Here is a 57,244-nt window from a genome sequence, read left to right as displayed (position 1 = left end):
GATCGCGTGCAGCGTGTCTGATCCTTAGTGGGAGCGCTCCCATTCGCGATGTTAGTCACGCGCTCGATCGAGTGTCAACGAAGTTGGTGGCAGGTTGACACAAGGGGGCAAAACGGCGGTAACAGGTCACGTCTCCGGTCCGGCACGCCGGGCACCGGTCCCGCCGTACCGATTCCGCCGGCCCGGTTTCCTGCTACACGGAGTCGCGCTGCACCAGCTCCGTCGCCAGCACCACGTGCCGGCGTACCGACTCGCGCTCAGCGATCTCCTCCAGCAGCACCCGGGCCATCGTGCGGCCCATCTCCTCGGTGGGCTGGCGCACGCTGGTGAGGGCCGGGTCCATGTGGCGGGCGATGGCCGAGTCCTCGAAGCCGATCAGCGCGACGTCGTCCGGCACCCTGCGGCCCGTCTCGCGCAGCACCGCCCGCGCGCCCGCCGCCATCAGATCGGATGCGGCGAAGACCGCGTCGATGCCGGGGCGGCGTACCAGCAGCTCACGCATCGCGCGCCTGCCGCCCTCCTCGGTGAAGTCGCCGCGGGCCACCAGCGCCGTGTCGAAGCCGGTCTCCAGGCCGCTGCCCGCGGCCTCGACCGCCTGCCGGTAGCCGTCGAGCCGGCTGCGGGCGACGTACATGTCGGGCGGCCCGGTGATCGTCGCGACCTGCCGCCGCCCGCGGGCGATCAGGTGCGCCACGGCGGCCCGCGCGCCGCCGACATTGTCGGCGTCCACATAGGACACCGACTCCAGGTCGCTGCGCCGGCCGTTGAGTACCGCCGGCATCTCCAGCTGCTCCAGCAGGTCCGGCAGCGGGTCGTCCTCGTGCACGGACACCAGCAGCACCCCGTCGACCCGGTGCGCCGCCAGGTACTGCGCGAACCGCGCCCGCTCCTTGGGGGTGCGGATCAGGGTCAGCAGCAGCTGCATGTCGGTGTCGGCCAGCTCCGCGCCGATGCCCCGGATGATGTCGGAGAAGTACGGCTCGGCGAACAGCCGGGTCTCCGGTTCCGGGATGACCAGCGCGATGGCATCCGTGCGGTTGCCCGCGAGCGCCCGTGCCGCCCGGTTGGGCACGTAGCCCAGTTCGGCGATCGCGGCCTCGACCGCGGCCTTGGCCCGGTCGCTCACCCGGGGCGATCCGTTGATCACCCGGGAGACCGTGCCCCGCCCGACTCCGGCGCGCAGCGCCACCTCCTCAAGGGTGGGACGTCCGCTGTGCCGCCCGTTCATGGCCACTGCCGCCTCCAGTACTCATTTCGCGCCACCTTAGCGCCCGGTCCTTCCCCGCAGGAGCGGTTCTTGAGAGCGCTCCCACACTACAAGCCCCAGGCAGGAGCTTCCGTTCAAGAAGTAATCAAGAGTCAGCTCCGGACACGTTCCGGCAACGAAATCGACTTCACATCTTGACACTGACCCCTCCTAGGCGTGAATGTTCCGGAAAGCCTACGTGGGAGCGCTCCCACCGCGCCATCCGTACGTACGCCCCGGGGACCCACGGCACCACCCGCACGCTGACCCACCCTGACAAGGAGAGTGGAATGCGCACTTCCGGCAGAACCCGCAGGACCGCAGTCATCGCGGTCGCGGGTCTCGCAGCCTGCGCGACGCTGATCACCGGCTGCAGCAGCGACAAGAAGGACGACAAGGCCGGCTCCGACGGCACCGCGTCGTCCACCGAGAAGATCACTCTGCACATCGCCGACTTCGGCTCGTTCGGCTTCGACGACAAGAAGGGCGCCGCCCTCTACGCCGATTACCACAAGCTGCACCCGAACATCACGATCGTCGAGGACAACGTCTCCGACGCCCAGCCGTCCTGGGACTCGTTCAAGCTGCACCTGACCCAGAACAGCGGCCTGGCGGACATCCAGGCGATCGAGGTCGGGTACATCGGACTGGCGACCCAGCCGAACATGGCGTCGAAGCTGGTGGACTTCACGTCGGCCCCGGGCTTCAAGACGACCGACTGGCTGCCGTACAAGGAGAAGCAGGCCACCACCTCCGACGGCAAGGTCGTGGGTCTGGGCACCGACGCGGGCCCGATCGCGATCTGCTACAACAAGGACGCCTTCAAGGCCGCGGGTCTGCCCACCGACCGCGACACCCTCGCGACCAACTGGTCGGGCGACTGGCAGAAGTTCGTCGACCTGGGCAAGCAGTTCGAGGCGAGCAAGACCAAGCCCAAGGGCATGTCCTTCTCGGACTCCGGCAGCGGCCTGTTCAACTCGGTGCTCGCCAGCCAGCCGACGCAGTACTCGGACGCCAGCGGCAAGCTGATCTACGACACCAGCGCCGGTGTGAAGACCGCCTGGAACATCGCCACCGAGGCGGTGGAGAGCCACCTCACCGCCGGCTTCCAGCAGCTCGACACGGCCGGTACCTGGAACGCGGCCTTCAAGAACAACAAGTTCGCCACCGTCACCTGCCCGAGCTGGATGGTCGGCCTGGTGCAGGGCAACTCCGGTGACGCGGGCAAGGGCAAGTGGGATGTCGCCCAGCCTCCGCAGGTCGGCAACTGGGGCGGATCGTTCCTGGCCGTCCCGAAGTCGGGCAAGCACGTCGCCGAGGCAACCGCCCTGGCGCAGTGGCTGACCTCGGCCGCCCAGCAGGTCAAGGTGTTCCAGAAGTTCGGCAACATCCCGTCGACCACCGGTGCGCTCGCCGACCCGGCGGTGCAGAACCTGCAGAACCCGTACTTCCCCGGTACGCCGATGGGCCAGATCTTCTCCACCGCCGCCAAGAACATCACCCCCGCCCCGATCGGGCAGTGGGACGGCACGGTGAAGGACATCATCACCAAGAACGGCATCCTCGACATGGAGCAGCGCGGGACCAAGAAGGACAAGGCCTGGTCCAACGTGGTCGCCCAGATCAAGGACAAGGTCGTCCAGTAGTACCCAGGCGGGGCCGCCCGGCAGTGACTCCCACCTGCCGGGCGGCCCGCATTACGGCTGTGTTCCGGGCCGGGTGCAATTCCTGAACGCGCCGCCCCGGACTTACTTCAACCTCTGAACGACCCTCCCCCCTCGCCCGGTCCACCGCCCGATCCCTACCGGAAGGACGCCACTCGTGGCCACCTCCGTCAGGGCGACGTCCGACGGCAGCCCCCCGTCGTCCCGGCCCGCCCCCAGCCCGCACGTGAAGCGCGACAGCCGACCTCCCGGCTGGCGTGCCCGGCTCTACCGGTTCGACACCAAGGCGTCGCCGTACGCCTATGTCGCCCCCTTCTTCATCGTCTTCGCGGCCTTCGGCCTCTTCCCGCTCATCTACACCGGCTACCTGTCCTTCAACCAGGTCGAGCTGGGCAACCCCGCCAAGTGGGTCGGCTTCGACAACTACACGACGCTGTGGGACAGCCCGTTCTTCTGGAAGGCGCTGCGCAACACCTTCACACTCGGTGTGATCTCCACGGTGCCGCAGCTGCTGATGGCACTGGGCCTGGCGCACCTGCTCAACTACAAGATGCGCGGCCGGGGCTTCTTCCGGGTGGCGATCCTGGCCCCGTACGCGACCTCGGTCGCGGCGGCCACCCTGGTCTTCATCCAGCTGTTCAACCCCGACTACGGCATCATCAACCAGACGCTCGGACACGTCGGGCTCGGCCATGTCGACTGGGAATCGTCCAAGTGGCCCGCCCAGATAGCCATCTCCACGATCGTGACCTGGCGTTGGACCGGCTACAACGCGCTGATCTACCTGGCGGCCATGCAGGCCGTGCCCGCGGACCTCTACGAGGCCGCCGCACTGGACGGAGCGTCGCGCTGGCGGCAGTTCGTCAGCGTCACCATCCCGTCGATCCGGCCGACGATCCTGTTCACCATCATCGTCTCCACCATCGGCGCGACCCAGCTGTTCGGTGAACCGCTGATGTTCGGCGGCGGCGTCGGCATGACCGGCGGCACCGACCACCAGTACCAGACCCTGAGCCTCTACATGTACGACAAGGGCTGGAACACCGGCGAACTCGGCCAGGCATCCGCCGTGGCCTGGGTGATGCTGCTGATCCTGCTCCTCATCGGCGCCGTCAACCTGCTGATCGTGCGCTCCAACCGCCGGAAGCTGGGGGGCTGACCCATGGCTCAACTCACCGAAGCCGGCCGGCCGCCGCGGTCCCGGCACGCCGTCGCCCCGCCCAGGCCGCGCCGCCGTCTGAAGGCCGGCGGCGCGGGCAAGCAGCAGAACGCGGGCCCGGTCGCCTACGTGCTGATCGTCCTGGCCGCCCTGGTGTCGCTGTTCCCGCTGTACTGGACGTTCGTCGCCGCCTCGCACACCGACAGCCAGATCGTCCAGCCGCCCGCCCCGCTGCTGCCCGGCAGCCACCTGATCGAGAACCTGAAGATCGTCTGGGACGAGGTCGACATGACCACGGCCCTGATCAACTCCACCATCGTGGCGAGCTGCGTCGCCGTCAGCACCGTGCTGTTCGCGACGCTGGCCGGCTTCGCCTTCGCCAAGCTGCAGTTCCGCGGACGCAACATCCTGCTGATGATCGTGGTCGCCACCATGACGATCCCGCCGCAGCTCAGCGTGATCCCGCTGTACCAGATCATCACCAACGTGGGCTGGGTCGGCCACCTGCAGTCCGTCATCCTGCCGTCGCTGGTCGCCGCCTTCGGTGTGTTCTTCATGCGCCAGTTCCTCTCCGAGGCGCTGCCCATCGAGCTGATCGAGGCCGCCAGGGTGGACGGGGCGCACAGCCTGCGCATCCTGTGGCACGTGGTCTTCCCGATCGCCCGGCCCGCGATGGCCGTGTTGGGAATGCTGGTGTTCGTCCAGTCGTGGAACGACTTCTTCTGGCCGTTCATCGCCCTGAACCAGCAGAACCCGACGGTTCAGGTCGCCCTGCAGGGCGTGGGATCCGGCAACCACACGATCGACCACGCGGTCGTCGTGACGGCAGCCCTGGTCGCGACGCTGCCGCTGCTGCTCGTGTTCACCGTGCTCGGCAAGCACATCGTCGGCGGAATCACGGCGGGTGCCGTGAAGAGCTGAGACCCCCCAGCCGCCGGCCCGCTGCGCACCGCCGTCGCACGGGCCGGAGCGCCCCCCAACTACCCCCTGATTCCCCTGGAGTCCCCCGTCATGACAGCTGTCCGTTCAGAGAGCACTGAGCTTTCTGCCAGCTCGGCCTCGCTCCGCTTCCCCCCCGGCTTCGTCTGGGGGGCGGCCACCGCCGCCTATCAGATCGAGGGCGCCGCAGCCGAGGACGGCCGTACGCCCTCGATCTGGGACACCTTCAGCCACACCCCGGGCCGAGTCCGCAACGGGGACACCGGCGACATCGCCGCCGACCACTACCACCGGTTCCGCGACGACGTCGCGCTGATGGCGGACCTGGGCCTGGGCGCCTACCGCTTCTCGATCTCCTGGTCCCGGGTCCAGCCGACCGGGCGCGGACCCGCGGTGCAGCGCGGCCTGGACTTCTACCGGCAGCTCACCGACGAACTGCTCGACAAGGGCATCACCCCTGTCGCGACCCTCTACCACTGGGACCTGCCGCAGGACCTCGAGGACGTCGGCGGCTGGACCGTACGCGACACCACCGAGCGGTTCGCCGAGTACGCCGAGATCGTGGCGGGCGCGCTGGGCGACCGGGTGCCGTACTGGACCACGCTCAACGAGCCGTGGTGCTCGGCCTACCTCGGCTACGGCTCGGGCGTGCACGCCCCCGGGCGTACGGAGCCCGAGGCGGCGCTCAAGGCCGTGCACCACCTCAACCTCGCCCATGGCCGGGCGATCGGGGTTCTGCGTTCCGTTCTCCCCGCTACAGCGCAGACCTCGATCACCCTCAACCTGCACCAGGTCCGCCCGCTCACCGACTCCGCCCCCGACCTGGACGCGGCCCGCCGGATCGACGCGGTCGGCAACCGGGTCTTCCTCGGCCCGATCCTCGGTGACGGCTACCCCGCCGACCTGCTGGACGACACCGCCCACCTGGTCGACTGGGAGTCGCTGGTCAAGGACGGCGACCTCGCCGAGATCGGCCGCCCGATCGACCTGCTCGGCATCAACTACTACACCCCGACCCTGGTCTCCGACGGCCGGGTGCAGACCGAGGGTCCCGCCGCGCCGCGCAACGACGGGCACGGGTCGAGCGACTTCTCGCCGTGGCCCGGCTCCGAGCACGTCGCCTTCCACCTGCCGCCCGGCGAGACCACCGCGATGCGCTGGGCGGTCGACGCGACAGGCCTGCGCGACCTGATCCAGCGGATCGCCCGGGAGCACCCGGGCCTGCCGATGATGGTCACGGAGAACGGCGCCGCGTACGACGACTACATCTCGCCCGAGGGTCTGGTCAACGACCCCGAGCGGATCGCCTACCTGCACGGCCACCTGTCCGCGGTGCACCAGGCGGTGAGCGGCGGCGCCGACGTGCGCGGCTACTTCCTGTGGTCGCTGATGGACAACTTCGAGTGGGCCTACGGCTACAGCAAGCGCTTCGGCGCCGTCTACGTGGACTTCGGCACGCAGCGCAGGATCCCGAAGCAGAGCGCGCACTGGTACGCCTCGGTGGCGCGCGGAAACGTCCTTCAGGACCTCCCGGAGGAGGACGGGAAGTCCTGAGGGGACGGAGAAAAAGGAGCGGTACGGCAGTTCGAGGGTGCTGCCGTACCGCTCCTTGACGTTCCTCCCCCGTGGGGGTGGGGGAGGACCGGTCGCGGGTCAGCCGTCGTAGCCGGCGAACGCCTTCGAGAAGGCGCCCGCGCTCTGGGCTATCGAACTGCAGCTGGCGTCGGCCCAGTTCTGCGCCCCTCCCGGGCACTGCTTGTCGCGGGTGGCGGACCACATGGACAGCCAGGCCAGGCCCTTGGCCTTGGCGAAGGCGACCAGCTGCCCGGCGTCGGCGACGGTGAAGACCTCGGTGCTGACGTCGTTGACGCCGATCATCGGGGTGACCGCGACCTTCTGCCAGGCGGCGGCGTCGGACAGCCCGAGCACGCTCTTGACCTGGGCCTGGGTCGCGGTGGCGCCGTCGATCGCGTACTGGCCCATGTCGCCGGAGAAGGACGCGCCGTAGTCCATCGCCATGATGTCGACCGCGTGCACGTCCACGCCGTTGGCCTTGGCGTTCGCCAGCAGGTCGATGCCGTCCTGGGTGAGGCCGGTGGGCATCGCGGGCAGCGTGAAGGAGACCTCGAGGCCGCTGTGGGCTCGCTGGAGCTGGGTGATCGCCTGGGCGCGGCGGGTGTTGGCCGCGGTGTCGGGCAACGCGCCGCCCTCGATGTCGAAGTCGACCTTCGTCAGGTGGAATTGGTCGACCGCCTTGCCGTACGCGGCCGCCAGGTCCGCCACCGAGGTGCAGGCCGAGGCGAGTTCCGTACCGTTGGCGCCGCCGAAGGAGACCCGGACGTCGCCGCCCGCCGCGCGCAGCGCGCCGATCTGGGCGGCCACCGCGTCGCTGCCGAGGTCGGTGACACCGCCCCACTTGGGGACGCAGCCGCCGCCGGAGACGACGAAGGCCAGGTTGAACTGCTTGACGCCGTTGGCCTCGGCGGCGGCGACCAGGTCGTAGGCCGGGTAGAGCGAGGTGTCGACGTAGGGCGAGAAGCCGGCGCCGCCCGCCGAGCCGCTGCCCGGGTCGGTGGTCGCGGTGGCCGAGGGGGTCGCCGTGGGCGTCGCGGTGCGGGTGGGGGTGGCCGTCGCCGTGGCGGTGGGGGTGCCCGTGGGGTGGCCGGTGGGGGTGGCGGTCGGGCCGCTGTCCACCGAGCACTTGGCGTTGTTGATCAGGCAGCCGACCGGGTCGCCCGCGCTGCCCGTCGCGCTCGCGACGAAGCCGATGTCCGCCGTACCGCCGGGGGCTATCGAGGAGTTCCAGCCCGCCGGCTTCACCGTCACGGTCTGTCCCGACACCGTGTAGGTGCCGTTCCACAGCGAGCTGATCGTCGTGCCCGCGGGCAGCTGGAAGGTCAGCGTCCAGCCGTCGAGGGTGCTGCCGGTGGAATTGCTGATCTCGTACTGCCCGGTGTAGCCGCTGCCCCAGTCGCTGGTCTTGGAGTACGCGGCCCCGACCGTCGCCGCGCTGGCGGAGCCCGCGAGGGCGAACCCGCCGCCCGCGAGGGCCGCCGCAACGGCGACGGCGACGGTCAACTGGACCTTGCGGCTGGGACGGCGACGGTGCGTGCGTGCCATGTGCTGCCTGCCTCGGCTCGGGGGGAGGTGGTGACGCGCTGCACGCTAACCGCTGGCAGTCGGGCAAAAAGCCTGTTCAGGACGCTTCGGCGGCTTCTTATGGCGGACTTAAGCAACGGCAAGGGGCCCGTTAAAGGTGGCCGCGTCGTTCGGGCTTCCTGCTCACTCGCTTCGCGGACGGCCTCGTTCCTCGGCCGGCCACTGCGCGAGCTCGGGCGTCAGCCCTCGACGCGCCGCCGGCCTCCCGCGCCGCTTGTGACCGTGCGCGGCCGGGGCCGGCGCACCGCCGAGCGCGAGCCACAGCCGTATCTCCGCGCCGCCCAGCACACTCCGGCCGATGCGCATGTCCCCGCCGGTGGACTCCGCGACCCTGCGCACGATGTCCAGGCCGAGGCCCGTCGAGCCCTGCCCGCCGTCGCCGTGCCCGCGGCGCACCGCGGCTGCCGGGTCCGCGACCCCCGGTCCCGCGTCGGAGACCAGCACGATGACGGCGCCGTCCGTGCGGTGCACGTCCACCGCGAAGGCGGTGCCCTCGGGGGTGTGCCGGAAGACGTTGCCGAGCATCGCGTCCAGCGCCGCGGCCAGTTCGCTGCGCACCACGGGAACCCTCACCGGCCGGTCGGCGCCCGCCGTCCGCACCTCGCGGGCCTCGTCCTCAGCCAGCGCCGACCAGAAGGCCATCCGCTCCCTGATCACCTCGGCCGCGTCGCACCCGGCCGCCGACTGCGGTGCGCGATGCTCCCGTGCCGCCCTGATGATCTGGTCGACTTCGCGCTCGAGTTGGGCGACCGCGGCCCTGGTCTGGTCGGCGGCGGGGCCCTCACCGAGCGAGGCGGTGTTCAGCCGCAGCACGGTCAGCGGTGTACGCAGCCGGTGCGACAGGTCCGCCGCCAGCTCCCGCTCCGCGGCGAGCAGGTGCACGACCTGGTCGGCCATCGCGTTGAACGCGACCGCGGCGGCGCGCAGTTCTTCTGGGCCCGCCTCGGGCACCCGTACCCCGAGGTCGCCCTCCCCGAGCCGCTGCGCCGCCCCCGCCAGCCGCACCGCGGGCCGCACCATCCGGCTGCCGAGCCGGTCGGCGACCGCCACCGAACCGACGATGAGCGCGAGGCCGACCCCGGCGAGCACCAGCCAGGCGGTGGCCACGCCCCGGGTGACGTCGGCGTCGGGCACGAAGACCTCGACGACCGCGATCGTCCCCGACCCGACGGCGGTCGGCCGCAGCAGCGCGTAGCCGCCGGCGACCCGCACGGTCGCCGCCTCGCCGTGCGCCGACGCGGCGTCGAGTGCCGCCCGTTCGGCGCGCGGCTGCCCGATCCTGACCTCGGCGGTGTCCCGGGTGGCCGGGATCCGCAGGGCGATCCGCTGCATCGCCCCCGCCTGCGTCGTCGCGACGGCCCGCTCCAACTGCCCCCGGTCGGTGGTGATCGCCAGCGCCGGCGCGATGGCCGCGGCCTGCCGCTCGGCGTTCGTCAGCGCCCGGTCCCTGGCCAACTCCCTGACCACCAGGCCGAGCGGGACCGCGAAGGCGATCACCACCATGGCCGTGACCGCGAGCGACACCCTGACCAGGGACCACCTCATGCCGGCGGCTCCAGCTTGACCCCCACCCCGCGCAGGGTGTGCAGATACCGCGGCCTCGCCGCGGTCTCACCCAACTTCCGCCGCAGCCACGACAGATGCACGTCGATGGTCTGGTCGTCGCCGTAGGACTGCTGCCAGACCTCCGCGAGCAGCTCGCGCCTGGCCACCACGACGCCGGGCCGCGCGGCAAGGAAGCTCAGCAGGTCGAACTCCCGCCGGGTCAGGTCGAGCGTCACCCCGTCCAGCACCGCGAGCCGGCGCCGCACGTCGATCGTCAGCCCGCCGACCATGATCACCGCGTCCGCCGCGGGCGCCGCCGACCTGCTGCGGGCCCGCCGCAGCACCGCGGCCAGCCGGGCCGACAGATGCTCCACGGAGAACGGTTTCACCAGATAGTCGTCGGCGCCCGCGTTGAGCAGCCGTACGACCTCCGCCTCGTCGTCCCTCGCGGTCGCCACGATCACCGGTACATCGCTGAGCCCGCGCAGCATCTTCAGCGCCTCCGACCCGTCGAGGTCGGGCAGCCCCAGATCCAGGATCACCACATCGAAACCGACCTGCGCGACCTCCCGCAACGCCTCGAGCGCGGTGCCCACACTCCGTACGGTGTGGGACGCCTCGGTCAGGTGCCGGATCAGGGCCGAGCGCACGAACTGGTCGTCCTCGACCACGAGCACACTTGCCATGCGCGGCAACCTAGCGTGTCGCGGCGCCTCGTGGGTGCGGCACTATGGCCGGGTGCACAGAGGGCTGCTCCACACCTGCGTCTGGGCGCTCACCACCGCGGCGGCCGCGACGCTCTCGTGGTTCGGCGTCCACAGCGTGCTGCGCGGCACCGCCTACGACCCGCCGCGCGCCCTCCCGGTCACCGCACCGGCGCTGGCCTCCTCGACCCATCGGCCCCAGGCGGCCACCAGCACCCCCCGGCCCGCCGCACCGGCCCCGGCCACGCGGGCGGCGACCCCGGCACCGCCCCCCGCGCCGACCACGGTCGCGGCCACGACGGCGCCCGCCAACGTGCACGGCTACACCATGCGGGGCGGCCGGGTCGTGCTCGCGCTCGGGCCGAGCGCGGCCACGCTGGTCTCGGCGACGCCGAACCCCGGCTGGAAGATGCAGGTCTGGCCGGAGGACGGCTGGCTGCGGGTCACCTTCACCTCAGCGGACGCGGCCTCGACGGTCTTCTGCACCTGGAACGGGCATCCGCCGTCGGTGGAGTCCTACGAGGAGTAGCGCTCGCCTGAGGTCAGCCCGAGGTCAGCCGAAGGCGCCGGGAGGCGGCGGCGGGGAAGGGGCGGCGGTCGCGTCCGTCACCACGGCGGCCCCGGCGACGAAGTCCGTGAGGGACTGGCCGTGTTCGACCCGGCCGGGGTGCGGATCCGTCGCGACGCGGCGGGTGAGGTCGGCGACCGGGAGGTCGTGGTCCGCCGCCCACAGCACGGCATTGCCGAACCGCCTGCCGCGCAGCACCGCGGGATCCGCGGCGACGCACACCTCGCCGAAGGCGGCCCGCACCGTGGCGACCTGCCCGCGAAGGAAGGCCAGCGCCCCGCCGTCGGTCAGGTTGGCGGCGTAGTCGCCGCCGGCCCGCAGCACCCTCCGCACATCCGTGAGGAATTCCGCGCTGGTCAGGTGCGCGGGGGTGCGGGCGCCGCCGAAGACGTCGGCGATGACCAGGTCGGCCCAGCTGTCGGGGATCTTCGCGAGCCCGGCCCGCGCGTCACCCTCGCGTACCTTGATCCGCCAGCCGCGGTCCCACGGAAGATGCGCACGGACCAGGTCCACCAGCGCCGAGTCGACCTCGATGACCTGCTGGGTGGAGCGCGGCCGGGTGAAGGCGGTGTAACGCGCCAGGGTCAGCGCCCCGCCGCCGAGGTGCAGCACCCGCAGCGGCATCCCGGGCGGCGCGACGAGGTCGATGACGTGGCCAAGCCTGCGCTGGTAGGAGAAGCCGAGGTGGTCGGGTTCCGCCAGGTCGACATGGGACTGGGGGGCGCCCTCGACGACAAGGGCCCACGCCTGGGGGCGTTCCCTGTCGGGTACGAGGACCGCGGCGCCGCCCGCGACCTGCGCGGTGACCGCATCGGGTGTGCGCGCCCGGCCGCCGCGCCTCTTGCCTGCCATGCGCCGATTATCGGGGCATCGGGGCTGGTGCTGCGACCGGGAAGGTCCACCGGCTCGCGAAGCCCCGCACGGACCTCCCCCGGACTCCGCCGTACCTTCACTCGGCGTTTCCGGACCAACCGGGCAGGCCCGCCATGAGGCAGGCCCTGGCCCTGCGCCTTGCGACGCACCCCGTAGCCCGTAGCCCGTAGCCCGTAGCCCGTAGCCCGTCGTGAGCTTCCGGCAGCCCGCCGCCGGTCACCGCACCAGGCCGTGTACGACGAATCCCGCCTGCCTGGCGGCGCCCGGCACGTGCGCTTGCCGCGTCGAGGGGCCGGCGGCGCGGATCGCCGATTCCGCCGCCGGCCTCTCAGGCCCTGGCGCTGCTGACTCCCGAACTGTCGATGTAGTCGCGGACCTCGCTGATCAGCCCGCCGCGGACGCGGAGCACCAGCAGTCCGGGAACGGTGAAAGCGGCGTCCGCAGCCGGCACCGTACCCACGACGACCTGCTCGGCGATGATCACTTCCGGGTCGGCGGTCCGGTGGACCGCGACCCTGCGGATCTCCGACACCTGTGCGGGGCTCGCGCCCCAGGCGGCCCGGTAGCCCGAGCGCACGGCCTCGCGCCCCTCGAAACGCGGCGGGAATCCGGGTGTGGAGAACGGGAACTCGTGCACGGCGTCGGCCGCGTAGAGGTCGGCGAGGTCGTCGGCCGACTTGTCGAGCATGGCCTGGTAGTAGCGGTCCAGCACGTCCTGCGGACCGCGGCCGGCAAGGGTCTCGGTGCGTGTCACGGGAGCAATCCATTCACTCAACGATTGTTGATCCAACGAGGGTAGAGGGCGCCCTGGCATTCGGTCAACGGTCGTGGAGCGAACGGCTGTAGACTGGGCCGGTGCCCACCGCCCAGCCGTCCCGCGCCGAACGCCGCAGCGCCACCGAGGCGCGGATCCTCGGCAGCGCCCGGGAGCTGTTCGCCGAGAAGGGATTCGACCGCACCACCGTCCGCGCCGTGGCGGCAGCGGCCGGTGTCGACCCGGCCCTGGTCATGCAGTACTTCGGCTCGAAGCGGGGCCTGTTCACCCAGGCCGTCCAGGCGCTCCCCGCCGTGCCTGCCGCCACCGGCAGTGGCGTCCTCGCCGACCAGCTCCTGGCCACGCTCGGCCCGAAACTCGGCGGCCTGCCCGAGGGAGCCCTGGCGATGATGCGGTCGATGCTCACCGACCCCGGCGCGGCCGAGCAGATCCGCGCCCTCCTCTCCCAGCAGGCCGATTCCGTCGTCGCCGCGATGCCGCCTGCCGAGGACGCCGAACTGCGGGCCCTGCTGGCCCTCACCACCCTGCTCGGCGTGACCGTCGGCCACCAGCTCCTCGGCCTCCCCGCCCTCCGCGACGCCCCCACCGAGCGCATCGCCGCCCTCCTCCGCCCCGGCATCAGCGCCCTGACGCAACCACAGCACTGAGGACGGCAGCACTGAGGACCGCCGCCCAGCAGTTGACGACGCGGCGCGGATGCCGCGTTTCCGAAGGCCGACCGTATGGCGTCGACGTTCCCAGCCGTCACGACAGACGACAGACGCCTCTTCCTCTGCCCTGGCATCGGTCCAGCATCGCCGGGCCGCACCGCCATGAGAGCCCGTGGCTCATCGAGTGGTGATCATTTGTCGGACACGGCCTGGCGCGCACGCAGGCCCTGGTAGCCGTCGACCAGCTCGATGGTGCGGGCGGCCTCACCGAGCGCGGCCCGCAGCACCGCGGGGTCGGTGACGGCGGTGTCGGTGTGCGGCGGCACGATCCACCTGGTGTCGGCGACCGCCGGGCCGTCGAGGACCAGGCCCCTGCCGTCGGTGCGGGTGCACGAGCTGCCCGGCAGGTCCCAGCACTCCGCGGTGCCCGGTGGCACCAGGAAGCCGAGGCTGCCGCCGCTGCTGTCGTGCAGCACCGGGCCGACACCGCTGCCCAGCCGCAGCAGATCCGCCGCTTCGAGGCCCTGCCTCGCCGGCACCGTCACCAGGTCGCACGGCGGCGGCGGTTCGCTGTGCTCCGAACTCGGACCCGACGTATGCGTACCGCTGGTGTCCAACAAGGCAAACGCTCCTCGCGATGGGATCGGCGCACGCTGTGCTTGTGCCACACCCTGACAACGCGCGACGACGTCAACGGCTACGTGGATTTCATGCCGTAAGAGTGGCGTTTCATGGCAGATCGTGCGTGAGATATCCGTTTTGTAGCCAAATTCGGCATATGGAACTCCCGGCCAGCCGGTACGTTCGTCCCGCCGCCGAGCGGTACCGACCGTCGTGGGAGTCGCCATGCTTCCGTCCCCTGCTTCCTCCGTCCCCCCCGCCAACACCGCGATCCGGCGGCTGCGCGGCGACCGGTCACCGGCCGAGTTCGCCGCCGCCGTACGGCGGGCCGCCCGCGAGATCGGTGAACAGGTCAGCTGCGACGCCCGCTACGTCGGACGGCTCGAAAGCGGCGAGATCCGCTGTCCCAACTACGCCTACGAGCGGGTCTTCCGCCACATGTTCCCCGGGCTCACCCCGGCGGACCTCGGCTTCGCACCCCGGCAGGCGGTACGCGGCCGACGCACGGCCGTCCCGCCTGCCACCCCTCTCGATCCGACGTACGAGGAGAGCGACGTGCAGCGTCGCGCGTTCATGACCGCCGGCCCCGCCGCCTTCGCCACCGCACTCCTGCCGGGCGCCGACCCGCCCGCCCGAGCCGGCGCCGACGAGGTGGCCGCAGTCCACGAAGCCGTACGGCAGATCAGGCTGCACGACGACCGCCACGGCGGCGACGGGCTCTACACCCACGCCACCGGGGCGCTGCGCGGCGCCTACCGCCTCCTCGACGAGACCACCCACAGCCAGGCGACCGCAGCCGGGCTCGCCTCGGGGGCCGGGGAGCTCGCCATCTCCGTCGGATGGCTCGCCCACGACTCAGGGCGGCTACCCGAAGCCCGCTCCCACTACGCCGAAGCACTCGCCACCGCCCGGATGGCCGCCGACCCCGCACTCGAAGTGCACGCCTTCTGCAACACCTCCTTCCTCGCCAGGGACGCGGGGCGGCACCAGGAGGCGGTACGCGCCGCCCAGGCCGCGCAACTCCTCGCCCGCGACCTCGGCTCCTCCCGGCTGCTCTCGCTGCTCGCCCTCCGCGAAGCCGGCGGCCTGGCCGGGCTCGGCGAACGGCGGCGCTGCGAACTGGTACTGGCCCGGGCGCACTCCCTGTACGCCCGGGGGCCGGGCGACGCCGATCCGCCCTGGATGAGCTTCTTCGGCGAGGCCGAGCTCGCCGGGCTCGAAGCCCAGGCCTGGGCGGCGCTCGGGAAACACGACCGGGCCGCCGGGGCCGCCAGGCACGCGGTGCGCCTCCAGGACCCGCACTTCGTGCGCAACCTCGCCCTCTACCAGGCCGAGCTGGCCATCAACCTGCGCCGCTCGGGGGACGGCGCCGAGGCCGCCACCGTCGCGGGCAGCGCCCGCAGGCTGCTCCCGGGCGTGCGCTCGGCCCGCGTCCGCACGATGCTCACCACCGTCTGAACGGCGCCCACCCGGCGCCCGACCACCTTCGAACCGGCCTCACCGGCCCTCCGGCGAACCCGGGGGCTGGAGCATTGCCCCCTCCCACCCCCGGCGGGTCGGCTTCCGGCCCGAGCGGACGATCCGGGAGTGGCACCGCCCTCCCCGGCCTCACCGTCTTCCGGTGTCCCCGGGGGGTTGGAGCATTGGGCCCCCTTCCACCGCGCGGCGGTCGGCGCTCGGCCTTGGGGGGATGAGCCGGGAGCGGCACCGCCCTCCCCAGCCTCACCGTCTTCCGGCGTCCCCGGGGGGTTGGAGCATTGGGCCCCCTTCCACTGGCCGGCGGGTCGGCGCTCGGCCTTGGGGGGATGAGCCGGGAGCCGTACCGCCTTTCACGATCTGACCGGCTTCCGGTGTCCCCGGGGGTTGGAGCATTGGGCCCCCTTCCACCGCCCGGCGGTCGGCCCTCGGCCTTGGAGGGATGAGCCGGGAGTGGCACCAACCTTCGCGACCTGACCGGCTTCGGGCGTGCCCGGGGGTTGGAGCGTTGCCCCCGCTGCCGGTGGGTCGGCGTTCGGCGTGAGGGGACGATCCGGGGGTGTCCCCGCAGGCCTGCGCGCGATTCCCGCTGGTACGTTCGGGAAGAGCCGAGGCGCGCAGGCCGAGGAGATACCCCCGGAGTGGCCCCGACCCCACCCCCGACCCACCCCCGCCCAGCGCAGCGCCTGGGCGCGCCCCCAGCCCCCAGAACCCGGCGGGCGCCCCCGAAAGATCCCGCTTACGTTGGGCATCATGGCCCGAATGAGAACCGTCGCCGCCCTCGCTGCGGCGCTGACGGCGACCGTCCTGGCCGCCCCGCCACAGGCGGACGGCTCGGCCGGCCACAGCCCGTACGGGCAGACGGTCGACTGGGCCGGCTGCCCAGGCGTGCACGGCCCTCGCTCGATGGAGTGCGGGACGCTCACCGTCCCCCGCGACTACGCCGACCCGAAGGCCGGCGACCTGGACGTCGCCGTGAGCCGGATACCGGCGACCGGCCCGGGCCCACGCCTCGGCTCGCTCGTGGTGAACTTCGGCGGCCCCGGCATCCCCGGCATCACGGAACTGGGGGAACGCACCGCAGCCGGCGAGCTGTCCAGGCTCAACCGCCGCTACGACCTCATCGGCTTCGACCCCCGCGGCGTCGGCCGCAGCTCCCCGGTGGACTGCGGCGACCTCTCGGGGGTGACCGCCACCGACCTGGCGGGCCAGGCCCGCCAGGTGGCGCAGGCCTGCCGCAAGCACTCCGGTGCGCTGCTGCCCTGGGTGGGCACCCCGAATGCCGCAAGGGACCTCGATGTCGTACGCTCGGCCCTCGGCGACGACCGCCTCGCCTACCTGGGCTTCTCCTACGGCGGCCGGCTCGGCTCGGTGTACGCGCACGAATTCCCTCAGCACATCGGCCGGATGGTGCTGGACGGGGTGCCGGACCCCACGCTGGACGACACCGAGACCGCGCTGGCCCAGGCGGCGGCCTTCCAGCACGCGCTGGACGACTTCGCGGCCGACTGCGTGGCCCGCGGCTGCCCGGTGCCGGGCCGGACCGCGGCCCAGGTGGTGGCCGGTATGAAGACGGCCGCGCACAGCCTCGGCGAGGGCGGGCTCGCGACGGTGACCGGCCAGCTGGACCGGGCCGGCTACCTCCAGGGCGTGCAGAACGCCCTCTACTCCAAGGACGACTGGCCCTACCTGCGGGAAGCTCTCAGCGCGCTGCGCGACGGTGACGGCGAGCCGATGATGCAGCTCGCGTACCCGGGTCAGCTGGGCCAGCTGGCCCAGCCCGCCCGGCTGCCGGCGCTGGACTCCACATGGTCCACCCCGGACAACTACGAGATGGCGAAGCTCGCGATCGACTGCCGGGATACCCCGGAGCGGCACACCCCGGCCGGCGTGCATGCGCTGGACCCGCGCTTCACCGCCGCGTCAGCGGTGTTCGGCACGTCGATCGAGGCGACGCTGCTGGCGTGTACGGGCTGGCCCCCGGGCGACGGGGCGTCCCGCAGGGTGGCGGCCCCGACGGCGCCGCAGGCGCTGCTGGTCAGCACCACGGCGGATCCGGCGACGCCGTATCCGGGGGCGGCCCACATGGCGGCGGCGCTGGGCAACGGCAGCCGCGTGCTGACGTATCGGGGCGAGGGACACGGGGCCTACTTCGCGCACGATCCGTGTGTGACGGGTGCGGTCGAGGCGTATCTCATCGACGGTGCGATGCCGGGGGGCCGGGCGGTGTGCTGAGGCGGGGGCGCCTACCGGTGGCGCCGGGGCGGGACCCGCCGGGGGGATGTCCTCGGCCAGGCGCTGCGCTGGGCGGGGGCGGGTCGGGGGTGTGCGGGGGTCGGTGCCACTCCGGGGGTATCTCCTCGGCCTGCGCGCCTCGGCTCTTCCCGAACGTACCAACGGGAATCGCGCGCAGGCCTGCGGGGACACCCCCGGATCGTCCCCTCACGCCGAACCCCGAACCACCGGCAGCGGGGGCAACGCTCCACCCCCGGGGACGCCGGAGGTCGGTGGGCCCGCGAAAAGCGGCGCCACTCCCGGCGACTCCCCACAAAGCCGAGCGCCGACCCACCGGCCAGTGGAAGGAAGCCCAATGCCCCAACCCCCCGGGCACACCGGAAGCCGGTCAGCCCGCGAAAAGCGGTGCCACTCCCGGCGAGTCCCCCCAAGGCCGAACGCCGACCACCGGCCAGTGGAAGAGGGCCCAATGCCCCAACCCCCCGGGGACACCGGAAGACGGTGAGGCCGGGGAGGACGGCGCCACTCCCGGCGAGTCCCCCCAAGGCCGAACGCCGACCACCGGCCAGTGGAAGGGAGCCCAATGCCCCAACCCCCGGGCACACCGGAAGACGGTGAGGCCGGGGAGGGCGGTGCCGCTCCCGGCGAGTCCCCTCGGGCCGAGCGTCGAACCACCGGCGGCGGGAGGCGCGATGCCCCAACCCCCGGGCTCGCCGGACGTCGGTGAGGCCGGGGCGGCGGGTCAGCCGCGGATGGTGGCTGCGGTGACGCGGAAAAGGTCGAGGCGGCGCTCGTAGAGGAGGTATCGCGGCTGGCGGCGCGGGGCGTAGGCCGCGTACAGGTGCTGGGGGTCCGTGGTGTGCCACGGGCGCGTCGGCCGCCTGGTCGGGGTGATGTTGAGGGAGACGCGGGTCACCCCGGCGAGTTCGGGGGCGGAGCCGGCGGCCGCGGTCAGGAGCAGGTCGGTGAGGAGGTGGTCGACCGGTGCGCGGCCCGAGTCGCGGTCGTAGCGCAGGAGGTCGAGGGTGAGCCCGTCGGCGCCCCAGGGCACGAACCCGAGGACGGCGCAGGTGCGGCCGTTCGGGTCGCGGCACTCGGCGAGCAGGTAGTCGCCGTCCGCCGGGTCGCCGAGCCGGCCGAGGGCGGCGGAGAAGCCGGCCGGGTGCCGGCGCCAGGCGACGGCGAGCTGGCCGAGCCTGCGCTGGTCCTCGGCGTCGATCATGCGCTGCCTGCGGAAGGCGGTGGTGTAGCCGGCGGTGGCGATCAGCCGGTGTGCCGCGAGCGGGCCGCTCGTGGTGTCGCCCGCCGCGAAGGCGTCGGCGTGGACGACGGCTTCGTCGCCGGAGGCGAGCCCGTGGAAGCCGGCGGCCTCGTAGGCGACCGCGGCGGCGGGCCCGGCGTTGGTGACCGCGGGCACCCAGGCGTGGCGGTGGGCGTCGGCGATCCAGCCGGCGACGGCGGCGGGCCAGGCGCCGCGGGGGCCGAGCGGGTCGCCGGTGGCGAGGGCGACGCCGTTGACGACCCGGTAGAGGATCGCGGCGTCCCGTGACGGGCTCCAGTGCACGGACTTGTCGCGGCGCAGCGCGAAGTAGCCGAGCGAGTCGCGCCTGCCGTACGCGCGCAGCAGGGCGCGCAACCGGCGTTCGTCGGTGGGGAGCAGCCGGGCGCGGCCGCGGGGGGCGCGGAAGAAGGCCAGCAGGACGACCAGCATCAGCGCGACGCTGAGCACGTTGATGGCCAGGTCGGTCCAGCCGGGCACGGTGATCCCGGGCAGGTCGAAGAGGCCGGAGACGGTGAGGACCCGTACGGAGGCGTACCTCAGGCTCGCGGTCCACTGCCGGGGCGGGGTCTGGTCGGTGGCGTGGACGAGCAGGGTGCCGAGGCCGACCGCGACGACCGCCCCGATCAGCAGGCTGGTCAGCCCGAGCGCCACGTTGCCGCGTTCGCCGCGCACGTTGAAGACCGGTCGGGAGACCAGCAGGGCGGTGAGGAAGAGCAGGGTGACGGCGAGCGAGGCCCAGTTGAAGGGGTGGCCGCGGGATTCGGGTACGGCGGCGATGGTGATGCCGATGACGAGGGTGTAGCCGACGGCCAGGACGGTGGTGGCGATCCAGGCGGCGCGCTTGCGGCGGCGGAGGCTGATCGACAGGACCAGGGCGAGGACGGCCCCGGTGAAGCCTGGGCTGACCATGAACGCGGTGACGTACTCGCCGTTGGTGGCGGCGCGCACCCGGTCGCGGAAGGGGACGACGGCTCCGGTGACGACGTTGACCGCGGTGGCCACCCGCAGGTACCAGACGGCGGCGGCCGCGCCGGGGTCGCGCAGCGGGCGCAGCACCCGGGCCAGCAGCACCTCGAGCCGGGACGGCGGCAGGTCGACGATGGTGGGGCGGGCCGCCGGGTGCTTGGTCAGCGACACCGGGCTCGGTGCGCCCGCGACCGCGTCCATGGCGCGGGTCTTCACGGCGACCATCCGCCGGTGGATGCGGTCCTCGCGGCGTTCCGCGCGGGCCATCCGGCGCGGCCTGCTGCCGTAGCGCCAGCGGGCCCAGGGGCTGGCGGGGCGGGCCAGCCGCAGGGCGCCGACGACCGCGAGGAAGGGCAGCATCACCCCGAGCAGCCCGGTCCACACCTTGCCCTTGAGAAGGCACAGCACCACGAAGCCGAGCAGCGCCGCGGCGACGACGTAGGGGGTCCAGGAGGTGCCGCCGACGTAGCCGCCCAGGGGGGCCTGGCCGATGAGCAGCAGGCCGATCACCGAGACGGCGAGGATCACCGCGTCGACGGACTGTCGGCCCTCCTCGCGCCAGTAGACGTCCTCCAGGTGCAGCACGAGTGCGAACTCGTCCAGGACCAGGCCGCAGCCGGCGCCGAAGATCACGGCGAGGATGTTGTGGGCCAGCGGGCCGCCGTGGACGGCGAAGGAGCCGACACCGCCGACCAGCATCATCGCCTGGCCGAAGACCACGTGGTGGATGTGCAGTCCGCCGGGCTGGACGTTGCCCGGCCACCAGGAGACCTCCGCGCGGATCATCCGCACGCTCAGGCGGATGAAGAGGAAGGATCCGAGGAGTCCGGCGAGCAGCAGGAACAGCGGTGTCCGGCCGCCGGTGCCGGAGATGTGCACCCGGACGGTGTCGGCCAGCGACCAGTGCCCCATGGCACAAGGGTGCTGGTCGGACGGCTGCGGGACCAAGCGGGCGCGCCGGGCGGCGGGTCGCGGGTGCCGTGGCGCGGCTGGTCCGCACACGCCGAAGGCCCCCCGTGGAACACGGAGGGCCTTCGTTTCAGGTGCGCCGCCAGGGACTCGAACCCCGGACCCGCTGATTAAGAGTCAGCTGCTCTAACCAACTGAGCTAGCGGCGCCTGCTGACGTCGTAGACATTAGCACCCACCCCGGCGACCTGGAAAATCGATAAGGCTCAGGCCGATCCCGGCACCCCGGCGAGGGCCGCCGCGGCGGTCGCGGGGGCGGCCCTGACCGCGCGGAGGCACGCCCACAGCAGGACGTCGGCGCCCGGCAGCCAGGGGTGCCGGGTGTCGGGGGCGACGACCCAGCGGGATATCCCCGTACCGTCAGGGCACCCTTCGTCGGGCTCCTCGTGGAGCGCCGGGACGGTGACCGCGTCGCCGCTGCCGTGGCACAGCATCGGGGGGACGGCGCTGGCCCACTCCTCCCAGCCGAGCAGCGCGGGCAGCCGCTGGGCGGTGCCGGGCGCGACCAGCAGCAGGACCCGGCCGCGGTGGACGGCGACCGGGCCGCTGCCGGGCCCCGACGCCCAGAGCTGCTCCAGCACCCGGCGGCCGAAGAGCGCGGTGAGATTGACCACGTCGAAGGTCTTGCCGCAGGGCAGGACGCTCGGGGCGCCGGGGCGGGCCGACCACAGGGCCTCGACGCTGCGCGGGAAAGCGCTCGCGGAGGCCAGCCACGCGGCGCCTTCCGGTGTGACACATGCGGTGTGCTGGCGCCGCCGGGCCTCGGTGACGATCCCGATGACGCTGGTGCTCCCCTGCCATTCGTCCATGGCATTTACAGGTACCGGTCGTTCCGGCATCGTCCTGGTAAATCCCCCGAATACGGGACAGGAACGCATGCGGCGCGTACCCTGGCGACCCCGCACGGCGATCGGACCGTTACGGGGTGACACCACCGCCGGCGATGAGGCCCTCGCCGTACTCGGCCATCTTCCGGGCGTAGTCCTCGGTCCAGCCCGCCCGTTCCGCCAGGTCCGCCGGGGTGAGCCGGTCGAATCGGCGCGGGTCGGTGAGCTGTGCGGCCGCGATGGCCTGGAATTCGGTCGCCCGGTCGGCGGCCGTACGGAAGGCCTGCTCCAGCTCGGTGGCCCTGGCCAGCAGCTGCCGCGGGTCGTCCATCGACTCAAGTTCGAAGAAGCGGTCGCCGCCGGTGGTGTCGGGCGCGCCGGGTTCGAACAGCAGCGGGGCAGGGCGCTTCGGCCGGTCGGCGCGGGGCTCCTGCGGTTCGCGGGGCTCGCGGGACGGGCGAGCCGGTTGCGGCTCGGACATTCGGTTACCTCCGGGGTCGGTTCCGCCATCCATTGTCCCGCGCCCGCGCAACTCCCCCGCCCCGCCTACGGGCGCCAGCTCACCCGGTGCTCCGCGAGGTGGGCGAGCACGGCGTGGTTGGCCTCCCAGCCGTCGGGGAATTTCACCGTGACGCCGAGGCGGACCGGCTCGGAGGAGGGGTGCTCGTCGAGCAGTTCCGCGACCCCCGCGCGGCAGACCACGATGCAGGCGTGCCGGTGCCGGGAGGCCAGCACGCACAGCCGTCCCGTCTCCAGGTGGAAGGCGGTGGCGTCGGGACGGCCGGACAGCGGGTGCAGGACGACGGTCACGTCGAACTCCCGTCCCTGGAGCCGGTTCGCGGTGTCCACGGCGACCCCGCCGGGCCCGGCCGGCACCCCGAGCGCGGCCAGTGCGGTGCGCACCGCGGCGGCCTGGTCGCGGTGCGCGGTGCCGACCGCGATCCGGTCCGCGGTCAGCGGCGCCGGGTCGGCGCCGCGCTCCGAGTAGGTGACCCCGCCGCGGTCGAGCAGCCGCCGCACCACCGCGGCGACCGCGCGTACCGCCTCGGGGTCGGTGCGCGGGGTGTGCCGGGCGGGCAGTTCGAGCAGGCCCCAACCGGACGCGGCGGCCTCGTCGAGCACCCGGTCGGGCCCGCCGCCGTCGCCCCGCACCCCGAAGCCGAGGCGCCGGTCGCCGTGGCCCGTACCGCTCCTGAAGGGCGTGTACGGGTAGAACGCCCGGGACACCAGCGGCGCCGCGGAAGCCGGCAGCCGCCAGGACACCGGCAGGCGGTGCTGGGGCAGGCCCGGGTTGTGGGCGAGCAGGGTGACCACCGCGCTCGCCGACGGGTCCCAGCTCAGCCCGGCCCACTGCTCGGCGCCCACCACACTGAAGGGGTCGAGCTGGCCGGGGTCGCCGACGAACAGCGCCCGCTCGAAGAGGCCCGCGACCTGGAGCAGCGCGTCGGAGCGCATCTGGTAGGCCTCGTCGACGATGGCGTGCCGCCAGGGCTCGACGTCCTTGACGTACGCCCATTTCGCGGCCGTCGCGATCACCACCGAGCGGTCCCGCAGGTCGGCGACCGAGGAGGACTTCTTCACCTCCGGGTGCCGGTCGAGCGCCGGGTCGGGCGGCGAGTCCGCGCCGTGCAGCCGGCCCACCGGCAGGGTGGGGTCAGCGGTCGCGAGGCGGTCGGCGAGGTCGTCGACCTGGGCGTTGGTCTGCGCCACGATCATCAGCTGCTCGCCCGTCGCGGCAAGTTCGCGTGCCGCGCGCACCACGAGGGTCGACTTGCCCGCACCGGGCGGCGAGTCCACGACCACACCGCGGGCGGTGCCGTGCATGGTGCTCGCCAGGATCGCCGCGGTCGCGGCGGCGGCCTCGGCCCCCGGGTCGAACCGGTCGCCGGCGCCGTCCGCGCCGTCGAAGCCCTGCGTCACAGAAAGTCCTCCGCGGTCACGGTGTCGGGCACTTCGGGCGCCGCGGCGACGGCAGCTCCCGCGGCCCCCGGCGGGCCGCCGTGGGTCCACGGCGTCGCCTCGGGCTCGGGCAGCGCGGGGCCGCCGCGCTGGTCGTGCGCGAAGAGCGTGAACGTCACCCGGTCCCCCACCTCCGGCACCGAGCCTTCCCTCGGGACCTTGCCGGTACCCATCCCGCCGGTGAGCTTGACCGTGACCGTCCAGCTGGGCGGCTCTCCCACGGGCGCCCTGGGCCCGGGCAGCCGGGCGCCGGCCGGCGCCTGCGCGTCTGCGGCGGGCGGCTCCGGGGCGACGACCCCGAGCACCTCCGCGGTCTGGGCCGACTTCGCGTCCGGCACCGCGCGGTAGGCCTTGGCACCGGGGTCCGCCTGTGGGACGTCGGGGGTGCCGACGGTGAGCAGGGGCCGGGGCATGGGGCGGCGGCCCTCCGAATACGTCATCTCCACGGCGAGCACCCTGCCGGTGAACGCCTCGCCCGCCAGCCGCCTCGCGGCCATCACCAGCGGGTCGTCCAGGGCCTCCTGGGCGGACAGCCGGGCCTGGGCGGTCTCGCGGCCCGCGAGCTTCTGCGCCGCCGTCACCGCGTCGTCGCGCTTGGGCTGCGGCGGTTCGCCCGCCCGCACCCGGTCGCGGTGGCCGGTGAAGGACCAGCGGTCCCGCTTCCAGCGCTCGGCGACATGTGCGCCCTCGGGCAGCGCGCGCAGCAGGTCCACGCCGTGCCACACGTCGTCCCAGGTGGGGCGCAACTGGGAGGCGACCAGCCGCTGCACATCCGCCTCCGCGACCCGCAGCGGGCCTGTCGCGCCCGCCGCCTTGGCCGCGTCGTAGCGTTCGAGCGCCGGGGCCAGGACACGGTTGTCGAAGACCGGGTCGGTGGCCGGGCCGGCGGGCGGGCTGAGCAGCAGCCCGTCCCGGTCGCGCCCGGTCTGCGCCCTGGCGGCCGCCGCCGGCCCGTCGAGACCGGGCGGCGGGTCGATCCAGCCCAGCAGACCACCGAGGTGCTGGTCCTCCATCGCGCTCTGGCCGGTGGCCCAGTGCCGGGTGAGCAGGTCCGTCATGGCCACCAGCAGCGCACTGCCCGGGGTGCGGGCCCGCTCGGCGCAGTGCGTGAGCCACCGCCCGAGCAGCGGCACCGGTACGGGCACGGGGTGCGGTGCGTCCGGGTCCTCGACGGTCCGCAGGTAGCGGGTGGAGCGGCCGAGCAGGCGTACGTACTCAAGGGCGGCGCTGTTCGGCACGATGATCTGCGGGGCGTCAGCGCAGACCTCCGTCTCCTCGCCGCCCTTGCGGCCCGGCTCCGTCTCGACGTCGTCGGCGTACGACTCGATCACCGGCAGCACCGCGGCCGCCAGGCCCGCGAAGAAGCCGAACCGCAGCTCGCGGTCGAGCGGTTGGGGCACCACGAGCAGCGTCGGGGCGTCGCGTTCGGTGCCGACCATGGCGCCGAGCGGGGCTCCTGCCTCGCCTGCGGTCGTGAGCGGCACGAGGACGATTGGGCTCTGCGCCAGCCAGCGGTGCCGCACCGTCGCCGCGGGCACCGCCCGGCCGGCCGCGACGGCCTCGGCGCGGGCCAGCACGTTCATGAGCGTCATGAGCCGCCGCCGCCGTGCCTGCGGCCCGCCGGCGTCCTGACGTCGCCCCCACCCGGGCGCGGATCGCCACCGCCCCGCACGGGCAATTCCTGCCGCACACGCACCACCGGCCGGTGACCGGTCGCGCGGGGCTGGGGGCGGGTCATGAGGGGGTGCCCGGGAGGAGGGCTTCGGCGCGGAGGGCGGCGGCCCGGCGCAGCGCCTCGACCGCCGGGTCGTCCTCGCAGGCGGAGGTGGCCGCCAAGGTCGCGGCGGCGAGGACGGCCTTGACCGTGGTGAGGTCGCCGAGGTCGGCCCGCAGTCCTCGCCCCAGCGCGTCGACGGAGTCCGCGGCGCGAGCCCGCCCGCGGCAGTGGAAGGCGAGCTCGCAGCTGGCCAGGCACTCGGGGGCGTAGGCGGCGGGTACGGAGTCGACGGCGGCGGTCAGGTCGGGGCCGGGGCGGGCCAGGTCGAAGGTGGTGCCCTCGGGGAGCGCCGAGGCGATCTCCTCGATCCGGGTGAGCCGGGTGAGCTGGCGCCGGGTGACGGCGAGCTGCCTGCGTACGTCGACGCGTTCGGCGGTGGGCAGGTTGGAGAAGTCCTTCGGGCAGACCAGCAGCACGTCGGTGCGGGTGCGGCCGGGCTGGAGGGCGTCGAGGGCCAGCACGTAGACCGCGGCCTGCCGGGCCGCGGCGCCGACCTTCACGGCGTCGGCGCCACCGTCCAGGATCGGGAAGGACTTGATCTCGGCCACGATCCAGGCGCCGCCGGGGTCGACGGCGACCGCGTCGGGTTCGAGGAAGACCGTGGACCCGGCGACCTCCAGGGCCAGCAGCGGGTGGTCGAGCAGGGTCCAGGACCCGGGTGCCGCCTCGGCCAGGGCGAGCCGGGTGCGGGCGGCCCGCCCCTCGGGCCCTGCGGCGCCGAGGTCGGGGACCTCCGCGCGGGCCCCCTCGGCGCCCAGCAGCCGAAGGAGTTCCGCGCAGCCGTCGGCCTTGACCCTGGCCTCGAAGGCGTGGCCGCGGGAGAAGGCGAAGCGGGACTGGCCGAAGCGGGCGGGCGAGCCGATCGCCTCGGCGACGGCGGCCTTGTCGACGCCCGCGGCGTCGAGGAGGGCGCGGCGCCGGCAGCCGGGGTTCGCGGCGAGGGCGGCCAGTGCCCTGGCGTCGAGCGGGCGGGGCGCGGTGTCGGGGCCGCGGAGGGCGGCCAGCCGCTCCCGCAGCGAGTCGTGCAGAGTGCTCACCCGCGGCAGTGTGTCATCCGGCTACGACATCCGGCTGCGCTCGCCGCGCCCGGCACCGCTGCCGCCTGCCGCGTCCGGGTCGCGGTCGGCGCCGTCCGGTGCGCCGCGCGGCACCGGGACGGACCGCGGGGAGGGCACCTTGGACGCGCCGCCTGAGGCGGTGGCGGCGTCCCTGTGCCCGGGGGCCATGCTGATCGCGACGACGGCTTCGCCGCCGGACTCCCGGCCGAGCCTGCGGCGGACCCTCGCCTGGAGGTTGTCCACGATCCGCAGCGCGGGCCTGGCCAGCAGGAAGCCGATGCCCATGGTGGCGACGCCGGCGGCCGCGTCCATCAGGTAGTGGTTGGCGGTGCCCATGACCACCAGGGCGGTCATCAGCGGGTAGATCACGCCGAGGGTGCGCACGAACCAGTTCCGCCCGTAACGGAAGAGCATGATGCCGCACCACAGGGACCAGCCGACGTGCAGGCTGGGCATGGCCGCGTACTGGTTGGTGAGGTGCCCCATGCCGCGCGGCGCGCTCGCGTCGGTGCCCCACCAGCCGTAGGAGCCGTACTGCGCCATGGTGTCCATGAAGCCGTGGGCGCCGGGCAGCAGCCGCGGCGGTGCGGTGGGCACCAGGGTGAAGCCGACCAGGCCGATCAGGGTGGAGATCAGCAGCCAGGTGCGGGCGGTCCTGTAGTGGGTGGGGCGGCGCAGCCAGAGCCAGACCAGGATCGACGGGGTGACCACGTAGTGCAGCGAGGCGTAGGCGAAGTCCGCCGGGACGCCGAGGAAGGCGTGGTGGGTGAAGAGGCGGTTGAACCAGCGCTCCGGGTCGAGGTGCGTCAGCTGCTCGAAGTGCAGGATGTCCGCGCCGTGTTCCACCGCGTCGTCGACATCGCCGCGCACCAGCAGCCGGGCGCCGGAATACAGCGCGTAGACCACGGCGATCAGCGGCAGCTCGGTCCACCAGCGCAGTTTGCCGCGGTAGGCGGCGGCTCGCGGCGCCGTGGCGGTGATCGTCATGCGGGCGTCTCTCCAGGTTCTCCGAAGGCCGCAGGCGGCGGTCATGGACTTTTCGCGTACGCTCTACCGTACGGCGTACGCTAAACCGTACGCACACCGCCCCGGCCACGGCGTGGGAATCCCGAGTTTCCCCGGGGTTCAACGCTCGTACGGTGTTCAACCTTCCGTGGTGGGGGTATGCAAGGCGGAGGACGCCCGGCGCACCGCCCCGGGTTGCCTCCCGCGAGCCGTAACCAATCATCGAAGTGCAGCTGCCGAGCGAAACAGCGGCACAGCAGCGAAGGACGAGAACAAGAGAGTCCGATGTCCGTCACCCAGCCGGTCCGCCCCCCACGGCGCCGCGCCCCGCGCAATTCGCTCAACCCCGACCGTATCCTCGATGCCGCCATCACCCTGCTCGACCGCGACGGCGCCGAGGCCTTCACCATGCGCGGCCTCGCCCAGCAGCTCGGTGTCGGCACGATGGCCGTCTACTCGCACTTCCGGGGCAAGGACGAACTCAGTGACGCCGTCGCCAAACGGCTCCTGGACACGATAGAGCTTCCGCCGGGCGGTTCCGACGATCCGAGAACCGAATTGCGCGAGGTGTGCGTCGGGGTGTACCGGCTGTTCACCGACCATCCGTCCGCGCTCGAACTGCTGGCGGGCCGGCCGCTGCGCGGCGACGACGCGATCGCGCTGATCGACCGGATGCTGGGCCTGCTGCGGCGGGCGGGGCTCGGCCGCGCGGACGCCGCGCACGCGCACGTCGCGCTGATGCAGTACACGGTGGGCTCCGCGCTGTGGAACACGCGGCGCGCCCGCGCGCTGTGCGAGGACGGCGTCAGGGACCGGGTGCGGGCCAGGATCGCCGCGCTGCCGAGCGACGCCTACCCGGCGCTGGTCGAGCACGCGCCCGAGCTGCTGTGCACGCAGAGCGAGGGCACGGTGCAGTTCGAGTACGGACTCGACGGCCTGCTGCGGGGGCTGCTGGGCGGTCAGGCCCAGGTCTGAGCGATGATGGGGGTTTTCCGCCCCCTCACGAGAGGCCGCCCTGCATGGCTGCGCGCATCCTTCTGGTCAGGCACGGCCAGACGGAATGGTCCCTGTCCGGCCGCCACACCGGCCGTACCGACATCCCGCTGACCGACGAGGGCCGCAGGACCGCGCGGCTGCTCGGCGACCGGCTGGCGGGCGCACCCTGGAACGGCCTGCGCGACGTCGAGGTGCGCACCAGCCCGCTGCGCCGGGCGGCCGACACCTGCCACGAGGCGGGCTTCGCCGGCGCCAAGGAGTGGGACGCGCTGCTCGAATGGGACTACGGCGACTACGAGGGCCTCAAGCCCGCCGAGATCCAGGCGCTGCGGCCCGGCTGGAACATCTGGCGGAACGGCGTGCCGGGCGGCGAGTCGCCCGACGACGTGGCGGTGCGCGCGGACGACGTGGTCGCCTGGGCCAGGTCGGCGCAGCGCGACGTGCTGGTCTTCGCGCACGGCCATGTGCTGCGGATGCTGGGCGCCCGCTGGCTCGGCCTGCCGCCGTCCTTCGGCGCCGCCCTGCGGCTGGATCCCGCGTCGCTGTCGATCCTCGGCTGGGCGTACGGCGAGCCGGCCGTCGAGCGCTGGAACGACACCGGCCATCTCGGCTAGTGCCGCGGCCGGATCCCGGCCGTCACCCGCAGGTCGGAACGGTGACACCGGCCGGCCGATCGGACCCGGTAGCGTTCGGAGGGCGGCGGGAGCCGCGGACCGACGGTACGTAATCGATGGAGGCTTCACCATGGCAACGACCCGCACCGCGACCACCCAGTGGAAGGGCGCGCTGATCGGCGGCGCAGGCACCGTCTCGCTCGACACGTCGGGCGTCGGCACCTACGACATCACCTGGGCCTCGCGCGCCGAGGCCGCCAACGGCAAGACCAGCCCCGAGGAGCTGATCGCCGCGGCCCACTCCTCGTGCTTCTCGATGGCGCTGTCGCACGGCCTGGCCGGTGCCGGCACCCCGCCGGAGACCGTGCAGACCGTGGCGAACGTCACCTTCCAGCCCGGTGAGGGCATCACCGGCATCACCCTGTCGGTGAAGGCCCGCGTCCCGGGTCTCTCGGCCGAGGCGTTCGAGGCGGCGGCGCAGGACGCGAAGGCGAACTGCCCGGTCAGCAAGGCGCTCGCGGGCGTGAACATCACCCTCGAGGCCGAACTGCTCAGCTGAGCCGAGCGGCCGGGTCAGCGGCGGGTGACGCGTATCGACCAGTCGCCCGCCGCGTCGCGTCCCAGCACCTTGAAGGACACGCCCGCGGCGTCGTCGGTGTAGGTCTGGCCCGCGGCGAAGGGCGCGTCGTTGAGCGAGTTGAAGGCGCCGCTGCTGAAGTCGCACGCCGAGGTGCCCGGGTGGCCGTCGACGACGGTCACCGGGCCCTGGCCCGAGTCGATGTCGGTACGGATCCGGTAGGCGAGCACTCCCTGCCGGCAGGCGTCGTGGTCGTCGCCGACGGCGGCCCGCGCTTCGAGGACGAAGACCCGGGTGGGCCCGTAGGGGATGATCACCGCCTTCCGGCCGCCGGGCATCTCCACCGGGCTGAGCCGGTAGGTGGCGCTGCCGCGGGACCTGACGCAGTCGATCTGCCGGTCGGTCAGCCAGCCGAGCCGCCACTTGTGCCAGGCGAACAGGTCGCCCTGCAGGCCCCAGTCCAGCGACATGGTGTCCCACTGGCCCGCGAGGGTGTCGGTGCGCTGGAAGTCGGCGGCGGAGTACAGGTCGGGCAGCCCGAAGGCGTGGCCGTTCTCGTGGCTGAGGACCCGTGAACCGGACTGGTCGTGGCCGTAGATGAGCGACACCTTGTTGAGGTGGGCGCCCTCGTCCGTGGTGGCGGCCGAGGCGCCGGTCCAGGTGACGGACAGCACCGCCTCGTCTGCGGGCGGTCCCGCGTTGGGCGTGACCAGCACGTTGACCAGGTCGTAGCCGCGGAAGTCTATGCCGGCGTCCGCGGCCTTGAGCAGGTCGCGCATCATCGCCGTGTGGGCGTCCCAGCCGTAGCCGCGGCCTATCCCGTACGCGGTGAACGGCCGCGGCATGCGTATGTAGCGCAGCACCGGGGTGGACTCGTAGTCCAGCTTCCCGTACGACGCGGCGGCGTACCACTGCTTGACCGCGGGGAAGAACTCGGCGTACCGCTCGCGGGCGCTGTAGGGAGCGGGGGCGTCGGAGAAGTCGATCAGCAGGGTCAGTGCGTGGACCGTGCCGACGGACGGGGCGAACTCGGCGTCGGGGCCGCGGGCGGTGGAGTCGGTGAAGCCCTCGGACATGGCCACGCCGGGGACGGCGCGCAGGGCGCAGGGGCGGGCGGCGGGCGGGGAGGCGGGCATCGCGGGCGGCCCGGCCCCCGAGGAGACCGAGCTGCCCACGGCGAGCAGCCCGGCGGCCCCGAGCGCCGCCATCCGGGCGGCCCGCGCGGAGAGCCGCCGCAGACCGCCCGGCGTGCTACCCGGGGCGGCCGGCACCGTCACCGCCCTGCAGGCTCTCGGTGACCTTGACGGCCCAGTCGCCGCCCGGCTCGTGGCCGGTGACGGTGACCCGGGTGGTGCCGCCGGGCAGCGCGTAGGACTCCCCCACGCCGAGCGGGGCGTCGGCCAGCGGCGGGTAGACGGAGGTGGCCGCGCAGGCGGAGTGGCCGGGGTGGCCGTCGAGGACGTCGATGGGCCCGTCGCCCGACTCGCGGTCGGAGCGCACCCGGTAGAGCAGGACGCCTTCCCTGCAGGTGCCCGCGTCGTTGCCCGTGGCGCTGCGGGCCTCGATGGCCAGCGCGCTGTCGGGCCCGGTGCGTACGACGAGCAGCTTGGTGCCGCCGGGGGTCTCGTCCGGGCTGATGTCGTGGTAGGTCGTGCCGGTGCCGGTGATGCAGCCGACCTGGTCGGGGGCCAGCCAGCCCAGCCGCCACTTGTGCCAGGCGAAGGGCTCGGGGGCCAGGCCGAACTGGCTGCCCATCAGGTCCCAGTCGCCGACGTGGGTGTCCCAGTCGGCGTTGCTGCCCACGGGCGGGCGGTAGTAGAGGTCGGGCAGGTCGAAGACGTGGCCGGTCTCGTGGGCGAGGACGTTGCGGTCCGGCGGGTGCCGTTCGAAGACGGTCACCAGGCGGGCCAGCGGGTTGCCGTCGAGGGTGACGGGCGCGGCGAGGTTGACGACCTTGGTGGCGTCGGAGTCCACGCCGGGGGCGTCGGGGTCGGCGACGAGGTAGACGACGTCGTAGCCGCTGAAGTCGACGGCGGGGTCGGCCACCGTCAGCGCGTCGCGCAGATAGGCGGTACGGTCCGCGGCCGGCCAGTCGCGGCTGATGGCGTAGGCGGTCGCGGACCGCGGCATGGGCAGCCACCGGTCGACGGTGTGCAGGTGGAGGCGGAATTTCCCGTAGGACGCCTGTGCGTAGAAGTCGCCTGTCGCCGGGTAGTGGTCGGCGGCGACCTCCCGCGGGGTCAGGGCGGGCGCGGCGTCGGGGAAGGACAGGAAGACCATCAGCGCCCTGACGTCGCCGACGGCTTTCGCGTAGCCGCCGGGGGCGCTGTCCACGCCCTCGGAGTGGTGCACAGGCGTGCGCGGCAGCAGGCAGGCGGCGGAGGCGGGCGCGGCGTGCGCCGACGGTCCGGTGGCCAGCGTCCAGGCGACCAGCGCGCCGAACACGCAGGCCGCGGCGGCCGCTGAGCGCGCCCCGCGCGAGCGCCAGGGCGCGCTCGCGGCGCCACGCGCGTCCCGGACGCTTCCAGCGCCCCGCGTATCACCTGCCGAGATGCCTGGCCGCCGCACATGGACCTCCGGGGAGGGTTCGTGAGCCCGTTCGGGACACCTCGACCACCTTGCTATGGATTGTGGTGCTATGCGGGGTTCGACTGCTCCGCACGGGTGGTCCGTGCGCGACCGGCACCGGCGAACACCTGCACGGCCTACGGCATTACGTTCCGTAACAGTGCAGGTGAAGCGATCAGGACCGGCGTCCAACCGCGCAGAATCGGTCGGGCGGCCGGTACTCGTGCGGAGAATCACCACGGCGACGCTGGATCGCCTGCTCCGCCAGCCCATATGATCGCGTGCGAGACGAGCGCAACACGGGGAGCAGGCCATGGGCGGACCCGCGGGCGGCCCCGGCGTCGACCCCGACAGCACAGCACAAGTCATCACGCAGAGTCATACTTCTGCCCCACGCCCGCGCGGCACGGCGGCACGCGACGAAGCAGAGCTGCGCGACTACCGGGCCGCCTTCGCGGTGGCCAGATCGGCGATGGCGCTGCTGTCCCCCGAGGGGGACGTGCTGGCCGCGAACCCGGCGCTGGCCACGCTGCTGGGCGCCGCGCCCGAGCGTCTGGCGGCGGTCGGGGCGGGGGCGCTGCTCGGCCTCGCGGGCGACCCGCACGCCAGGGCCGCCTTCCACGACGTGCTCACCGGCCGCCGCGACCGGTTGCGCTGCACCCGGCGGATCCCCCGGCAGGACGGCGCGGCACTGCTCGCGGAGGTCACCCTTTCGAGGACCGGCGCCAGCCCGCTGCTGCTGACGGTCGAGGACATCGGCGAACGCGACGCGCTGCGCGAGCAGTTGCGGCATCTGCGGATGCACGATCCGGTGACCAGGCTGCCCAACAGGTCATTGTTCTTCGAGCGGCTCACCGACGCCTGCGACAGTGCGCCGGGCCGCGGCACCGGCCGGATCGGGCTGTGCTATCTGGACCTCGACGGCTTCAAGGCCGTCAACGACACCCTCGGCCACCGGGTCGGCGACGAGCTGCTCGCCGCCGTCGCCCGCCGGCTGCTGGCCTGCGCGGAGCCCGGCGGGCACCTGGTGGCGCGGCTCGGCGGCGACGAATTCGCCCTGCTGGTAAGGGATTCCACCGGCACCGGGCAGGCCACGGCACTGGCCGAGTCGGTGCTGACCGCGCTTCAGCAGCCCTTCGACGTGGCCGGGCAGCGGCTCGCGGTGTCGGCGAGCATCGGGGTGGTCGAGCGGGAGGCGCCCGGCAGCTCCGCCACCGGCCTGATGCAGGCCGCCGACACCACCCTCTACTGGGCCAAGGCCGACGGAAAGGCCCGCTGGACGCTCTTCGACCCCGAGCGCAACGAGCACCGGATGACCCGGCAGGCGCTGTCCCGCACGCTGCGGCAGGCCGTGGAGCGCGGCGAGTTCGTGCTGGACTACCAGCCGCTCGTCGCTCTCGACACCGGTGAGCTGCGCGGGGTGGAGGCGCTGGTCCGCTGGGAGCACCCGCACTTCGGGCGGCTGGCCCCCAACCGCTTCATCGGGCTGGCCGAGGAGGACGGCTCCATCGTGCAGCTGGGCCGCTGGGTGCTCGCGCAGTCCTGCCGGCAGGCCCGCTCCTGGCAACTGGCCCACCCGGCAACGCCGCTGGTGGTCAGCGTCAACGTGGCAGTCCGCCAGATGTGGGACTCCGACCTCGTCGCGGACGTGGCGGCGATCCTCGCCGAGACCGGGCTGCCTCCGCGGCTGCTGCAACTCGAACTCACCGAGTCCGCGGTGATGGGCTCGGCCGGGCGGCCCCTCCAGGCGCTGCACGCGCTGCACGAGATGGGCGTGCGCATCGCCATCGACGACTTCGGCACCGGCTATTCGAACCTGGCTTACATGAGCCGGCTGCCGGTCTCCGCGCTGAAGCTCGACGGCTCCTTCGTCCAGGGCTTCCGCTCGGCAGAACACCCCAACCCGGCGGACGAGACGATCGTCGAGGCGCTGGTGAACCTGGCCCACCGGCTGGGCCTGACGGTGACGGCCGAGTGCGTCGAGAACGCGGAGCAGGCCGAGCGGCTGCGTAGGATCGGCTGCGACACGGGCCAGGGCTGGCACTACTCCCGGCCGGTCGGCCCCGACGTCATCTCCGGCCTGCTGCGGTAGGCCGGGGCCGCGAGGCCCCGCAGCACGCAGGGCCCGCGTCCTCGGGGGGAGGGAGGACGCGGGCCCGTCGGGGGCGGACCCCCGGGGGTGCTAGCAGGCGCCGAGGTCCTGCCAGACGCCCCATTCACCTGTCGTGCCGGGCTCCTCGTTGGTGGTCCACCACTTGGCGTTCCACTTGTGGCCCTTCCAGGAGACCTGGTTGCCGCCGACGTAGACCGCGGAGGCGGACCAGGAGGGCAGGGTGCAGGTGCCGCCGGGCGGGGTGGTCGGGGGCGTCGTCGGCGGGGTCGTGGGGGGTGTGGTCGGCGGGGTGGTCGGGGGCGTCGTGGGCGGGGTGGTCGGCGGGGTCGTGGTGCCGCAGCCCGAGGCGGACCCGTTGGTCGCCGTCACGATCTTGTTGAAGAGCGTCGCCGCCGGGTCCAGGTCGAGCAGCGAGTACATCATCGAGCCGGCCAGGCCCTTGCAGTGGGCGTAGTTCGCCTTGGCCTGGATGGCCTGGCTTCCCAGTCCGGTCCAGAACTCGTTCCCGTTGTAGAACCAGTTGGTCTGGGAGGCCGCGTCGTAGAAGGTGTCGGCGGGGTTGTCGACCACGCCGGTGAGTTCCTTGTAGTACGCGGTTCCCGCGACCTGGCTGAGGCCGCGGGCGGCGGCGGGGCCGGAGGCGGGCTGGTAGAGCCCGTGGTTGCTGCCCGCCGACACGCCGGACCAGCCGCGGTAGTACGTCGGGTAGCCCAGGGTGATCTTGTTGGCCGGGAAGCCGCCGGGGATGCCGTAGGCCGCGTCGCCGGTGGTCCAGGCCGTGATGGCGTGGTCGGTGCTGTACTTCTCGGTGCCAGGGGCGATCGGCGCCGAGGGGTCGCTGGGCGACTGGTACAACGGGTCCTGGAAGTTGGTGGGGCCGTTGGTCTCGAAGGCCCCGTGCATGTCGTAGGTCATGATGTTCGCGTAGTCGAGGTACTGCCCGAGCTTGTTGGTCTCGATCTTCGCGATCTTGTCCTGGCCGGCCGGGAGGGCCGCGGTCAGCAGCATCTTCCGGCCGCCGTTGGCGGAGCCGTAGGCGTCCAGCTCGGTGCGGAACTCGGCTGCCAGCTTGGTGAAGTTGGCGGTGTCGTTCGGGCTGTAGTGGTTGCCGGTGTGGCCGCCGGGCGAGCCCGGGTACTCCCAGTCCAGGTCGAAGCCGTCGAAGATGCCGGCCGCGCTGCCGGTGCCGCCGTAGCCGCCCTGGACGGGCAGGTTGCCCTTGATGAACATGTCGATGCAGGAGCTGACCAGCTTCTTGCGGCTGGCGTCGGTGGCGGCCGCGTCGGAGAAGTACTTCGAGTAGGTCCAGCCGCCGATCGAGGCGACGATCTTGAGGTTCGGGTACTTCGCCTTGAGCTGCTTGAGCTGGTTGAAGTTGCCGACGATCGGCTGGTTCCAGGTGTCGGCGGTGCCGTTGACGCTGATGTCGGCGCCGAAGGACTTCTGGTAGTCGGCGAAGGCGTCGCCCGCGCCGTCACCGGCGTTGGGGTTGGACTCGTTGGTGGAGTCCGACGCCTTGGTCGCCTCGAAGCAGGTCAGGTTGACCGGATCGATGTTCTCGAAGGAGTAGTTGAGGATGTTGAGCTTCCCCGCGATCCCCTCGGTGTCGAGGTTCTTGGGGTAGAACGCGTTGCCGTAGACGCTCCACTGGTCGTAGTACGCGATCTTCACCCCGCCGCTGCTCGCGGCGGCGGCCGCGGCGGCGGCGGGTTTCGCGGCGGTGGTGTCCGCCTGGGCGGTACCGAGGCCGCCGACCAGCGCGGTGAACGCGCCGAGGGCGAGCGCGGCGCTGGTGGCGGCGGCCACCAGCGCTCTCTTCCTGGACTGCACGAGAACCTCCGGGGGGAGAGGGAGGAACAACAGAGGGCTGTGGGGTATGGATAGTCCTCTGATCAAGTGCACGTCAATGGTCTGAACCAAAGCCAGGACTAGACCAATTGGCGGCCCTGGGTGGCCCGCAGATTGTTCACGACATGAGCAAAGCCGCTCGTCAACCGGGTGACGAGCGGCTTTAACCCTCGGTTAAGGCACGGCCCGCGGTCGGTCCGAGGTTGGACCACCGGGGGCCGGGAAACCCCCTTTTAACCGGCCGCGATGTCCTTCGGGAAGCCGTAGGCGTCCGCGATGAGGTCGTAGGAGCGCAGCCGCACGGCCGGCGTGTGCGCGTTGGCGGTGATCACCAGCTCGTCCGCGCCGGTCCGCTCGACGAGCTCGTCGAGCCCTGCCGTGACCGTCCGCGGGTCGCCGTGGACGATGTTGGCCATCCAGGAGTCCACGAAATCCCGCTCCATCGGGCTGAACGGATGGGCCGCCGCCTCCTCGGGCGTCGGAACCAGCCCCGGCCTGCCGGTCCGCAGCCGCAGCATGCCCAGCGCCCCGGCCAGCACCTGGCGGCGGGCCTGCTCGGGGTCCTCGGTGGCCAGCGCGGCGACCCCGATCGAGGCGTAGGGGCGGTCCAGGACCTCCGACGGCCGGAAGGACTCGCGGTAGAGGGCGAGCGCGGGCACGGTGTTGGCGGCCGAGAAGTGGTGCGCGAAGGAGAACGGCAGGCCGAGCGCGCCGGCCAGCCGGGCACTGAAGCCGGACGAGCCGAGCAGCCAGATGCTGGGCCGGTCCGCCGACTGCACCCCGCCCGCCGCGCTGCCCTGCACCGGCCCCGGCACCGCGTGGATCCGGGCGTAGCGGTGCCCCTCGGGGAAGTCGTCGTCCAGGAAGCGGATGAGCTCCGCCAGTTGCTGGGGGAATTCGTCGGCGCCCTCGTGCAGCGACTCGGTCCTGCGCAGCGCCGCCGCGGTCGCCCCGTCCGTACCGGGCGCGCGGCCCAGGCCGAGGTCGATCCGGCCGGGGGCCAGCGCCTCCAGGGTGCCGAACTGCTCGGCGATCACCAGGGGCGCGTGGTTGGGCAGCATCACCCCGCCGGAGCCGAGCCGCAGGGTGCGGGTGAAGGCGGCCAGGTGCGCCAGGATCACCGCGGGCGAGGAGCTGGCGACACCCGGCATCGAGTGGTGCTCCGCCACCCACATCCGGTGGTAGCCGCGGGCCTCGGCGGTCCTGGCGATCTCGACGCTGTTGCGCAGCGCGTCGCCGGCCGTGAGCCCGGCACCGACGCCCGCCAGGTCGAGCACCGACAGCGGAACGGGAGCGGTGCCGCGGACCGTGCCGCGGATTCCGTGCCCGGCGCCCCCGGCCGGGCCGGAACCCGTACCGCCGTCGCCGCCGCCGTCCCGCACCACGTCGTCACCCACAGCAAGCGCCTCCTTGATCATCCGCCCGTGCACGGCAGCGCACGGAAAGCCTTTGCAAGCACAACCGGAGTACTCATCCGGTTGTTCCCGGGGCCGATTCCGCACTTTCCACAATCGGGCAGTGACCTTGGCATATGCCAGACAGGCCCCTTCCTGCATATACGCCTGCGAGGCTCCGAGGAACTCACCAACCGCCCCTACCGGCACTGGTATTGGGGCTATCGTGGAATCCGGTCGAGCTGCCGGTTGAGACCCCTTCGAGTCCCAACCGTGACCAGCAGCGACAACCGGGACGCAAACGGTCACACCTGCAGGGGGCTACCGTGGCGCTAGAGCACCGACAGACCGCGCCGGTCTACGCGGTCCAGCACGCTTTGCGCGTGCTGGAATCCGTCGACACCCACCGGCACGGCGTCTCCGCAGAGCAGCTCGCCCGGGAGATAGGGGTGCCGGTCGCGTACCTCAGCCAGCTCCTGACCATGCTGCAACGCGAGCGCTACCTGGGTTTCCTGCCCGGCGGCGGATACGTGCTCGGCGAGACCCTGGTGCTGCTCGGCGCCGCCAACCACGACGAGGCGCTGGCGGAGAAGCTGCGCACGATCCTGGTGGAGCTGCGCGACGAGGTCGGCGCGGCGGTGTACTTCAGCCGCTACGACGACGGCGAGGTCCGCATCATCGACTTCGCCGACGGCCCGAACGCGCCCAAGGTCAACGAGTGGGTCGACTTCCGCTCCGCGGCGCACGCCAGCGCGGTCGGCAAGTGCCTGCTGTCCCAGCTCGACCACAACAGCCGGCTCGAACACCTCTCCCGGCACCGCCCGGCCCGGCTCACCTCGCGGACCGAGATCGACGACCGCGCGCTGCTCACCAAGCTCGAGCGCCAGCCGGCCAGCGTCCCCACCCTCGACCTCCAGGAGTACGCGGTCGGCACCGTGTGCGCGGCGATCCCGGTCACGATAGGCAAGACCGTCGCCTGCCTGGCGCTTTCCATGCCGCTGGCCCAGGCCCACCGCCTCAAGCCGGCCGTCGACACGCTCAACGAGCGGGCCGCGCCGGTCCTGCTGTCGATGAGCATCTGACCTGGATCCCCCCGCGCGGGCGGCGCCCCTGCGGGGGTGTTCCGCGGGCGCAGGGGGGTGGTCCGAGGGCGCTCCCGGAGGCCGTATACTTCTTCTTGTTGCGCCGCTAGCTCAGTTGGTTAGAGCAGCTGACTCTTAATCAGCGGGTCCGGGGTTCGAGTCCCTGGCGGCGCACTTCGCAGGACGAGGAAGGCCTCCCACGGCATGTGGGGGGCCTTTCTCGCGCTCCCGGACCGCCACCGCCCCGGGACCGCCACCGCCCCGGGTGCGCCGGCGCCGGGGCCCGGCACGTTTCAGGCCGCGACGGGCCTGGGCCTCACGACCAGTGGGACGGGTGCGCCAGGCCGGCCGGCAGCCGGGTCGCCGTGTCGCCCGCCGCGGCGGCCAGCTGCGGCGCGGTCAGGAAGAGGGCGCCGCGCAGATCCGCGCCCCGCAGGTCGGCCCCGCGCAGGTCCGTACCGAGCAGGTCCGCGCCCCGCAGGTCGGCCGCGCGCAGGTCGGCCCCGATGGCGAGGGCGCCCCGCAGGTCGGCCCCGCGCAGGTCCGCGCCGCGCAGCCGGGAGCCCATCAGGTCGGCGCCGCGGTGGTTCCTGCGCCGCGGGAAGCCGGCGCGGGCCAGCGCGGAGGCCGAGCGCAGCAGCTCGCCGACCCGGGCGCGCTCGGCCGCGACGTCGAGGGCGAGCAGGTCGTCGGCGCCGCCGAGGCTCAGCGCCTCGACGCGTTCGGCCGCGGCGGCCGCCGCCGCGTGCAGCTCGGCGGCGGCGGGCAGGGCGCGTACCTCGGCGAGGTGGCGGAGCACTTCGTGCAGCTGCCGCACCACGGGAAGCACCGCGAACATGGCCCGGCCGCCGTCCGCTGACCCCCGCCAGTCCTGGCCCGCGAAGGTGTGCCGGGAGACCTTCTGGCCGGCGCCGAGGCAGTCGTAGACGGTGCAGCCGGCGTAGCCGCGGTCGCGGAGCCGGTCGTGGATGCCGCAGCGGTGGTCGGCGCCGAGGTGGCCGCAGGGCTCCCCCGCGGCCTTGTCCCGGGCGAAGTCGGCGGATCTGGTGAAGGCGAGTGCGACGCAGCACAGCCCGAAGCAGTTGCCGCAGTCCGCCTGCAGCTCGGTGTGCTCCACGTCGGTCCCTTCGCCTGCTCCGCCCGGGTCCATGGTGCCGTATCAGGCGGGGGTCACCCGCCGGGGAGTGCCGCGGGCTTGGCGGGGGTGTAGAGCCAGTCGTGGAAGAAGCCGCCCAGGTCCTGCCCTGACAGCTGCTCCGCGAGGGTGCGGAATTCCGCGATGGTGCCGTTGCCGTAGCGGTGCCGGGCGGGCCAGGCCTTGAGCAGCGCGCGGAAGGCGCGGTCGCCGATGGTGGTGCGCAGCGCCTGGATGGCGACGGCCCCGCGGTCGTAGACGGCGTCGTCGAACTGCTTGCTCGGCCCCGGGTCGCCGGGCTCCACGGTCCAGAACGGGTCGTCGGCCGGGTGGGCGTCGTAGATCCGGCGGGCGGCCTGCTGGACGCTGTCCCCGCCCTGGTGCTCGGCCCACAGCCAGCTGCCGTAGCTGGCGAAGCCCTCGTTCAGCCAGATGTCGGACCAGCGCGCGAGCGACACGTCGTCGCCCCACCACTGGTGGGACAGCTCGTGCGCGACGGTGCCGATGCCGTCGGTGGTGGCGAAGACCGATGGGCTGTAGAAGACCCGGGTCTGCGCTTCGAGGGAGAAGTGCGAGGGGACGTCGGGGACGTAGCCGCCGGCCGCGTCGAAGGGGTAGGGGCCGAACCAGCCGCTGAGGAAGTCGATGATCTCCGCGGTGCGCTCGACGCCCGCGCGCGCGTTGGCGGCGGTGGCCGCGGGCAGGGCGGTGCTGTAGGCGTTGATCACCGGCACGCCGGTGCGGGTGCGGCTGCGGGTGATGTCGAAGTGGCCGAGGGCGAGGGTGGCCAGGTACGTGGCCTGCGGCTTGGTCTGCCGCCAGTGGTAGCCGGTCCAGCCGCCCGCGGTGTGCTGGGAGACCAGCAGGCCGTTGCTGATGGCCTGCTCCCCGGCCGGGACCCGGACCTTCACGTCGTAGGTGGCCTTGTCCAGCGGGTGGTCGTTGCTGGGGAACCACCACCAGGCGGACTCGGGTTCGTTGGCCGCGACGCCGCCGTCGGCCGTGCGCTGCCATGAGGTGAAGCCGTAGCGCTGCACGCCGGAGGGCACCCCCGCGTAGCTGACGGCGACGGTGATCCGGTGGCCGCGCGGGATCGGGCGGGCCGGGGTGACGACCAGCTCCTGCTCGCCGCTGGTGGCGAAGCGGGCCGGGCGGCCGTCCACGGTCACCTTGCTGACGGTGAGTGCGAAGTCCAGGTCGAAGCTGGTCAGGCCCTGGGTGGCGGTGGCCTCCAGGGTGGCGGTGCCGGAGAGGGTGTCGGTGGCGGGCTGGTAGGTGAGGTCGAGGCCGTAGTGGGAGACGTCGTAGCCGCCGTTGCCGTACGTCGGGTAGTACGGGTCGCCGATGCCGGGCGCGCCCGGTCCCGCGTCGGCGGCCGACGCCGGGATCACCAGCAGGAAGCCGAGGGCGGCGGCAGCGGACGCGATCACTCTCTTGCGCACAGGGGTCCTCCAGCGCGGGGTGGAAAGGCCGTTGGTGGCAGGTACACGACGACCCTAGAAGATCCCGGCGCCCCAGCCACCCCGTCGACCCCGCCTGTCGCAGAACATTCACCCGGCGCAACACACCCCCGGGGCATCAGCGGTGCGTCGCGGGAACACCGCCGCCGTCCCGCGCGTTCGGGGCTCAGAACGTTGTCGATCACCCTGGCGAGCGGCTGACGCCACGGGTGCGGGCGGATAGGTTCACCATGTGAAGATTGTCTGGCTGACCAGGAGCCTCCAGCGGGTGGAGGGGGAGTATCTGGCGCGCCTGGGCCTGTCACTGCCGCTGGTGGCCATCGGACTCGTCGTCACCGCGGACCTCATCGCGGGCCGGGACCACTTCCTCACACCCGGCATCGTGGTGGCCCCGCCGCTGGCCGCGATCACCGTCACCTGGCGCAAGACGCTCTTCGTCGGGGTGCTCGGCCTTTTCGTGCAGGCCGGACTCGCCCCCTACGACGGCATCACCGACATCCCCGACCACGACGTCTTCTTCGGGCAGGCCTTCGCCTATGGCCTGGTCACCCTCTTCAGCGTCTACATCGCCTGGCGCAGGGAGACCGGCGCCAAGGCCTTCACCGCCATCGCCTCGGTCGCCGAGGCGGCCCAGCACGCCCTGATGCGCCCGCCCGACCCGCGCGTCGGCGGCGTCCGGCTCGCCGTGCGCTACGTCTCGGCCGCCGACGCCGCACAGATCGGCGGCGACCTCTACGCGGTGCTGGAGACCCCGCACGGAGTAAGGGCGCTCATCGGGGACGTACGCGGCAAGGGACTCGCCGCGGTGCAGACCTCGGCCGTGGTGCTCGGCGCCTTCCGCGAGGCCGCCTTCGACGAGGGCGGCCTCGAAACGGTCGCCAGGCGGGTCGACACCAGCATCGGACGGCATGTCACCACCGGGGACTTCATCACCGCGCTCTTCGCCCAGTTCGACGACCCAGGCAGCGTCGAACTGCTGCACTACGGCCATGTGGCGCCGCTGCTGGTCTCCCGCGACGGCACCGTCGAGACGCTCACCCCCGCGGAGCCCTGGGTGCCGCTCGGCCTCGCCGACCTCGTCCCCGGCGGCCCGACGGCATGGCGGGTGCCGATGCGCCCCGAGGACGTGCTGGTGCTGTGCACCGACGGGGTGATCGAGGCCAGGAGCCCCGTGGACGCGACCTTCTACCCGCTCACGGAGCGGGTCGGCCCGCTGGTGGCCGGCGCAGGGCGCGACCTCGACGCGGCGGTCGAGCGGGTCTACGCCGATCTCCTGCGGCACGCAGGCGGCTCGCTGTCCGACGACGTCGTCCTGCTGCTGCTGTCCCCCCAGCCGAGCGCCCTGCCCGCCCACCCCCAGGACCCCCCGGTCCAGGACCCGGCGATCTGACCGTCCGCCTCAGCGGGTGGCGCGCTCCAGGGCGACGATGACCGACTCGTAGGGCTCGCCGGTGGCGCGGGCCATGCCGACCTCGCACATGCGGCTGGCCGACAGGTAGACGGAGAAGCCGCGGGCGGCGACCTCCTCCGCCTCGGCCCGCGTGGCCGACGACGTCAGCTCCTCGTGCAGCAGACCCCGGTCGCCCGCGAAGCCGCAGCACCCGGCGTCGTCGGGCACCACCACCTCGTCCGCGATCGCGGCGGCGACCTCCGCGAGGGCGCCGGGACGGGCCAGATGCCGCGCCGAGCACGTGGGATGCAGGACGGCGGAGCCGACCGGCGCGGTCACGGTGAGCCGCGGCAGGACGTGGTCAGCGGCCCACACCGTGGCGTCGAGCACGGTGAGCTCCCCGTGCAGCTCCCGGTTGGCGCCGGTGAGGTAGGGCACCACCTCGTGGGCGAGCCCGAGCGTGCAGGACGTGGCGTCGACCACGATCGGCAGCCGGCCGCCGCCGGTCCACACCCAGGCGTGCTCGACGATCCGGTTGGCCATGACGGCGTTGCCCTCGTCGTAGCCCTTGGAGTGCCAGATGGTGGCGCAGCACGTACCGGTGACGTCGGGCGGTATCCACACCGGCACCCCGGCCCGCGCCGAGACCGTGACCAGCGACTGCGGCACCCAGCCGTAGCGGCCTTCCGGCGGCCCGAAGACGCGGTTGACGCAGGACGGGTAGTAGACGGCCGCCGCACCGTCCCGCTCGGTGCGCGGCAGGGCGCGGGGGGCGGCGCCGGGGATCTCCGGCAGCCAGTCGGGCACGAGTTCCGGCCGCACCGCCCGCCGGGCCAGCCCGGTGACCGCCGCAAGCGGCCGGTCGCCGACCCTGCGGCGCACGGCGTCGGCGGTGGCGACCGCGGCGCGGGTGGCGCGTTCCGCGGCGTGCCAGTGGGTGGCGGCGGCGCCCGCGGCGCGCTCCTCGGCCCGGGAGTGCCGGGCGTGCCGGAAGTCCTTCATCAGCGCGCCGGTGTCGATGCCGACAGGGCAGGCGAGCTTGCAGGTCGAGTCGCCCGCGCAGGTGTCGACGGCGGCGTAGTCGTAGGCGTCGAGCAGTTCGCGCAGCACCGCCGACCCGGCGGGCTGCCGCAGCATCTCGCGGCGCAGCACGATCCGCTGCCTGGGGGTCGTGGTCAGCTCGCGGCTGGGGCAGGTGGGTTCGCAGAAGCCGCACTCGATGCAGGGGTCGGCGACCGCCTCGATCACCGGGATGGTCTTCAGGCCGCGCAGGTGCCCGCGCGGGTCCTGGTCGAGCACCACCCGCGGGGCGAGGATGCCGTCCGGGTCGAGCAGCGCCTTGATCCGCCACATCAGGGCGGTGGCCGCCGGCCCCCACTCCATCTCAAGGAAGGGCGCGATGTTGCGCCCGGTGCCGTGCTCCGCCTTGAGCGAGCCGTCGAACCGCTCGGTGACGGTGCGGCAGAAGTCGGCCATGAAGGCCGCGTAGCGCTCCACGTCGGTGGGCAGCCCCGGGTCGAAGGCGAGCAGGAAGTGCAGGTTGCCGTGTGCGGCGTGGCCGGCGACGGCAGCGTCGAAGCCGTGCCTGCGCTGGAGGTCGAGGAGTTCCGTGCAGGCCTCGGCGAGCCGGTCTGGCGGCACCGCGAAGTCCTCGGTGATCAGCGTGGTGCCGGGCGGGCGGGCGCCGCCTACCGCGGGCACGAACGCCTTGCGCACCCGCCACAGCTCGGCGACCCGCTCCGGGTCGCGGGTGAAGCCGCCGTGGCCCGCCGCGGCCGGCACCGGGGTGATCAGGCCCAGGTCGGCGCAGATCCGCTCCGCGGCCCGCTCGTACGCGGCCAGCTGCGTCTCGTCCGCGGCCCTGAACTCGACCAGCAGCGCCGCGCACTGCTCGGGCAGCCCGGCCCACTCCCCCGGCACCCCCGGCACCCCGGTCGCGGCCCGCAGCACGTTGCCGTCCATCAGCTCCACCGCGTCGGCGCCCGCCTGCGCGAAGTGCGGTACGGCCGCCGCGGCGGCGGGCAGCGTCGGGAAGAACAGCAGCCCCGCGGTGGCGGCCGGGCGGATCGGCAGCGTCTCGTAGACCGCCTCGGCGACGAAGCCCAGGGTGCCCTGCGAGCCGATCATCAAGCCGCGCAGGATCCGGGCGGGGCTGTCCGCGTCGAGGAAGGCGTCGAGCCGGTAGCCGTTGGTGTTCTTCACCGCGTACTTGGCCCTGATCCGCGCGGTGAGCTCCTGGTCCGCCTCGATCTCGTCGCGCAGGTCGAGCAGGCCCTGGTAGATGTCCGGCTCGGCCGCCGCGAGCCCGGCGTCGGCGTCCGGGTCGCCGGTGTCCACCACGGTGCCCGACGGCAGCACCACGGTCAGCGACGCCACCGTGCGGTACGAGTCGCGGGCGGTGCCCGCGGTCATGCCGGAGGCGTTGTTGGCCAGCACCCCGCCGACCGTCGCCGCGATCGCGCTCGCCGGGTCCGGGCCGAGCACCCGGCCGTGCCTGGCCAGCGCGGCATTGGCCCTGGCCAGCACCGTGCCGGGCAGGATACGGGCCCTGGCGCCGTTCGCCTCGACCTCGACCCCGCTGAAGTGGCGGCGCACGTCCACCAGGATGTCCTCGCCCTGCGCCTGGCCGTTCAGACTGGTCCCCGCGGCCCTGAACACCAGGTGGCGGCGCTCGGCACGGGCGAACCCCAGCAGCCGCACCACGTCCTGCACGCTCTCGGGCACCACCACCGCCTGCGGGACGAAGCGGTAAGGGCTCGCGTCCGAGGCGTAGCGGACCAGGTCCGTCAGATCGCCCAGCACCTTGCCCGCGCCCAGCAGCCGCACCAGGCCCGACCGCAGCGCGGGGGGAGTGCCGCCCGCCCTGGTCTCCTCCACCCGGTCCGGCGCGGCCTCCCCCGCGGGTATCGGCCGCAGCGCGGCACCGCCCTTCGGTTCGAGCACGGGCATCGGAACCTCCTCGGCTGCGGTCCCCCGGGGCGGGGACCAGACCTGGCGGAGAAACATACCGATCGCCAACCTATGCCCCGGTACGCACCACTGCGCGCGGTGGGACCGCCGCCCGCGCCGGCCCGGGTCCTGGTCCCGTCTTCTCCGCCCTGCGACGGAGGCGGAAGCCGCCGGTCACCGGCAATACTCGTGGCGGAAGCCGGTCCGACGGGGGAAAGGGGAACGGCGTGCGCGGCGATCTGCCGGACGGGTCAACACAGCGGGGCGGGCTGCTCGCCGACACCCTGGTCGAGCTCGCCGACACCCTCGGCGACGAAGGGGAGCCCGACGTGCCGCTGCGCCGCCTCGCAGGACGCGCGGTACGCCTCACCGGCGCCGCCGCGGCCGGGGTGCTGCTCGCGGACGAAAGCGGGGACCTCCGGGTGGTCGGCGCGTCCTGCGAACCCGCGCGGCTGCTCACCGCCGTCGGTCCAGGACCCGACTGCCACCGCCGCGGTACCGCTGTCGCGGTGATCGAAATGGGCGGCGGCGCGCTGCCCGCCGACTTCACCCGGCGGGCACTGGCCAGCGGCTACGCGGCCGTCTTCGCGGTGCCGGTGCGGCACCGCGAAGAGGTGGTCGGCGCGCTCGTCCTCTTCCGCGCGGTGCCGGGAGAGCTCCCGGCGCACTCCGCCGCCGTCGCCCGCTCGCTCGCCGACGCCGCGGCCGTCGGGGTGCTCCAGCGGCGGGCCCGCCGCCACCATCAGCGCCTGGCCGCGCAGTTGCAGACCGCGCTGGACTCGCGGATTCCCGTCGAGCAGGTCAAGGGTGTGCTCGCCGAGCGCTGGCATGTCAGCGTGGACGACGCCTTCGCCTTGTTGCGGGCGCATGCCCGCGCCCATCACCTGCGGATAGCCGACCTTGCCGCGGGCATCCTCGCGGGGACCGCCAGCCTTCCGCCGCCCGGGGGCGACACCGCCTAGCCCTGCGGGCTGCGGTTCTGGGGGGGTGCCCCTTGCGGTGGCCGGTCGCCTTCCCACCGTCGTGGCTGGGCGCGGTTCCCCGCGCCCCCAGGGGTTGCCCCTCGCGGTGGCCGGGCGCCTTCCCACCGTCGTCGCTGGGCGCGGTTCCCCGCGCCCCCCAGGGGGTGCCCCTTGCGGTGGCCGGTCGCCTCGCCGCCGTCGTGGCTAGGCGCGCAGTTCCCCGCGCCCCCAGGGGGTGCCCCTTGCGGATGCGATGTCGCCTTCACCACCGTCGTGGCTAGGCGCGCAGTTCCTCGCGCCCCCAGGGGGGGTGCCCCTTGCGGTGGCCGGTCGCCTTCCCGCCGTCGTGGCCGGGCGCGCAGTTCCCCGCGCCCCCGAGGGGGTGCCCCTTGCGGATGCGATGTCGCCTTCACCACCGTCGTGGCTAGGCGCGCAGTTCCTCGCGCCCCCAGGGGGGTGCCCCCCGCGGTGGATCGGTGCCTCACCGGCGTTGTGACTGGGCGCGGGTCGTTCGCAGGCCCGGGGGTGCGGGTCAGGTGGGGTGGGAACCCGTGAGTGCGGCGTAGACCACCACGTTGGCCGAGTAGGCCTGGGCCGCCTTGTCGAAGGAGCCGCCGCAGGTGATGAGGCGGAGTTCGGGGCGGCCGCCCGAGCCGTAGACGCGGTTGGCGTCGAAGTGCGCCTTCTCCACGACCTCCACGGCCTCGACGGCGAACACCGCGACGGTCCCGTCGTCCCGGGTGACGTCCACCCGCGCCCCGCGCCGGATCGTGCTGAGGCCGTAGAAGACGGCGGCGCGCGTCTCGGTGTCGACGTGGCCGACGATGATCGCCGCGCCCGCCGCGCCCGGTGGGGGGCCGTCGCGGTACCAGCCGGCGACGTCGGGGGTGGAGTAGGGGGGCGGGTCCACGGCCCCGTCCTTGAGCCCGCGGCCGACGAGCGCGGCGTGGATGCCGACCGACGGGACGTCGATCCGCAGCGGCACGGCGTCGTGCAGCGGGACGTGGGGCGCGTAGACCTGCGCGGGCCGGTCGGCCGCGGCGGCGAGGCTGCGGGCGCCGGGGGGCGCCGGGGGCGTACCGGGGGCGTTGTGGCCGAACAGCCAGGCGGCCAGCAGGACCAGGCCGACCACGACGGCCGCCCAGGTCCTGCCGGTGTCGGTACCGCGTCCGGTACCGGTCTCGTCCGCCCCCAAAGCCATGCCGGGTCAGCCGCGGGCGGCGCTGCGGCGGCGGTGGAGTACGAGGCCGGCCAGGCCGGCTGCCGCGACGCCGCCGGTGGCCAGCAGCGGACCCGTGCTGGTGCCGGCCGCCGCCGGGCCGGCGGCGAGCTGCGCGGTGCCGCCGCCGCCGGCCGGGACCGGGTTGACCGGGGCCGGCGGGGCGCCGCCGCCGGTGGTCACGGTGACGGTCGCGGACGCGGAGCTGCTGGAGCCGTTGCACTCGACGGAGACGGTGTAGGAGCCGTCGACGGCGTCGGACTTGATGAAGGCCGTACCGTCCCACCCGTCGGAGCCGCCGCCCGAGGGCGACAGGGTCACCGCGTCGACGAAGACCTCGGCGCTGGCCTTGGCCTTGTCGCCGGACTTGCAGGAGGCCTTGAGGTGCAGGCTCACCACCCCGCCGGGGGCGACGGTGGCGGGCGAGATGTCCATGCCCGAGCCGGACGAGGCCGACGATGACGCCGAGGAGGAGGACGAGGACGATCCACCGCCCCCCTCGTCGGCGAGAGCCTGTTTCGGCAGCCCGGTCACCCCGCCGACGGCGAGGACGCCGAGGGCACCGGCCGCGGCGATGACGGGCAGTTTCAGACCAAACATGGGGACCTCCGCTCGGCCCGGGGGCGGGGACTCGCGCCCGGTGCTTACGAAGATCCCTGCGACCGGCCCGGCGTGCACGCTCGGTGACCCATCAGGGTGACGCGTGCACTACGCAGCGTGATCAGATTTCCGGGACCAGGTCCGCGATGGACTCGACGACCCGGGAGGGCTTGAAGGGGTAGCGCTCGATGTCGGGCACCGCGGTGAGCCCGGTGAGCACCAGGAAGGTGGTCATGCCGGATTCGAGCCCGGCCAGCACGTCGGTGTCCATCCGGTCGCCGATCATGGCGCTGGTCTCGGAGTGCGCCCCGATGGCGTTGAGGCCGGCCCGCATCATCAGCGGGTTGGGCTTGCCGACGAAGTACGGCTCCTGCCCGGTGGCCTTGGTGATCAGCGCGGCGACCGAGCCGGTGGCCGGCAGCACGCCCTCGGGCGAGGGGCCGGTCTCGTCCGGGTTGGTGGCGATGAAACGGGCGCCGCCGCCGATCAGCCGGATGGCCTTGGTGAGCGCCTCGAAGCTGTAGGTGCGGGTCTCGCCGAGCACCACGTAGTCGGGGTCCTGGTCGGTGAGGATGTAGCCGACGTCGTGCAGCGCGGTGGTCAGGCCCGCCTCGCCGATGACGTAGGCGGTGCCGCCGGGCCGCTGGTCGTCGAGGAACTTCGCGGTGGCCAGCGCCGAGGTCCAGATGTTCCCGACCGGCACGTCGAGGCCCATCCTGGCCAGCCGGGCGTGCAGGTCGCGCGGGGTGTAGATGGAGTTGTTGGTGAGGACGAGGAAGGGCTTGCCCGAGTCCTTGAGCCCCTTGATGAAGGCGTCGGCGCCGGGGATGGGGGTCCCCTCGTGGATGAGCACCCCGTCCATGTCGGTCAGCCACGAGTCGATGGCCCTGCGGGTCGACACCGGTCGGTCTCCTGTCGTCGTGCCTGTCGTCGTGTCCCGGGGGTCTGCCCGGGCGCGGTTCGGGGGAGCGCCGTACGCCGTCGGGCCGTACGGTTCGCGCCATCGCCGTGGCGGCGGCACCCGGTGCCCCAGCGTAACCGGGGACGGCGCGGCCCGACCCGTACGTCTCGCGTGCTGGTCGCACCCGTGATCAGCGCAGCGCGGCCCGTGCGAACAGCGGGGCCAGGGCCAGCAGTGCGGCGCCCTCGGCGACCGCGCGGGTGCCCGCCGCGGCGAAGCCGACCGGGACCGGGCCGAGGGCGGCGGCGACGCCGGCGCGGAAGGTGCCGGGGGCGGCGAGGACGGTACGGCCGCCGAGTACGACCCGGTCGATGTCGAGCAGCGCCACCAGGTTCGCGGCGCCCACGCCGAGCAGCCGCGCGGCGCCCGCGGTGTCGCCGCGGGCGACCGCCGCCAGGCAGAGCGCTTCGAGGCAGCCCCGCTTGCCGCACTTGCAGGGCGGCCCGTCGAGCTGCACCACCTGGTGGCCGAATTCGCCCGCCCCCGCCCGCCCCCCGCGGTGGACCCCGCCGTCCAGTACGAGGGCGGCGCCCAGGCCGGTGCCCAGGTGGAGGTAGCCGAACGAGCCGCCGCCGGGGGCGGGTCCGGGTTCCGCGAGGACGGACTGGGCGGCCGCGTTGGTGTTCTTGTCGACGACCACCGGCAGGCCGAGCCTGCCGGCGAGTTCCGTGCGCAGCGGGCAGCCGGACCAGTGCGGGAAGCCGGTGACGCCGTGCAGGGTGCCGGTGCGGTGGTCCAGCGGACCGCGTATCCCGACGCCCACGCCGAGTACCGGGGCGGGGGCCAGGGCCGCGGCGGCTCGCAGCCCGCGTTCCATCGCGGCCAGGCCCGCGGGGACCGGCAGCGCGAGGTCGAGCGGCACCGCGTGCTCGGCGACGGTGCGCCCGGCGAGGTCGGCCACGACGGCGGTCATCGTCTCGCCGTCGAGGTGCGCGCCGACCGCGCAGGCGGCGCCCGCCGCCAGCCGCAGTTCGGTAGGCGGCTTGCCGCCGGTCGAGGCGCGCCGGCCGGCGTCCTCCAGCAGGCCGTCCGCCCGCAGCCGTGCGGTGATCTTGCTGACGGCCTGCGGGGTGAGCCCGGTCCGCTCGGCCAGTTCCAGCCGGCTGATCCCGCCGCTGCCGGGCGCCGTGGCGGCGTCCCGCAGCAGGCCGAGGACGAGGGCGGCGTTGTGGTGGCGCAGGGCGGGCAGGTTGGCGCCGGGGCCTTGGGCGGGGCCGGATTCCCGGCCGGGCGCGGACTCGTGGCCGGGGCTGGGGCCGGGGTCGGGTGCGGTGGGCGGGGTCACGGTGCCATTGTCCCGCGCGCTTGCACTTTGGCAACACTGTTGCCAAAGTATCCCCATGAGCGCTCCCGGCACCGCCCCCCTCCGCGTCGCCCTGGTCGGCTACGGCCCGGCCGGCTCCTTCTTCCACGCCCCGCTGATCGCCGCGACGCCGGGGCTCGTCCTCGACACCATCGTCACCGGCAACAGCGAACGCCGCACCCAGGCCCGCACCGAGCACCCGGACGTGGCCTTCGCCGACACTCCGGACGAGCTGTGGGCGCGGGCAGGCGAACTCGACCTGGTCGTCCTCGCCTCCCCCAACCGCACCCATGTGCCGCTGGCGACCGCCGCGCTCGAAGCCGGGCTGCCGGTCGTCGTCGACAAGCCGCTGTCCGCCACGGCCGCCGAGGCGCGCGGGCTCGCCGCGCTCGCCGCGGAGCGGAAGCTGCTGCTCACCGTCTTCCACAACCGCCGCTGGGACAGCGACTTCCGCACCCTGCGCGCGCTGCTGGAAAAGGGCGACCTGGGCGAAATCCAGCGCTTCGAGTCCCGTTTCGAGCGGTGGCGCCCGCAGCCCAAGGGCGGCTGGCGCGAGTCCGGCGACCCGGCGGAGATCGGCGGCCTGCTCTACGACCTCGGCAGCCACCTCGTCGACCAGGCGCTCACCCTCTTCGGCCCGGCGCGGCTGGTGTACGCCGAGTCCGACGTGCGCAGGCCGGGGGCCGCCGCGGACGACGACGACTTCATCGCGCTCACGCATGCGAACGGCGTCCGCTCCCATCTGTGGATGAGCGCCACCACCGCCAGGCTCGGGCCGCGCTTCCGGGTCCTGGGCAGCACCGGCGGCTACGTCACCTACGGCCTCGACCCGCAGGAGGCCGCCCTGCGCGAGGGCCTGCGCCCGGTCGAGGGTGCCGCCTGGGGCGAGGAGCCGGAGTCCGCGTGGGGTACCGCGGGCACCGACGAGAACGTACGGCCCGTCCCCTCGCTGCCCGGCGACTACCCCGCCTTCTACGCGGCCGTCGGGACCGCCTTGCGCGAGGGCACGCCGCCACCGGTCACCGCGCTGGAGGCGGCAGCCACGATCGAGGTCATCGAGGCCGCGGGCGAGTCCGCGCGTACCGGCCAGGCGGTGGCCCTGTGAGCACCGAACGGCTCGCCGACCCGGCGGAACTCGCCGAGCAGGAGAGGACCCTGGTCCTCCCCCGCTTCACCAACGACGACGCCTGGCGGCTCGGCTGCCTGCTGGTCGGCCTCGCCCGCGAGCGGGGCGCCGCGGTCACGGTCGACATCCGCAGGGGCGGGCAGCAGCTTTTCCACTGCGCGCTCGAGGGCACGTCCCCCGACAACGACGCGTGGCTCGACCGGAAGGCCCGCGTCGTCCTGCGCTACGGCACGTCGTCGCTCGCCGTGGGCGAGCGCTTCCGGGCCAAGGGCACGACATTCGAGGAGGCCTCCCGCCTCGACCCCGCGCGTTACGCCGCACACGGCGGGGCCTTCCCGCTGCGGGTGGCCGGCGTCGGCGTGGTGGGCGTGGTCGCCGTCTCCGGCCTGCCCCAGGTCGAGGACCACGCCCTGGTCGTGGCCGCCCTGACGGGCTTCCTCGCCTGACCGGCCTCCCCGCGTGACCGGAGCGGCGGGCCGCCGGCGCGGGGCGTGCCGCGCCGGACGGGCCGCCCTACGCGGAGGCGAGCACCTGCCGCTGGCGGCCCAGGCCGTCGATCGCGAGCTCGACCACGTCGCCCGGGCGGAGGTAGGGGCGCGGCTCGGGCTGGCCGAGCGCGACCCCTGCGGGGGTCCCGGTGTTGATGACGTCGCCCGGGTAGAGCGTCATGAAGTGGCTGAGGTACCTGACGACCTCGGCGACCGGGAAGATCTGGTCGCGGGTGGTGCCGTCCTGCCGCAGCACGCCGTTGACCCACAGCCGCAGGCCGAGCGCCTGCGGGTCGGGAACCTCGTCCGCGGTGACGAGCCAGGGCCCGAGCGGGTTGAAGGTCTCGCAGTTCTTGCCCTTGTCCCACTGGCCGCCGCGCTCGATCTGGAACTCCCGCTCCGAGACGTCGTGCGCGACGGCGTAGCCGGCGACCGCCGCCATGGCCTCGTCCTCGTCTGCCGCGTACCGCAGTTCGCGGCCGATGACGACGGCCAGCTCGACCTCCCAGTCGGTCTTGAGGCTGCCGCGCGGCACCAGCACCGTGTCGGTGGGGCCGACGACCGTGTCGGGGGCCTTCATGAAGACCACCGGCTCGCCTGGCACCTGCGCACCGGTCTCGGTCGCGTGGTCGTGGTAGTTGAGCCCGATGCAGACGATCTTGCCAATGCCGCGGAGCGGCGGGCCGACCCGCAGCCCTGCTTCGAGGGCGGGCAGCGAGCCGTCGGCCGCCGCCGCGGCGATCCGCGCCATGGCCCCGGCGTCGGCGAGCAGCGTCCCGTCGATGTCGGCGACGACCCCGCCCAGGTCCCGGAGGACACCGTCGTGGTCGAGCAGTGCGGGGCGCTCCGCCCCTGCGGGGCCGACTCGCAGCAGTTTCACGTGGTACTCCGTACGTCAGTGATCCGCGGGGGACGGTCCACGGATGTCATCGGATGTCTGTCCGATCCTCCGATGCAGCCTTCTCCGTGCGCAAGGCTTGTTCAGCACGTGGACGCGGTAATCTCTCCGCCGCCGCGCCCGCACCAGGCAGCCCCAGAGGTCGGAGCGGCTCGCCGGATCAGCTGCCCGCGAGCCGCGACACCGTGAAGATCAGCAGCCCGACCAGCGCACCGACGACCGTTCCGTTGATCCGGATGAACTGGAGGTCGCGGCCCACGTGCGCCTCGATCTTCTTCGAGGTCTGCTCGGCGTCCCAGCCGGCCACCGTCTCGCTGATCAGCGAGGTGATCTGGTCCCGGTAGGTGGTGACCAGATAGGTGGCCGCGTCCTCCAGCCAGCTGTCGACCTTCGCCTGCAGGCGGGCGTCGGTGGCCATCCGGCCGCCGAGGGTCAGCAGCGACGCCCGGGTGCGCAGCCGCAGCTCGCTGCGCTCGTCCTCGGCGGCCGCCACCATCATCGACCGCACGGAACCCCACACCGAGGCGATCAGGTCCTGCACCTCGGGGCGGGCCAGCAGGTCGTTCTTGAAGCGCTCGACGCGCTCCCGGGTGTCGGGGTCGGACTGGAGCTCGGAGGCGAAGTCGCGGAGGAAGCGGTCGACGGCGTCGCGCGCCGGGTGCTCGGGCGAGTCCCGCATCTCGGTGACGAAGCGCAGCAGCTCCTTGTAGACCCGCTCGCCGACCTTGCGGTCCACGAACCGCGGGGTCCAGCCCGGCGCGCCGCCCTGGACCGCGTCCATCACCGAGTCCGCGTGCTCCACCAGCCAGCCGTGGGCGCGTACGCACACCAGGTCGACCAGCCGGCGGTGGCCGCCGTCGGCGACGATCCGCTCCAGCAGCTTGCCGAGCCCGGGCGCGACCTCCTGGGCCTCGGCCCGCCGGGTGATCGCCTCGCTGACCACCGCCTGCACGTCGGAGTCGCGCAGCACGGTCAGCAGTCCGCGCAGCGCCGCGGCGGCCTGCTCGGTCACCCGGTCGGCGTTGGCGGGCTCCGCCACCCAGGAGCCGAGCCGCGAACCGATGCCGACGGCCCGCAGCCGGGTGCGTACCACCTCGGCCGACAGGAAGTTCTCGCCCACGAAGTCGCCGAGGCTGGCGCCCAGCGCGTCCTTCTTGGTCGGGATGATCGCCGTGTGCGGGATGGGCAGGCCCAGCGGGCGGCGGAAGAGCGCGGTCACCGCGAACCAGTCCGCCATCGCGCCGACCATGCCCGCCTCCGCCGCGGCCGCCACGTAGGCCGCCCACGCGCCGGCGTCCTGCGAGTCCGCCCACTTGGCCAGCACGTACACCACCGTGGCGACGGCCAGGAAGCCCGTCGCGATCAGCTTCATCCGCCGCACACCGCGGCGCCGCTCCGCGTCCGGGTCGACCGCCCCCGCCGCCGGTCCGCCCGTGGGCCCCGCGTCCATCTGCACCGCCCGCATATCCACCTGCGTATTCTTGCCGCCGCTGACAATCTTGGAACGAACGGCGGGTTCCCGGCACCTCCTGGTGCCGTTGATTCCCTTCCCGCAAAGAGGAACGGCACCGGTATGACAGCGCGGCACACGACGGACGGCGGCACCGAGGGCACCGGAGGCGGCCAGGCGCTGCCGGATTACGCCCGGAGGTTCGAGGCGGCGGAGGGCTATCTCGACTTCGCGCGCTACGGGCCCCCTTCCGGTGCGGTGCTGGCCGCCACCGCCGACGCGCTGGGCCGCTCGGCCCGCGCCGACCACGACACGGTCAACGACCTGATGCGCGCCGACCTGCGTGCCAGGCGGTCCGCGGCCCGGCTGGCGGGCACCGACGCCGATCACACCGTGCTGCTGCCCAACGCCTCCACCGGCCTGTTCCAGGCCGCCTTCGGCATCACGGCGGGCACCGTCCTGGTGCCGGTCGCCGACTTCCCCGCCAACCACTACCCGTGGCGCAGGGCCGCCGCCGCGGGCCTGGCCGAGCCGCGCTGGCTGCCGGGCGACCCGCAGGGCTGGACCACGCCCGACACCGTGCGGGCGGCGCTCACCGACGATGTGGTGGCCGTCTCGCTCAGCGCCGTCGACTTCCGCACCGGCTACCGGGCCGACCTGGCCGCGGTGCGCGACGTCATCGGCCCCGACCGGCTGCTCGTGGTCGACGCCATCCAGGGCTTCGGCGTCGCCGACCTGCCCTGGCAGGCCGCGGACGTCGTCGTGACCGGCGGCCAGAAGTGGCTGCGGGCCGGCTGGTCCACCGGGTTCGCCACCCTGTCCGACCGGGCGCTCGAACGCCTCGAACCCACCCTCACCGGCTGGACCGGGGTGGAGGACGTGGCGCTCTTCGACGACGAGGAGCACCCGCCGGCCGCCGGCGCCGGGCGGCTGAGCATCACCAACCTCAGCCCGGTCGCCGCGGCCGCGCTCGCCGCGGCACTGGAGGTCGTGGAGGACACCGGGGTGGCCGCGATCGAGGCGCGGGTGCGATTCCTGGTCGACGAACTCCTCGACGCGGTGAGGGAGCACGGTGGCGAGATCCTGTCCTCGACCGACCCCGGCAGGCGGGCCGGCATCGTCTCCTTCCGCCTCCCCGGCGCCGACAGCGCCACGGTCGCCAAGGCCCTGCACGCCCAGGGCGTCACCCCCACCGCACGCCCCGACTCCGTCCGCCTCTCCCCGCACGCCTCCACCCCGCCGGCGGCGGTGGAGCGGGTCCGCGCCGCCCTGGCGTCGATCACCTGAGGGGCCCCGACCTCTGCGGTGTGCTAGACAGGGAGTAACCAAAGGGGCATTTTGCAGCAGCTCACGCTCGGAATCATGTCGCAGACCCGCAAGGAAAACGAGCACCGTCTGCCCGTTCACCCCGCGCATTTCGATCGCATCGACGCCGATCTCCGCCGGAACATCCTTCTTCAGACGGGCTACGGAGAATATTTCGGCGTCAAGGACAGCACGCTGGCTCCGCTCGTCGGCGGTTTCCGTTCCCGCGCCGACCTCATCGCGGAAAGCGATGTCATCCTGCTGGCCAAACCCGTTCACGAGGACCTCGCCGAACTGCGCGACGGCCAGGTGCTGTGGGGCTGGCCGCACTGCGTGCAGGACGAGAAGGTCACGCAGACCGCCATCGACCGCCGGCTGACCCTCATCGCCTTCGAGGCGATGAACCACTGGGGGCGGGGCGGCACGTTCAACCTGCACGTCTTCCACAAGAACAACGAACTGGCCGGGTATTCGTCGGTGCTGCACGCGATGCAGCTGACCGGTGCGACAGGCGACTACGGGCGGCGGCAGCGGGCGGTCGTCATCGGCTTCGGCGCCACCGCCCGCGGGGCGGTGACCGCGCTCAGCGCGCTGGGTGTGCACGACGTCGATGTACTGACGGCGCGCGGAGTCACCGCGGTGAGCTCGCCGATCCACTCGGCCCGCATCGTCCACTTCGACCATGACGAGGCCGACGACACCCTGGACCCGCGGCGAAGCGTCGCTCTCACCGAGGACGGACCCGTGCCGCTGGCCGGGTTCCTCGCGCAGCACGACATCATCGTCAACTGCGTGCTCCAGGACACCGACGCACCGCTGATGTTCCTGATAGACGACGACCTCCCGGCGCTCGCCCCCGGAACTCTCGTCATCGACGTCTCCTGCGACGAGGGAATGGGCTTCGAATGGGCGAAGCCGACCACTTTCGCCGACCCGATGTTCACCGTGGGCGACAGCATCCGCTACTACGGTGTCGACCACAGTCCCTCGTATCTGTGGAATTCCGCCACCTGGGAGAACAGCGAGGCGCTCATCCCCTATCTGCGGCCGGTGCTGGAAGGGGAGGCCGGCTGGGACGCCGACGAGACCATCCGGCGCGCGATCGAGATTCGCGGCGGCACCGTGCGGAATCCGAAGGTGCTCGCCTTCCAGCACCGCGCGGCGGAATACCCGCACGTGCACGTGTGAGCACCCGCGGGTGCAGGCGGCCGCGCCGGGCTTGACCCTGACGTGCGGGTCAGGGGTTAGCGTCCCCTGGCCGTCGCGGGGGGGGGGGGGGGGGGGGGGGGCCCGCCCCGCCCCCCCCCCCCCCCCCCCCCCCCCCCCCCCCCCCCCCCCCCCCCCCCCCGC

46 protein-coding genes and 2 tRNA genes are annotated in these 57,244 nt (G+C 73.4%); 20 read left to right on the top strand and 28 right to left on the bottom strand.

Annotated features, from left to right (window positions below; genetic code table 11):
- Window positions 1–193: 193 nt before the first annotated feature.
- Entirely contained in the window at window positions 194–1,228 is a 1,035-nt protein-coding gene (locus tag ACGFMP_RS05755; RefSeq protein ID WP_393671334.1) for a LacI family DNA-binding transcriptional regulator, read from the bottom strand.
- A gap of 308 nt (window positions 1,229–1,536) precedes the next feature.
- Between ACGFMP_RS05755 and ACGFMP_RS05750 the strand changes: the two genes are divergently transcribed.
- The 4 genes from ACGFMP_RS05750 to ACGFMP_RS05735 all read left to right on the top strand — a co-directional run bounded on the left by ACGFMP_RS05750 (window position 1,537) and on the right by ACGFMP_RS05735 (window position 6,562).
- Window positions 1,537–2,892 (top strand): ABC transporter substrate-binding protein, encoded by a 1,356-nt coding sequence (locus ACGFMP_RS05750; RefSeq protein ID WP_393670508.1) that lies wholly within the window; start codon window positions 1,537–1,539, stop codon window positions 2,890–2,892.
- Window positions 2,893–3,067: 175 nt separating this feature from the next.
- Window positions 3,068–4,069 carry a carbohydrate ABC transporter permease gene (locus ACGFMP_RS05745; protein WP_393670507.1) on the top strand — a complete coding sequence of 334 codons (1,002 nt, stop codon included), beginning with the start codon at window positions 3,068–3,070 and terminating at the stop codon, window positions 4,067–4,069.
- Between the two features lie 3 nt (window positions 4,070–4,072).
- The gene (locus ACGFMP_RS05740) at window positions 4,073–4,990 is read left to right on the top strand and encodes a carbohydrate ABC transporter permease (RefSeq protein ID WP_393670505.1); all 918 of its coding nucleotides are present in this window, start codon (window positions 4,073–4,075) and stop codon (window positions 4,988–4,990) included.
- Between the two features lie 90 nt (window positions 4,991–5,080).
- On the top strand, window positions 5,081–6,562 hold the full coding sequence (locus tag ACGFMP_RS05735; RefSeq protein ID WP_393670504.1) for a GH1 family beta-glucosidase: 1,482 nt from the start codon (window positions 5,081–5,083) through the stop codon (window positions 6,560–6,562).
- Between the two features lie 99 nt (window positions 6,563–6,661).
- Here the strand turns inward: ACGFMP_RS05735 and ACGFMP_RS05730 are convergent, their stop codons facing one another.
- The 3 genes from ACGFMP_RS05730 to ACGFMP_RS05720 all read right to left on the bottom strand — a co-directional run bounded on the left by ACGFMP_RS05730 (window position 6,662) and on the right by ACGFMP_RS05720 (window position 10,398).
- A complete protein-coding gene (locus ACGFMP_RS05730; RefSeq protein ID WP_393670503.1) occupies window positions 6,662–8,128 on the bottom strand; it encodes a cellulose binding domain-containing protein in 1,467 nt (488 codons plus the stop codon).
- A gap of 162 nt (window positions 8,129–8,290) precedes the next feature.
- On the bottom strand, window positions 8,291–9,712 hold the full coding sequence (locus tag ACGFMP_RS05725) for a sensor histidine kinase (protein ID WP_393670502.1): 1,422 nt from the start codon (window positions 9,710–9,712) through the stop codon (window positions 8,291–8,293).
- On the bottom strand, window positions 9,709–10,398 hold the full coding sequence (locus ACGFMP_RS05720; protein WP_393670501.1) for a response regulator transcription factor: 690 nt from the start codon (window positions 10,396–10,398) through the stop codon (window positions 9,709–9,711). The genes ACGFMP_RS05725 and ACGFMP_RS05720 overlap by 4 nt, the downstream gene beginning before the upstream one ends.
- A gap of 52 nt (window positions 10,399–10,450) precedes the next feature.
- On the opposite strand from ACGFMP_RS05720, the gene ACGFMP_RS05715 reads away from it, so the two are divergent.
- Window positions 10,451–10,945, top strand: a complete 495-nt coding sequence (locus ACGFMP_RS05715) for a hypothetical protein (protein WP_393670499.1) — start codon at window positions 10,451–10,453, stop codon at window positions 10,943–10,945.
- 24 nt (window positions 10,946–10,969) lie between these two features.
- Here the strand turns inward: ACGFMP_RS05715 and ACGFMP_RS05710 are convergent, their stop codons facing one another.
- The gene (locus ACGFMP_RS05710; RefSeq protein WP_393670498.1) at window positions 10,970–11,836 is read right to left on the bottom strand and encodes a spermidine synthase; all 867 of its coding nucleotides are present in this window, start codon (window positions 11,834–11,836) and stop codon (window positions 10,970–10,972) included.
- 349 nt (window positions 11,837–12,185) lie between these two features.
- Window positions 12,186–12,611, bottom strand: coding sequence for a nuclear transport factor 2 family protein (locus ACGFMP_RS05705; protein WP_393670497.1), 426 nt, complete (start codon window positions 12,609–12,611; stop codon window positions 12,186–12,188).
- Window positions 12,612–12,712: 101 nt separating this feature from the next.
- Here ACGFMP_RS05705 and ACGFMP_RS05700 point away from each other — a divergent pair, with 101 nt between their 5' ends.
- Window positions 12,713–13,279, top strand: coding sequence for a TetR family transcriptional regulator (locus tag ACGFMP_RS05700; RefSeq protein ID WP_393670495.1), 567 nt, complete (start codon window positions 12,713–12,715; stop codon window positions 13,277–13,279).
- 194 nt (window positions 13,280–13,473) lie between these two features.
- On the opposite strand, the gene ACGFMP_RS05695 is transcribed toward ACGFMP_RS05700, so the two are convergent.
- Window positions 13,474–13,899, bottom strand: a complete 426-nt coding sequence (locus ACGFMP_RS05695; protein WP_393671333.1) for a hypothetical protein — start codon at window positions 13,897–13,899, stop codon at window positions 13,474–13,476.
- 229 nt (window positions 13,900–14,128) lie between these two features.
- Here ACGFMP_RS05695 and ACGFMP_RS05690 point away from each other — a divergent pair, with 229 nt between their 5' ends.
- Entirely contained in the window at window positions 14,129–15,361 is a 1,233-nt protein-coding gene (locus ACGFMP_RS05690) for a tetratricopeptide repeat protein (RefSeq protein WP_393670494.1), read from the top strand.
- A 771-nt stretch (window positions 15,362–16,132) separates the two neighbouring features.
- Window positions 16,133–17,614, top strand: a complete 1,482-nt coding sequence (locus ACGFMP_RS05685) for an alpha/beta hydrolase (RefSeq protein ID WP_393670493.1) — start codon at window positions 16,133–16,135, stop codon at window positions 17,612–17,614.
- 742 nt (window positions 17,615–18,356) lie between these two features.
- Here the strand turns inward: ACGFMP_RS05685 and ACGFMP_RS05680 are convergent.
- The 8 genes from ACGFMP_RS05680 to ACGFMP_RS05645 all read right to left on the bottom strand — a co-directional run bounded on the left by ACGFMP_RS05680 (window position 18,357) and on the right by ACGFMP_RS05645 (window position 27,438).
- Window positions 18,357–20,774, bottom strand: a complete 2,418-nt coding sequence (locus ACGFMP_RS05680) for a phosphatidylglycerol lysyltransferase domain-containing protein (protein WP_393670492.1) — start codon at window positions 20,772–20,774, stop codon at window positions 18,357–18,359.
- A gap of 132 nt (window positions 20,775–20,906) precedes the next feature.
- Window positions 20,907–20,980, bottom strand: a tRNA-Lys gene (locus ACGFMP_RS05675).
- A 56-nt stretch (window positions 20,981–21,036) separates the two neighbouring features.
- Window positions 21,037–21,639 carry a bifunctional DNA primase/polymerase gene (locus ACGFMP_RS05670; protein WP_393670491.1) on the bottom strand — a complete coding sequence of 201 codons (603 nt, stop codon included), beginning with the start codon at window positions 21,637–21,639 and terminating at the stop codon, window positions 21,037–21,039.
- Window positions 21,640–21,748: 109 nt separating this feature from the next.
- On the bottom strand, window positions 21,749–22,138 hold the full coding sequence (locus ACGFMP_RS05665; protein ID WP_393670490.1) for a hypothetical protein: 390 nt from the start codon (window positions 22,136–22,138) through the stop codon (window positions 21,749–21,751).
- Window positions 22,139–22,203: 65 nt separating this feature from the next.
- Window positions 22,204–23,577 carry an AAA family ATPase gene (locus ACGFMP_RS05660; RefSeq protein ID WP_393670489.1) on the bottom strand — a complete coding sequence of 458 codons (1,374 nt, stop codon included), beginning with the start codon at window positions 23,575–23,577 and terminating at the stop codon, window positions 22,204–22,206.
- The gene (locus ACGFMP_RS05655; protein WP_393670488.1) at window positions 23,574–25,208 is read right to left on the bottom strand and encodes a hypothetical protein; all 1,635 of its coding nucleotides are present in this window, start codon (window positions 25,206–25,208) and stop codon (window positions 23,574–23,576) included. Before ACGFMP_RS05655 ends, ACGFMP_RS05660 begins: the two co-directional genes overlap by 4 nt.
- Window positions 25,209–25,350: 142 nt before the next feature.
- A complete protein-coding gene (locus ACGFMP_RS05650) occupies window positions 25,351–26,439 on the bottom strand; it encodes a hypothetical protein (protein ID WP_393671332.1) in 1,089 nt (362 codons plus the stop codon).
- Between the two features lie 12 nt (window positions 26,440–26,451).
- Entirely contained in the window at window positions 26,452–27,438 is a 987-nt protein-coding gene (locus ACGFMP_RS05645; RefSeq protein WP_393670487.1) for a phosphatase PAP2 family protein, read from the bottom strand.
- Between the two features lie 303 nt (window positions 27,439–27,741).
- On the opposite strand from ACGFMP_RS05645, the gene ACGFMP_RS05640 reads away from it, so the two are divergent.
- The 3 genes from ACGFMP_RS05640 (at window position 27,742) to ACGFMP_RS05630 (ending at window position 29,625) form a co-directional block, all read left to right on the top strand.
- Entirely contained in the window at window positions 27,742–28,431 is a 690-nt protein-coding gene (locus tag ACGFMP_RS05640) for a TetR/AcrR family transcriptional regulator (RefSeq protein ID WP_393670486.1), read from the top strand.
- Window positions 28,432–28,475: 44 nt separating this feature from the next.
- The gene (locus tag ACGFMP_RS05635; RefSeq protein ID WP_393670485.1) at window positions 28,476–29,066 is read left to right on the top strand and encodes a histidine phosphatase family protein; all 591 of its coding nucleotides are present in this window, start codon (window positions 28,476–28,478) and stop codon (window positions 29,064–29,066) included.
- Between the two features lie 130 nt (window positions 29,067–29,196).
- Window positions 29,197–29,625, top strand: a complete 429-nt coding sequence (locus tag ACGFMP_RS05630) for an OsmC family peroxiredoxin (protein WP_393670484.1) — start codon at window positions 29,197–29,199, stop codon at window positions 29,623–29,625.
- A gap of 14 nt (window positions 29,626–29,639) precedes the next feature.
- Here ACGFMP_RS05630 and ACGFMP_RS05625 read toward each other — a convergent pair whose 3' ends face one another.
- Together ACGFMP_RS05625 and ACGFMP_RS05620 are read right to left on the bottom strand one after the other, a co-directional pair.
- The gene (locus ACGFMP_RS05625; protein ID WP_393670483.1) at window positions 29,640–30,920 is read right to left on the bottom strand and encodes a M6 family metalloprotease domain-containing protein; all 1,281 of its coding nucleotides are present in this window, start codon (window positions 30,918–30,920) and stop codon (window positions 29,640–29,642) included.
- A complete protein-coding gene (locus ACGFMP_RS05620; protein WP_393670482.1) occupies window positions 30,895–32,088 on the bottom strand; it encodes a M6 family metalloprotease domain-containing protein in 1,194 nt (397 codons plus the stop codon). Before ACGFMP_RS05620 ends, ACGFMP_RS05625 begins: the two co-directional genes overlap by 26 nt.
- A gap of 436 nt (window positions 32,089–32,524) precedes the next feature.
- Here ACGFMP_RS05620 and ACGFMP_RS05615 point away from each other — a divergent pair, with 436 nt between their 5' ends.
- Window positions 32,525–34,303 carry a putative bifunctional diguanylate cyclase/phosphodiesterase gene (locus ACGFMP_RS05615; protein WP_393670481.1) on the top strand — a complete coding sequence of 593 codons (1,779 nt, stop codon included), beginning with the start codon at window positions 32,525–32,527 and terminating at the stop codon, window positions 34,301–34,303.
- 90 nt (window positions 34,304–34,393) lie between these two features.
- Here ACGFMP_RS05615 and ACGFMP_RS05610 read toward each other — a convergent pair whose 3' ends face one another.
- Both ACGFMP_RS05610 and ACGFMP_RS05605 read right to left on the bottom strand, forming a co-directional pair.
- Window positions 34,394–36,154 (bottom strand): glycosyl hydrolase family 18 protein, encoded by a 1,761-nt coding sequence (locus ACGFMP_RS05610; RefSeq protein ID WP_393670480.1) that lies wholly within the window; start codon window positions 36,152–36,154, stop codon window positions 34,394–34,396.
- A 251-nt stretch (window positions 36,155–36,405) separates the two neighbouring features.
- Window positions 36,406–37,557, bottom strand: coding sequence for an LLM class flavin-dependent oxidoreductase (locus ACGFMP_RS05605; protein WP_393671331.1), 1,152 nt, complete (start codon window positions 37,555–37,557; stop codon window positions 36,406–36,408).
- A gap of 335 nt (window positions 37,558–37,892) precedes the next feature.
- Between ACGFMP_RS05605 and ACGFMP_RS05600 the strand changes: the two genes are divergently transcribed.
- Together ACGFMP_RS05600 and ACGFMP_RS05595 are read left to right on the top strand one after the other, a co-directional pair.
- Complete coding sequence (locus ACGFMP_RS05600) at window positions 37,893–38,648, top strand: IclR family transcriptional regulator (protein WP_393670479.1); 756 nt, start codon at window positions 37,893–37,895, stop codon at window positions 38,646–38,648.
- A gap of 100 nt (window positions 38,649–38,748) precedes the next feature.
- A tRNA-Lys gene (locus tag ACGFMP_RS05595) sits at window positions 38,749–38,822 on the top strand.
- Window positions 38,823–38,964: 142 nt separating this feature from the next.
- On the opposite strand, the gene ACGFMP_RS05590 is transcribed toward ACGFMP_RS05595, so the two are convergent.
- Both ACGFMP_RS05590 and ACGFMP_RS05585 read right to left on the bottom strand, forming a co-directional pair.
- Window positions 38,965–39,798 (bottom strand): pentapeptide repeat-containing protein, encoded by an 834-nt coding sequence (locus ACGFMP_RS05590; protein WP_393670478.1) that lies wholly within the window; start codon window positions 39,796–39,798, stop codon window positions 38,965–38,967.
- A 20-nt stretch (window positions 39,799–39,818) separates the two neighbouring features.
- Window positions 39,819–41,225 carry a M1 family metallopeptidase gene (locus ACGFMP_RS05585; protein WP_393670477.1) on the bottom strand — a complete coding sequence of 469 codons (1,407 nt, stop codon included), beginning with the start codon at window positions 41,223–41,225 and terminating at the stop codon, window positions 39,819–39,821.
- 250 nt (window positions 41,226–41,475) lie between these two features.
- Between ACGFMP_RS05585 and ACGFMP_RS05580 the strand changes: the two genes are divergently transcribed.
- Window positions 41,476–42,633: a PP2C family protein-serine/threonine phosphatase gene (locus tag ACGFMP_RS05580; RefSeq protein ID WP_393670476.1), complete on the top strand. Its 1,158-nt coding sequence runs from the start codon at window positions 41,476–41,478 to the stop codon at window positions 42,631–42,633.
- A gap of 9 nt (window positions 42,634–42,642) precedes the next feature.
- On the opposite strand, the gene ACGFMP_RS05575 is transcribed toward ACGFMP_RS05580, so the two are convergent.
- Window positions 42,643–45,582 (bottom strand): FAD-binding and (Fe-S)-binding domain-containing protein, encoded by a 2,940-nt coding sequence (locus ACGFMP_RS05575; protein WP_393670475.1) that lies wholly within the window; start codon window positions 45,580–45,582, stop codon window positions 42,643–42,645.
- A gap of 227 nt (window positions 45,583–45,809) precedes the next feature.
- On the opposite strand from ACGFMP_RS05575, the gene ACGFMP_RS05570 reads away from it, so the two are divergent.
- Entirely contained in the window at window positions 45,810–46,544 is a 735-nt protein-coding gene (locus ACGFMP_RS05570) for an ANTAR domain-containing protein (protein ID WP_393670474.1), read from the top strand.
- A 532-nt stretch (window positions 46,545–47,076) separates the two neighbouring features.
- On the opposite strand, the gene ACGFMP_RS05565 is transcribed toward ACGFMP_RS05570, so the two are convergent.
- The 4 genes from ACGFMP_RS05565 to ACGFMP_RS05550 form a co-directional block, all read right to left on the bottom strand.
- On the bottom strand, window positions 47,077–47,745 hold the full coding sequence (locus ACGFMP_RS05565; RefSeq protein ID WP_393670473.1) for a class F sortase: 669 nt from the start codon (window positions 47,743–47,745) through the stop codon (window positions 47,077–47,079).
- A 6-nt stretch (window positions 47,746–47,751) separates the two neighbouring features.
- Window positions 47,752–48,363, bottom strand: coding sequence for a hypothetical protein (locus ACGFMP_RS05560; RefSeq protein ID WP_393670472.1), 612 nt, complete (start codon window positions 48,361–48,363; stop codon window positions 47,752–47,754).
- Window positions 48,364–48,484: 121 nt separating this feature from the next.
- Window positions 48,485–49,225, bottom strand: coding sequence for an HAD-IIA family hydrolase (locus ACGFMP_RS05555; RefSeq protein WP_393671330.1), 741 nt, complete (start codon window positions 49,223–49,225; stop codon window positions 48,485–48,487).
- Between the two features lie 229 nt (window positions 49,226–49,454).
- Complete coding sequence (locus ACGFMP_RS05550) at window positions 49,455–50,609, bottom strand: ROK family protein (protein WP_393670471.1); 1,155 nt, start codon at window positions 50,607–50,609, stop codon at window positions 49,455–49,457.
- A gap of 55 nt (window positions 50,610–50,664) precedes the next feature.
- Here ACGFMP_RS05550 and ACGFMP_RS05545 point away from each other — a divergent pair, with 55 nt between their 5' ends.
- Window positions 50,665–51,732: a Gfo/Idh/MocA family oxidoreductase gene (locus ACGFMP_RS05545; protein ID WP_393670470.1), complete on the top strand. Its 1,068-nt coding sequence runs from the start codon at window positions 50,665–50,667 to the stop codon at window positions 51,730–51,732.
- Window positions 51,729–52,199: a heme-degrading domain-containing protein gene (locus ACGFMP_RS05540; RefSeq protein ID WP_393670469.1), complete on the top strand. Its 471-nt coding sequence runs from the start codon at window positions 51,729–51,731 to the stop codon at window positions 52,197–52,199. The genes ACGFMP_RS05545 and ACGFMP_RS05540 overlap by 4 nt, the downstream gene beginning before the upstream one ends.
- Window positions 52,200–52,266: 67 nt before the next feature.
- Here the strand turns inward: ACGFMP_RS05540 and ACGFMP_RS05535 are convergent, their stop codons facing one another.
- Window positions 52,267–53,121 carry a fumarylacetoacetate hydrolase family protein gene (locus tag ACGFMP_RS05535; RefSeq protein ID WP_393670468.1) on the bottom strand — a complete coding sequence of 285 codons (855 nt, stop codon included), beginning with the start codon at window positions 53,119–53,121 and terminating at the stop codon, window positions 52,267–52,269.
- Window positions 53,122–53,299: 178 nt separating this feature from the next.
- Entirely contained in the window at window positions 53,300–54,589 is a 1,290-nt protein-coding gene (locus ACGFMP_RS05530; RefSeq protein WP_393671329.1) for a DUF445 domain-containing protein, read from the bottom strand.
- 123 nt (window positions 54,590–54,712) lie between these two features.
- On the opposite strand from ACGFMP_RS05530, the gene ACGFMP_RS05525 reads away from it, so the two are divergent.
- Together ACGFMP_RS05525 and ACGFMP_RS05520 are read left to right on the top strand one after the other, a co-directional pair.
- Complete coding sequence (locus tag ACGFMP_RS05525) at window positions 54,713–55,876, top strand: aminotransferase class V-fold PLP-dependent enzyme (protein WP_393670467.1); 1,164 nt, start codon at window positions 54,713–54,715, stop codon at window positions 55,874–55,876.
- A gap of 51 nt (window positions 55,877–55,927) precedes the next feature.
- Window positions 55,928–57,082, top strand: a complete 1,155-nt coding sequence (locus ACGFMP_RS05520) for a N(5)-(carboxyethyl)ornithine synthase (protein WP_393670465.1) — start codon at window positions 55,928–55,930, stop codon at window positions 57,080–57,082.
- Window positions 57,083–57,244 lie beyond the last annotated feature (162 nt).

It is taken from the genome of Streptomyces sp. NPDC049040 (genome assembly GCF_043197715.1).
GTDB lineage: Bacteria > Actinomycetota > Actinomycetes > Streptomycetales > Streptomycetaceae > Actinacidiphila.
This window is presented reverse-complemented; position numbering and strand designations above follow the sequence as displayed.

Excerpts from the sequence above, each read along its gene's own strand:
- ACGFMP_RS05755 (WP_393671334.1), bottom strand. The coding sequence starts at position 1,228 with ATGAACGGGCGGCACAGCGGACGTCCCACCCTTGAGGAGGTGGCGCTG.
- ACGFMP_RS05750 (WP_393670508.1), top strand. The coding sequence starts at position 1,537 with ATGCGCACTTCCGGCAGAACCCGCAGGACCGCAGTCATCGCGGTCGCG.
- ACGFMP_RS05740 (WP_393670505.1), top strand. The coding sequence starts at position 4,073 with ATGGCTCAACTCACCGAAGCCGGCCGGCCGCCGCGGTCCCGGCACGCC.
- ACGFMP_RS05735 (WP_393670504.1), top strand. The coding sequence starts at position 5,081 with ATGACAGCTGTCCGTTCAGAGAGCACTGAGCTTTCTGCCAGCTCGGCC.
- ACGFMP_RS05730 (WP_393670503.1), bottom strand. The coding sequence starts at position 8,128 with ATGGCACGCACGCACCGTCGCCGTCCCAGCCGCAAGGTCCAGTTGACC.
- ACGFMP_RS05725 (WP_393670502.1), bottom strand. The coding sequence starts at position 9,712 with ATGAGGTGGTCCCTGGTCAGGGTGTCGCTCGCGGTCACGGCCATGGTG.
- ACGFMP_RS05720 (WP_393670501.1), bottom strand. The coding sequence starts at position 10,398 with ATGGCAAGTGTGCTCGTGGTCGAGGACGACCAGTTCGTGCGCTCGGCC.
- ACGFMP_RS05710 (WP_393670498.1), bottom strand. The coding sequence starts at position 11,836 with ATGGCAGGCAAGAGGCGCGGCGGCCGGGCGCGCACACCCGATGCGGTC.
- ACGFMP_RS05690 (WP_393670494.1), top strand. The coding sequence starts at position 14,129 with ATGCTTCCGTCCCCTGCTTCCTCCGTCCCCCCCGCCAACACCGCGATC.
- ACGFMP_RS05685 (WP_393670493.1), top strand. The coding sequence starts at position 16,133 with ATGGCCCGAATGAGAACCGTCGCCGCCCTCGCTGCGGCGCTGACGGCG.
- ACGFMP_RS05680 (WP_393670492.1), bottom strand. The coding sequence starts at position 20,774 with ATGGGGCACTGGTCGCTGGCCGACACCGTCCGGGTGCACATCTCCGGC.
- ACGFMP_RS05670 (WP_393670491.1), bottom strand. The coding sequence starts at position 21,639 with ATGGACGAATGGCAGGGGAGCACCAGCGTCATCGGGATCGTCACCGAG.
- ACGFMP_RS05665 (WP_393670490.1), bottom strand. The coding sequence starts at position 22,138 with ATGTCCGAGCCGCAACCGGCTCGCCCGTCCCGCGAGCCCCGCGAACCG.
- ACGFMP_RS05655 (WP_393670488.1), bottom strand. The coding sequence starts at position 25,208 with ATGACGCTCATGAACGTGCTGGCCCGCGCCGAGGCCGTCGCGGCCGGC.
- ACGFMP_RS05645 (WP_393670487.1), bottom strand. The coding sequence starts at position 27,438 with ATGACGATCACCGCCACGGCGCCGCGAGCCGCCGCCTACCGCGGCAAA.
- ACGFMP_RS05640 (WP_393670486.1), top strand. The coding sequence starts at position 27,742 with ATGTCCGTCACCCAGCCGGTCCGCCCCCCACGGCGCCGCGCCCCGCGC.
- ACGFMP_RS05635 (WP_393670485.1), top strand. The coding sequence starts at position 28,476 with ATGGCTGCGCGCATCCTTCTGGTCAGGCACGGCCAGACGGAATGGTCC.
- ACGFMP_RS05630 (WP_393670484.1), top strand. The coding sequence starts at position 29,197 with ATGGCAACGACCCGCACCGCGACCACCCAGTGGAAGGGCGCGCTGATC.
- ACGFMP_RS05615 (WP_393670481.1), top strand. The coding sequence starts at position 32,525 with ATGGGCGGACCCGCGGGCGGCCCCGGCGTCGACCCCGACAGCACAGCA.
- ACGFMP_RS05590 (WP_393670478.1), bottom strand. The coding sequence starts at position 39,798 with ATGGACCCGGGCGGAGCAGGCGAAGGGACCGACGTGGAGCACACCGAG.
- ACGFMP_RS05575 (WP_393670475.1), bottom strand. The coding sequence starts at position 45,582 with ATGCCCGTGCTCGAACCGAAGGGCGGTGCCGCGCTGCGGCCGATACCC.
- ACGFMP_RS05565 (WP_393670473.1), bottom strand. The coding sequence starts at position 47,745 with ATGGCTTTGGGGGCGGACGAGACCGGTACCGGACGCGGTACCGACACC.
- ACGFMP_RS05560 (WP_393670472.1), bottom strand. The coding sequence starts at position 48,363 with ATGTTTGGTCTGAAACTGCCCGTCATCGCCGCGGCCGGTGCCCTCGGC.
- ACGFMP_RS05555 (WP_393671330.1), bottom strand. The coding sequence starts at position 49,225 with ATGGACGGGGTGCTCATCCACGAGGGGACCCCCATCCCCGGCGCCGAC.
- ACGFMP_RS05545 (WP_393670470.1), top strand. The coding sequence starts at position 50,665 with ATGAGCGCTCCCGGCACCGCCCCCCTCCGCGTCGCCCTGGTCGGCTAC.
- ACGFMP_RS05530 (WP_393671329.1), bottom strand. The coding sequence starts at position 54,589 with ATGGACGCGGGGCCCACGGGCGGACCGGCGGCGGGGGCGGTCGACCCG.
- ACGFMP_RS05525 (WP_393670467.1), top strand. The coding sequence starts at position 54,713 with ATGACAGCGCGGCACACGACGGACGGCGGCACCGAGGGCACCGGAGGC.